General features: G+C 45.5%; 59 protein-coding genes and 1 pseudogene (1 of these 60 cut by a window edge). 47 read left to right on the top strand and 13 right to left on the bottom strand.

Annotation, left to right across the window (positions count from 1 at the left end; translation table 11 throughout):
- Window positions 1-809, bottom strand: the 5' portion of a protein-coding gene (locus BLT91_RS25640; RefSeq protein ID WP_090826526.1) for a glycosyltransferase family 2 protein. 361 nt of this gene lie to the left of the window's left edge; the window shows 809 of its 1,170 coding nt (coding positions 1-809); the start codon lies at window positions 807-809; the stop codon falls past the left edge of the window.
- A gap of 75 nt (window positions 810-884) precedes the next feature.
- On the opposite strand from BLT91_RS25640, the gene yyaC reads away from it, so the two are divergent.
- Window positions 885-1,442, top strand: coding sequence for a spore protease YyaC (gene yyaC / locus BLT91_RS25635; RefSeq protein ID WP_254777142.1), 558 nt, complete (start codon window positions 885-887; stop codon window positions 1,440-1,442).
- A gap of 81 nt (window positions 1,443-1,523) precedes the next feature.
- Window positions 1,524-3,272 (top strand): ABC transporter ATP-binding protein, encoded by a 1,749-nt coding sequence (locus BLT91_RS25630; protein WP_254777141.1) that lies wholly within the window; start codon window positions 1,524-1,526, stop codon window positions 3,270-3,272.
- Window positions 3,273-3,410: 138 nt separating this feature from the next.
- On the opposite strand, the gene BLT91_RS25625 is transcribed toward BLT91_RS25630, so the two are convergent.
- The gene (locus BLT91_RS25625) at window positions 3,411-3,983 is read right to left on the bottom strand and encodes a CcdC protein domain-containing protein (RefSeq protein WP_090826520.1); all 573 of its coding nucleotides are present in this window, start codon (window positions 3,981-3,983) and stop codon (window positions 3,411-3,413) included.
- A gap of 162 nt (window positions 3,984-4,145) precedes the next feature.
- Here BLT91_RS25625 and BLT91_RS25620 point away from each other — a divergent pair, with 162 nt between their 5' ends.
- From BLT91_RS25620 to BLT91_RS25605, 4 genes are all read left to right on the top strand, one after another.
- Window positions 4,146-4,442 carry a hypothetical protein gene (locus BLT91_RS25620; RefSeq protein ID WP_090826518.1) on the top strand — a complete coding sequence of 99 codons (297 nt, stop codon included), beginning with the start codon at window positions 4,146-4,148 and terminating at the stop codon, window positions 4,440-4,442.
- The gene (locus BLT91_RS25615; RefSeq protein WP_090826517.1) at window positions 4,436-5,071 is read left to right on the top strand and encodes an HAD-IA family hydrolase; all 636 of its coding nucleotides are present in this window, start codon (window positions 4,436-4,438) and stop codon (window positions 5,069-5,071) included. The genes BLT91_RS25620 and BLT91_RS25615 overlap by 7 nt, the downstream gene beginning before the upstream one ends.
- 156 nt (window positions 5,072-5,227) lie before the next feature.
- Window positions 5,228-5,695 (top strand): signal peptidase II, encoded by a 468-nt coding sequence (lspA, locus tag BLT91_RS25610; protein ID WP_090826515.1) that lies wholly within the window; start codon window positions 5,228-5,230, stop codon window positions 5,693-5,695.
- A 104-nt stretch (window positions 5,696-5,799) separates the two neighbouring features.
- The gene (locus BLT91_RS25605) at window positions 5,800-6,144 is read left to right on the top strand and encodes a hypothetical protein (RefSeq protein ID WP_090826513.1); all 345 of its coding nucleotides are present in this window, start codon (window positions 5,800-5,802) and stop codon (window positions 6,142-6,144) included.
- Window positions 6,145-6,193: 49 nt separating this feature from the next.
- Here the strand turns inward: BLT91_RS25605 and BLT91_RS25600 are convergent, their stop codons facing one another.
- Complete coding sequence (locus BLT91_RS25600; RefSeq protein ID WP_090826511.1) at window positions 6,194-8,341, bottom strand: DNA topoisomerase III; 2,148 nt, start codon at window positions 8,339-8,341, stop codon at window positions 6,194-6,196.
- A gap of 232 nt (window positions 8,342-8,573) precedes the next feature.
- On the opposite strand from BLT91_RS25600, the gene BLT91_RS25595 reads away from it, so the two are divergent.
- From BLT91_RS25595 to BLT91_RS25575, 5 genes are read left to right on the top strand one after another with little or no spacing between them, the layout of a single operon-like run.
- The gene (locus tag BLT91_RS25595) at window positions 8,574-9,572 is read left to right on the top strand and encodes a hypothetical protein (protein ID WP_090826509.1); all 999 of its coding nucleotides are present in this window, start codon (window positions 8,574-8,576) and stop codon (window positions 9,570-9,572) included.
- Entirely contained in the window at window positions 9,547-10,218 is a 672-nt protein-coding gene (locus BLT91_RS25590) for a DUF4129 domain-containing protein (protein WP_175532528.1), read from the top strand. The genes BLT91_RS25595 and BLT91_RS25590 overlap by 26 nt, the downstream gene beginning before the upstream one ends.
- Window positions 10,202-11,401 carry a DUF4350 domain-containing protein gene (locus tag BLT91_RS25585; protein WP_090826505.1) on the top strand — a complete coding sequence of 400 codons (1,200 nt, stop codon included), beginning with the start codon at window positions 10,202-10,204 and terminating at the stop codon, window positions 11,399-11,401. The genes BLT91_RS25590 and BLT91_RS25585 overlap by 17 nt, the downstream gene beginning before the upstream one ends.
- A gap of 5 nt (window positions 11,402-11,406) precedes the next feature.
- Entirely contained in the window at window positions 11,407-12,327 is a 921-nt protein-coding gene (locus BLT91_RS25580) for an AAA family ATPase (protein ID WP_090826503.1), read from the top strand.
- Window positions 12,278-13,651: a DUF58 domain-containing protein gene (locus BLT91_RS25575; RefSeq protein WP_090826501.1), complete on the top strand. Its 1,374-nt coding sequence runs from the start codon at window positions 12,278-12,280 to the stop codon at window positions 13,649-13,651. Before BLT91_RS25580 ends, BLT91_RS25575 begins: the two co-directional genes overlap by 50 nt.
- Here the strand turns inward: BLT91_RS25575 and BLT91_RS25570 are convergent.
- Complete coding sequence (locus tag BLT91_RS25570; RefSeq protein WP_090826499.1) at window positions 13,646-14,617, bottom strand: stage II sporulation protein M; 972 nt, start codon at window positions 14,615-14,617, stop codon at window positions 13,646-13,648. The two genes, BLT91_RS25575 and BLT91_RS25570, sit on opposite strands and share 6 nt — an antisense overlap.
- A 103-nt stretch (window positions 14,618-14,720) precedes the next feature.
- Here BLT91_RS25570 and BLT91_RS25565 point away from each other — a divergent pair, with 103 nt between their 5' ends.
- Together BLT91_RS25565 and BLT91_RS25560 are read left to right on the top strand one after the other, a co-directional pair.
- Window positions 14,721-15,518: an RDD family protein gene (locus BLT91_RS25565; RefSeq protein WP_090826497.1), complete on the top strand. Its 798-nt coding sequence runs from the start codon at window positions 14,721-14,723 to the stop codon at window positions 15,516-15,518.
- Between the two features lie 24 nt (window positions 15,519-15,542).
- Complete coding sequence (locus BLT91_RS25560) at window positions 15,543-16,223, top strand: NAD(P)H-binding protein (RefSeq protein WP_090826495.1); 681 nt, start codon at window positions 15,543-15,545, stop codon at window positions 16,221-16,223.
- A gap of 245 nt (window positions 16,224-16,468) precedes the next feature.
- Here BLT91_RS25560 and BLT91_RS25550 read toward each other — a convergent pair whose 3' ends face one another.
- The gene (locus tag BLT91_RS25550; protein WP_090826492.1) at window positions 16,469-17,326 is read right to left on the bottom strand and encodes an AraC family transcriptional regulator; all 858 of its coding nucleotides are present in this window, start codon (window positions 17,324-17,326) and stop codon (window positions 16,469-16,471) included.
- A gap of 146 nt (window positions 17,327-17,472) precedes the next feature.
- Between BLT91_RS25550 and BLT91_RS25545 the strand changes: the two genes are divergently transcribed.
- A complete protein-coding gene (locus tag BLT91_RS25545) occupies window positions 17,473-18,771 on the top strand; it encodes an alpha-glucosidase/alpha-galactosidase (RefSeq protein ID WP_090826489.1) in 1,299 nt (432 codons plus the stop codon).
- Window positions 18,772-18,831: 60 nt separating this feature from the next.
- Here BLT91_RS25545 and BLT91_RS25540 read toward each other — a convergent pair whose 3' ends face one another.
- On the bottom strand, window positions 18,832-19,146 hold the full coding sequence (locus BLT91_RS25540) for a dehydrogenase (protein WP_090826487.1): 315 nt from the start codon (window positions 19,144-19,146) through the stop codon (window positions 18,832-18,834).
- 109 nt (window positions 19,147-19,255) lie between these two features.
- On the bottom strand, window positions 19,256-19,702 hold the full coding sequence (locus tag BLT91_RS25535; protein ID WP_090826484.1) for a cupredoxin domain-containing protein: 447 nt from the start codon (window positions 19,700-19,702) through the stop codon (window positions 19,256-19,258).
- Window positions 19,703-19,888: 186 nt separating this feature from the next.
- Here BLT91_RS25535 and BLT91_RS25530 point away from each other — a divergent pair, with 186 nt between their 5' ends.
- The 30 genes from BLT91_RS25530 (at window position 19,889) to BLT91_RS25395 (ending at window position 47,918) form a co-directional block, all read left to right on the top strand.
- Window positions 19,889-20,488 carry an undecaprenyl phosphate transporter UptA gene (locus BLT91_RS25530; protein ID WP_090826480.1) on the top strand — a complete coding sequence of 200 codons (600 nt, stop codon included), beginning with the start codon at window positions 19,889-19,891 and terminating at the stop codon, window positions 20,486-20,488.
- A 118-nt stretch (window positions 20,489-20,606) separates the two neighbouring features.
- Window positions 20,607-21,173 (top strand): thioredoxin family protein, encoded by a 567-nt coding sequence (locus tag BLT91_RS25525; RefSeq protein WP_090826476.1) that lies wholly within the window; start codon window positions 20,607-20,609, stop codon window positions 21,171-21,173.
- A gap of 12 nt (window positions 21,174-21,185) precedes the next feature.
- Complete coding sequence (locus BLT91_RS25520; protein WP_090826473.1) at window positions 21,186-21,809, top strand: MBL fold metallo-hydrolase; 624 nt, start codon at window positions 21,186-21,188, stop codon at window positions 21,807-21,809.
- A gap of 213 nt (window positions 21,810-22,022) precedes the next feature.
- A complete protein-coding gene (locus BLT91_RS32015) occupies window positions 22,023-22,340 on the top strand; it encodes a hypothetical protein (RefSeq protein ID WP_090826470.1) in 318 nt (105 codons plus the stop codon).
- Window positions 22,341-22,570: 230 nt separating this feature from the next.
- Window positions 22,571-23,884, top strand: coding sequence for an ABC transporter substrate-binding protein (locus BLT91_RS25510; RefSeq protein WP_090826467.1), 1,314 nt, complete (start codon window positions 22,571-22,573; stop codon window positions 23,882-23,884).
- Between the two features lie 15 nt (window positions 23,885-23,899).
- A complete protein-coding gene (locus tag BLT91_RS25505; RefSeq protein WP_090826464.1) occupies window positions 23,900-24,775 on the top strand; it encodes a carbohydrate ABC transporter permease in 876 nt (291 codons plus the stop codon).
- Window positions 24,762-25,601: a carbohydrate ABC transporter permease gene (locus BLT91_RS25500; protein ID WP_090826462.1), complete on the top strand. Its 840-nt coding sequence runs from the start codon at window positions 24,762-24,764 to the stop codon at window positions 25,599-25,601. The genes BLT91_RS25505 and BLT91_RS25500 overlap by 14 nt, the downstream gene beginning before the upstream one ends.
- A gap of 43 nt (window positions 25,602-25,644) precedes the next feature.
- Window positions 25,645-26,589, top strand: coding sequence for an MTP-1 family protein (locus BLT91_RS25495; RefSeq protein WP_090826459.1), 945 nt, complete (start codon window positions 25,645-25,647; stop codon window positions 26,587-26,589).
- Between the two features lie 26 nt (window positions 26,590-26,615).
- Window positions 26,616-27,677 carry a BtaManbiosPhlase gene (locus tag BLT91_RS25490; protein WP_090826456.1) on the top strand — a complete coding sequence of 354 codons (1,062 nt, stop codon included), beginning with the start codon at window positions 26,616-26,618 and terminating at the stop codon, window positions 27,675-27,677.
- 22 nt (window positions 27,678-27,699) lie between these two features.
- Window positions 27,700-28,719, top strand: coding sequence for an NADP-dependent oxidoreductase (locus BLT91_RS25485; RefSeq protein WP_090826453.1), 1,020 nt, complete (start codon window positions 27,700-27,702; stop codon window positions 28,717-28,719).
- Between the two features lie 130 nt (window positions 28,720-28,849).
- Complete coding sequence (locus BLT91_RS25480; protein WP_090826450.1) at window positions 28,850-29,494, top strand: LytTR family DNA-binding domain-containing protein; 645 nt, start codon at window positions 28,850-28,852, stop codon at window positions 29,492-29,494.
- Window positions 29,495-29,625: 131 nt separating this feature from the next.
- The gene (locus BLT91_RS25475; RefSeq protein ID WP_090826448.1) at window positions 29,626-31,140 is read left to right on the top strand and encodes a succinate CoA transferase; all 1,515 of its coding nucleotides are present in this window, start codon (window positions 29,626-29,628) and stop codon (window positions 31,138-31,140) included.
- Between the two features lie 95 nt (window positions 31,141-31,235).
- Window positions 31,236-31,631 carry a phosphate-starvation-inducible protein PsiE gene (locus BLT91_RS25470; RefSeq protein ID WP_090826446.1) on the top strand — a complete coding sequence of 132 codons (396 nt, stop codon included), beginning with the start codon at window positions 31,236-31,238 and terminating at the stop codon, window positions 31,629-31,631.
- Window positions 31,632-32,075: 444 nt separating this feature from the next.
- Window positions 32,076-32,819, top strand: a complete 744-nt coding sequence (locus BLT91_RS25465) for a gamma-glutamyl-gamma-aminobutyrate hydrolase family protein (RefSeq protein ID WP_090826443.1) — start codon at window positions 32,076-32,078, stop codon at window positions 32,817-32,819.
- A gap of 34 nt (window positions 32,820-32,853) precedes the next feature.
- Complete coding sequence (locus BLT91_RS25460) at window positions 32,854-33,819, top strand: ABC transporter ATP-binding protein (RefSeq protein WP_090826440.1); 966 nt, start codon at window positions 32,854-32,856, stop codon at window positions 33,817-33,819.
- Window positions 33,820-33,832: 13 nt separating this feature from the next.
- Complete coding sequence (locus BLT91_RS25455) at window positions 33,833-34,801, top strand: ABC transporter ATP-binding protein (RefSeq protein ID WP_090826437.1); 969 nt, start codon at window positions 33,833-33,835, stop codon at window positions 34,799-34,801.
- An 86-nt stretch (window positions 34,802-34,887) separates the two neighbouring features.
- Complete coding sequence (locus tag BLT91_RS25450) at window positions 34,888-36,501, top strand: ABC transporter substrate-binding protein (RefSeq protein ID WP_090826545.1); 1,614 nt, start codon at window positions 34,888-34,890, stop codon at window positions 36,499-36,501.
- A 66-nt stretch (window positions 36,502-36,567) separates the two neighbouring features.
- On the top strand, window positions 36,568-37,572 hold the full coding sequence (locus BLT91_RS25445) for an ABC transporter permease (protein WP_090826432.1): 1,005 nt from the start codon (window positions 36,568-36,570) through the stop codon (window positions 37,570-37,572).
- Between the two features lie 12 nt (window positions 37,573-37,584).
- The gene (locus BLT91_RS25440) at window positions 37,585-38,478 is read left to right on the top strand and encodes an ABC transporter permease (protein ID WP_090826429.1); all 894 of its coding nucleotides are present in this window, start codon (window positions 37,585-37,587) and stop codon (window positions 38,476-38,478) included.
- Window positions 38,479-38,773: 295 nt separating this feature from the next.
- Complete coding sequence (locus BLT91_RS25435) at window positions 38,774-39,733, top strand: PfkB family carbohydrate kinase (protein ID WP_090826427.1); 960 nt, start codon at window positions 38,774-38,776, stop codon at window positions 39,731-39,733.
- A gap of 294 nt (window positions 39,734-40,027) precedes the next feature.
- Window positions 40,028-40,735: a CpaB family protein gene (locus tag BLT91_RS25430; RefSeq protein WP_090826425.1), complete on the top strand. Its 708-nt coding sequence runs from the start codon at window positions 40,028-40,030 to the stop codon at window positions 40,733-40,735.
- A gap of 44 nt (window positions 40,736-40,779) precedes the next feature.
- The gene (locus tag BLT91_RS25425) at window positions 40,780-42,015 is read left to right on the top strand and encodes a CpaE/TadZ family protein (protein ID WP_090826419.1); all 1,236 of its coding nucleotides are present in this window, start codon (window positions 40,780-40,782) and stop codon (window positions 42,013-42,015) included.
- On the top strand, window positions 41,973-43,583 hold the full coding sequence (locus BLT91_RS25420) for an ATPase, T2SS/T4P/T4SS family (protein WP_254777140.1): 1,611 nt from the start codon (window positions 41,973-41,975) through the stop codon (window positions 43,581-43,583). The genes BLT91_RS25425 and BLT91_RS25420 overlap by 43 nt, the downstream gene beginning before the upstream one ends.
- Complete coding sequence (locus BLT91_RS25415) at window positions 43,564-44,520, top strand: hypothetical protein (protein WP_217635281.1); 957 nt, start codon at window positions 43,564-43,566, stop codon at window positions 44,518-44,520. Before BLT91_RS25420 ends, BLT91_RS25415 begins: the two co-directional genes overlap by 20 nt.
- Window positions 44,521-44,601: 81 nt before the next feature.
- The gene (locus BLT91_RS25410; protein WP_217635280.1) at window positions 44,602-45,432 is read left to right on the top strand and encodes a hypothetical protein; all 831 of its coding nucleotides are present in this window, start codon (window positions 44,602-44,604) and stop codon (window positions 45,430-45,432) included.
- A gap of 15 nt (window positions 45,433-45,447) precedes the next feature.
- A complete protein-coding gene (locus BLT91_RS32010) occupies window positions 45,448-45,597 on the top strand; it encodes a hypothetical protein (protein ID WP_164484210.1) in 150 nt (49 codons plus the stop codon).
- Between the two features lie 16 nt (window positions 45,598-45,613).
- Window positions 45,614-45,760, top strand: coding sequence for a hypothetical protein (locus tag BLT91_RS32005; RefSeq protein WP_175532525.1), 147 nt, complete (start codon window positions 45,614-45,616; stop codon window positions 45,758-45,760).
- Window positions 45,757-46,182 (top strand): hypothetical protein, encoded by a 426-nt coding sequence (locus BLT91_RS25405; RefSeq protein ID WP_090826410.1) that lies wholly within the window; start codon window positions 45,757-45,759, stop codon window positions 46,180-46,182. The genes BLT91_RS32005 and BLT91_RS25405 overlap by 4 nt, the downstream gene beginning before the upstream one ends.
- 44 nt (window positions 46,183-46,226) lie before the next feature.
- Window positions 46,227-46,682: a hypothetical protein gene (locus BLT91_RS25400; RefSeq protein WP_254777139.1), complete on the top strand. Its 456-nt coding sequence runs from the start codon at window positions 46,227-46,229 to the stop codon at window positions 46,680-46,682.
- A 54-nt stretch (window positions 46,683-46,736) separates the two neighbouring features.
- Window positions 46,737-47,918, top strand: a complete 1,182-nt coding sequence (locus BLT91_RS25395) for a M24 family metallopeptidase (protein ID WP_090826406.1) — start codon at window positions 46,737-46,739, stop codon at window positions 47,916-47,918.
- A gap of 265 nt (window positions 47,919-48,183) precedes the next feature.
- On the opposite strand, the gene clpP is transcribed toward BLT91_RS25395, so the two are convergent.
- Genes clpP through BLT91_RS25380 form a run of 3 tightly spaced genes read right to left on the bottom strand, consistent with a single transcriptional unit; the run spans window position 48,184 to window position 49,681 of the window.
- Window positions 48,184-48,765: an ATP-dependent Clp endopeptidase proteolytic subunit ClpP gene (gene clpP, locus BLT91_RS25390; RefSeq protein WP_090826403.1), complete on the bottom strand. Its 582-nt coding sequence runs from the start codon at window positions 48,763-48,765 to the stop codon at window positions 48,184-48,186.
- Between the two features lie 30 nt (window positions 48,766-48,795).
- On the bottom strand, window positions 48,796-49,083 hold the full coding sequence (locus BLT91_RS25385; protein WP_090826400.1) for a hypothetical protein: 288 nt from the start codon (window positions 49,081-49,083) through the stop codon (window positions 48,796-48,798).
- A 13-nt stretch (window positions 49,084-49,096) separates the two neighbouring features.
- Window positions 49,097-49,681 (bottom strand): ArsR/SmtB family transcription factor, encoded by a 585-nt coding sequence (locus BLT91_RS25380; RefSeq protein ID WP_090826397.1) that lies wholly within the window; start codon window positions 49,679-49,681, stop codon window positions 49,097-49,099.
- 81 nt (window positions 49,682-49,762) lie between these two features.
- Here BLT91_RS25380 and BLT91_RS25375 point away from each other — a divergent pair.
- Window positions 49,763-49,993: pseudogene (locus tag BLT91_RS25375) on the top strand (transposase); the annotation flags it as partial.
- Window positions 49,994-50,558: 565 nt separating this feature from the next.
- A complete protein-coding gene (locus BLT91_RS25370) occupies window positions 50,559-50,873 on the top strand; it encodes an ankyrin repeat domain-containing protein (protein ID WP_090826394.1) in 315 nt (104 codons plus the stop codon).
- Window positions 50,874-51,319: 446 nt separating this feature from the next.
- On the opposite strand, the gene BLT91_RS25365 is transcribed toward BLT91_RS25370, so the two are convergent.
- The 3 genes from BLT91_RS25365 to BLT91_RS25355 are packed head-to-tail and all read right to left on the bottom strand — an operon-like array spanning window position 51,320 to window position 55,047.
- The gene (locus BLT91_RS25365; protein WP_090826391.1) at window positions 51,320-52,420 is read right to left on the bottom strand and encodes a GerAB/ArcD/ProY family transporter; all 1,101 of its coding nucleotides are present in this window, start codon (window positions 52,418-52,420) and stop codon (window positions 51,320-51,322) included.
- A 20-nt stretch (window positions 52,421-52,440) separates the two neighbouring features.
- Window positions 52,441-53,544 carry a Ger(x)C family spore germination protein gene (locus BLT91_RS25360; protein ID WP_090826388.1) on the bottom strand — a complete coding sequence of 368 codons (1,104 nt, stop codon included), beginning with the start codon at window positions 53,542-53,544 and terminating at the stop codon, window positions 52,441-52,443.
- A 6-nt stretch (window positions 53,545-53,550) separates the two neighbouring features.
- Window positions 53,551-55,047 (bottom strand): spore germination protein, encoded by a 1,497-nt coding sequence (locus tag BLT91_RS25355; protein WP_090826385.1) that lies wholly within the window; start codon window positions 55,045-55,047, stop codon window positions 53,551-53,553.
- A gap of 590 nt (window positions 55,048-55,637) precedes the next feature.
- Here BLT91_RS25355 and BLT91_RS25350 point away from each other — a divergent pair.
- The gene (locus BLT91_RS25350; RefSeq protein ID WP_090826382.1) at window positions 55,638-56,642 is read left to right on the top strand and encodes an aldo/keto reductase; all 1,005 of its coding nucleotides are present in this window, start codon (window positions 55,638-55,640) and stop codon (window positions 56,640-56,642) included.
- Window positions 56,643-57,304: the final 662 nt, after the last annotated feature.

The raw sequence follows: 57,304 nt of genomic DNA, 5'->3' as shown, positions 1-57,304 counted from the left end.
AGGGAGCGGTACCATTCAACTTGAAGGATGTGTTTGCCGGACAAAACCTTTTGTCGGAATCCAGCCCGTTTGAGGAAAATGCCTAATTGTAGGTCATCATCAGGTCTTAGTGCGATCGCTTTGTGCGTTCCTATCGCTTCATAAGCGCTGCGGCTGACCATGTTGAAAGCTCCAATTCCGATTCCTTGTCCACGGGCATTATCGTCATTAGCTCGCCAAGGTCGAACGAATAAGGAAAACGAGAAGAGGAAGAAATGAACGAACCCTTGGAGTAGAGCGCCTCGTACGATCATGTTCGGGGTCAACGTGAGATGCTGGACGTCATGTTCCTTCATATAAGTAACAGCATCGGATATCGTTCCTGGTGCAAAAATGATATCCGCATCTGTAAAAAGTAAATACTGGCCTCTCGCTTGCTGATACCCTTGGTAGAGGGCATGGTTTTTGCCTAACCAGCCTTCTGGAAGATGGGTGATATGAATGATTTGCAGGGGTGTGTGAATATCTGTTTTGTGCTGTGACCACTTACGCAGCTCTTCAAGCCGGACGCCGGTTGCGTCCTGGGAGCGGTCATTAACGGCGATGATCTCGAGGCGCGGGTAATTTTGCGAGAGAAGATGTTGGACCGTTTCTAAGATGGTACGCTCCTCTTCTTTGGCTGCTATAATGACCGAAACGAGTGGAGGCTTGTCCGGGAGCTTCGTGGATTTGGGCAGTGTATGTAGCAAATGTATGCCTTTATGCACATCGAAAGTGATATAAAGCCAGTAGAGGAGGGTCAGGATAGCGATAATACCTATGGTGGACATGGTGTACCTCCTTATGAAAGAATAGAAGTTGACCGCATTATATCATTCATCAGGAGTGAGGGGAAATTTTGCTGAATGCGTGTAAGGGAGGAAATGATGGGGGAAGAACGGATTGAACCGCGGGAGCAGTATTGGAAAAAGATGAATGGCGAGCGCTTGGCCTTATTTCTTAAAGGTATTGAGAAAAAGCTGGAAATGAAGCCGAATAGGGTGGCTTTCGTATGTATAGGGACAGATCGATCAACAGGTGATTCACTCGGCCCGCTTGTGGGAAGCAGACTTGTGGAACTGGGGTATCCGAATGTGATTGGGACGCTGGAAGCGCCATGTGATGCTAGTAACTTGGCGGTACGTTTGCATGAAATTCCACAAGGATGTATAGTCATTGCGATCGATGCTTGTTTGGGACAAAAGCTGTCTGTGGGGATGTACCAAGTATCTAATCAGCCTTTGGCTCCGGGGAAATCTGTAGGGAAAGTGCTGCCCCAAGTTGGAGATTATACGATCGCAGCTATTGTAAATGCAGATGGGCCTAGACAGTATAATGTCCTTCAAACGACATCGCTTTTTAGCGTATTGAAGATGGCAGATGAAGTGACGAAAGCTATTAGGTATGCGTTTCCCATATCATAGACAACTTAGGATAGAACGGAGAGATGAGTGATGGGACCAGGTGGCATGGGGCGACTATCCGATAGGAATCGGCCTAAAGCGATGCTGAAGGATGTTTCGGTGAAAAGGATTTGGCGGCTGTTCCGGGGGTATTGGGGACAGCTGCTGGTAATAATAGGTTTGGCGCTGCTTGCAGCTGTTATTGGCTTAATCCCTCCTTTGGTGATGAAAGAAATTATTGATAAAGCGATCCCGCAGGGCGGTATGAAACTTCTGGCAGAGATGGCGATGTTGATGCTTCTACTTCCTATATTGAGCGGAGTGCTTGGGGTATGGCAAAATCACCTCAATACGAAAGTAACCCAGGGGGTTATTCGGGATTTGGGACAGTCGCTGTTTCATAATTTGCAGCGGCAATCCATGTCCTTCTTTACAGATGCTCGGTCGGGCGAAATTGTTCAGCGGATCACGGGAGACGTGCAGGCCGTGCAGAGTGTAGTGACCTCGCTGGTTGTGTCCACGATAACACAGATCGTTATTGTTGTTTCGACGATTGGCATTTTGTTTGCACTTGATTGGAAGCTGGCTATTATCTCTGTGCTTATTCTTCCGCTGTTTATCCTGCCTGTGAAAAAAGTATCCAAGCTTCGAAAAGAGCTGCGTTTGCAAACGCAAAAGGTGCGCTCGGATATAACTTCGCAGCTGAGTGAAAACTTCGGGATTTCTGGTGCTCTGTTGACGCGTATATTCGGTAGAGAGAGGCAGCAGGAGATCGAGTTCACTGCGATGAACCAGAAGGTGATGGATCTGGAGCTGCGGCTGAATCTCGCCGGCCGCTGGTTCGGGATGGCGACGAGTACGCTGGGGCCGCTAGGCACAGCGATTATTTATTTGTATGGCGGCTTCTCCGTCATATCCGGAAGCATGACGCTGGGCTCGATCGTCGCCTTCGCGGCGTATCTGGGCCGGTTATACATGCCTGTAGGTACACTGCTGAACCTGCAAGTGGAGGTGGGCACTGCGCTGGGCGTGTTCCAGCGCATCTTCGAATACCAGGACATGGTACCAGATGTCCTGGATCATTCGGATGCGCGACCACTGGGGGCGGTCGCGGGTCGAGTGACTTATAAGCAGGTTTCCTTTGCTTATAGGCCTGGGCAGTATGCGCTGCAGGACGTGACGTTTGACGCGCAGCCGGGTGAAATGGTCGCGCTCGTCGGACCTAGCGGCGCGGGGAAATCGACGCTGATCGGGATGATCGCGCGGCTTTATGACCCGACGGAAGGAATCGTCGAGGTCGATGGCGTGAACGTCCGCGACGTTCAACTAGCTTCGCTGCGCGCGCAAATCGCGTACGTGACGCAGGAGTCGTTTCTGTTCCACGCGACGATTGGCGAAAACCTGCGCTTCGCGCGGGAGGACGCTACGCGTGAGGAGATGGAGGCCGCATGCCGGCAGGCCTACATCCACGACTTTATCATGTCGCTCCCCGAAGGGTACGACACGATGGTTGGAGAGCGCGGCCACCGGCTCTCCGGCGGCGAGCGCCAACGGATCGCGATTGCTCGCGCGATCCTAAAGCGCCCGCGCATCCTCATCCTCGATGAGGCGACCTCGCACTTGGACTCGGAATCCGAGTCCTATGTGCAGGCGGCGCTCGAGGAGCTGATGCAAGGGCGCACGACGCTCGTGATCGCGCACCGGCTCTCCACGGTGCTGGCCGCCGATCACATTCTGGTGATCGAAGCGGGCGGCGTCGTTGAGCGGGGCACGCACCGCGAGCTGCTCGCACTTGATGGGCTGTACGCGCGGCTGTACAGCACACAATTTGCCAAAGCCGCCGAGGCGTAGGCGGAACGCGGCGTTTTCTAAGTGGGTAAAGACGGACTTCCTGGATTGATGTTGCGTCATAGCCTTTTCAATTTGATGGTAATGACCGAGGATATGCAGCCCGCTCTCTTATGAGAGCGGGCTGCATTATTTTGCCTATTACTTGACGATATCCACGTTTGCCTGAGGATTTGAGCCTTCACTTGTATTGTCCGCAGTCAAAGCAGCTGTATCCAATTTGGCCTCTTCGCGAAGTAAGTAGCCGAAAAATAAAATATAGTAAGACACGATGATAAAGAAGACACCTGCTGTCACGGGGTCTTTCGTAAATTGGGTTGGATCTGCCGGATTCATGTTAGCTGGGTCGGCTGAAAGGGTGATAAAGGCCAATCTGTAAACAATTCGGCTAAGAAACAGCACGAGGACAGCAATTTCGATCCACAAGTGGGTGCGATAGTACCAGCCGTCCGCTCGATGCTCGAAGCGGGTGTGGCGAATCGCGGTGAGTCCGAGACCGATACCAGCCGCTAGGCCGATGATATAACCAATAAAGTGGATGGGATGAACAAAGCCCAGCAGGAAGATGATGAGTCCAAGGATACTGAAGAGGGTAAGACGGAACTTGAGTCGGCCTCGGGAAAGCTTTTGAAAACCAATGGTACGCTTTGTTCGCCGATAAATAAAGAAGCCAATGAATAGAAAAGGTATGGCATAATGTAACCAAATTTGCAAAGGAGTTCCTCCAATCGGACTGTAGCTTTTTCTTATTGTAACAAATTTTGGAGCTTGTCATGATAAATGTTATTCCATTTACAAAAAACTGTCATACACTTAATAGTAGCGCTATAAACTTACTATTACACACAAAATGTGCCGCAAGGAGTTGACTGGCAAATGGCTCTAATTACTCATGTTAATGTATGTAATGCAGACAATGAAATTTACTGCTGTCTTCGTAATAAAATTGTGAAGCTTGATGCACAGCAGAAGGAGCAATTCTGTCAAGGCTGTAAAATGTTTGCTTGTGATGCGGATGGTTATGAACGTGGCGTAACCTGTATATGGGAAGATCTGCGGCTCGTTAACAATCCACATATCGCTGTAGATCCGCTTGAGGAATTTACCAATAATCAAATAAAAGAAGTGCCGCCCGAGGGGCCGGCCTTATTTCTATTTACAACCGAATGGTAAAACACATCCTTTTTGATTTTGACGGGACACTGGTCGATTCTAGAGCATTACTTGTAAAGCTTTATAATGAATTGGCTGCGCAGTATCAATTTCGCAGGATTCGTGATCAGGACCTTGCACTTCTACGTTCACTTTCAATCTCTGAAAGGGTAAATCGGCTGGGTGTCCCGGTTCTACAAATTCCACAGCTCATCATCGCCGGAAGACAGCTGTATCAAGAAAATATTCGTATGCTCCATGTGGTGCCGGGGATGAAAGAGGTCATTGCCAGAATGTCCGCTCAAGGAGTGAGAAGCTCTATTCTCTCCTCCAATTCTGAAGAGAACATTCGTCTGTTCCTTAAAAACAACAAGCTGGACGACGCGTTCAAGGAGATCATTTCGGCCAAACATATATTCGGTAAACATCATTCTATTCGCAAAGTCATGAAACAATGGGGGACTTCCCCCTCACGGATGATTTATGTCGGCGATGAATTAAGGGATATAGAGGCATGTAGGAAATTAGGCGTTCCTATCGTTGCTGTTACATGGGGCTACGACTCTCCGCGCCTACTGCTCAGTGGAAATCCTGATTACCTAGTAAACTCTCCGGGAGAACTGTTGAAAACGCTTATGACCCTAATCTGATAGCTGGTACAAATGCAGTCCATAAAGCTGCCGCAGACAGGATCTGAGGTAGTTATTTGTGTTTCATTTTTTCATGACATTCGCAACATTCGCAGTTTACTGCTCTCATCATGTAAAATAGGTATATTAAAGTGGTATTTACGTAGGAGGAGTGTCATGTTATTTTATCTCATTATCGTTATGGTGACAGCCGTTGATCAAATTTCGAAGTATTGGATACGGTCTATACTGAAGGTTGGCGAATCCATGCCGTTCTATAAAGACATTATTTCGTTTACGTATTATCAAAATAGTGGTGCAGCAGGCAGTACGCTACAAGGATGGGCTCGTTATTTAGGCATTCTTGCTGTTTTGATTGTTATTGGTATTTTATATTATTGGAAAAAAGGACGCATCCAAGGAATCTTCAAGCAGTGTGGAGCCGCTTTTTTCGTGGGTGGGGCTATTGGTAACGGGATTGAACGATTGTTATTTGGCAAAGTAACCGATTTTATCGTGTTTCGCTCTGGCAATGGGGTGATGAATTTGGCAGACTTAGCTATTAATTTGGGTGTGGTATTTTTTGTGCTGGATATGTTTTTCTCGTATAGGCATAACTTATTACGAAAAAAAATAGTTCACTAAAAGTAGGTATATTTAACTATTCGTCTAGATCGAAAGTACCATTTGTGATATCCTTCAATTAGTCGGTTTTAGACTGAGTTGACGTTAGATTGGGGGATGAAAGTATGAGGGCGGATAAACAGTTACTAATCGATGAATTTTTTGTGATGATTCGTAAATTGAATCGTACGGGTGCTGATATTATGCATGTGAGGGAATTTTTCTGGAAATCTTCCGAAAATCGTGCCTTTATTCCTCCAACGGTTGAATTTATGACGGTCCTTAAAACCTACAATGCCGTCTTGTTTCATGAATTTCGGAAATCACTTGTACCCAATACAAGTATGCATATACTAGCGAATGTCCATATGGAAGCTGGAGAAGCGCTGATAAGTCTGGGAATAACAACGTTGGAACAGCTGCAACTAGCGGTAAAGGGTAAAGTGAATGTGCATGCAATAGAAGGATAAACCAAGCGATGGCGAAAGTCACCGCTTGGTTTTTTTGTAGAAAGTGAGTTTACTCGTCCTTCTTCTGCTGCAGCGCAGCTAGTAATTTGTCAGCGAGAGAGTTCCCTAGTTGGGATTGATCGGAAAACTTCTCGATCAGCTGTCGGTTTGCTTTCGCTGAGGCGCGTCGGCCGCCGCCGGTGGACTCGTTGTCTACTTTTTCAACCACGTTGCAAGGACGGCATTGAAAATACTTACCGGATTTGCCGGTGTGGATCTCCATCTTTTTATGACACTGGGGGCAACGGTGGTTGGTTAGCTGTCCGTCTGCTTCGCGCTTATAGGAGCACTCCCGGCTGGAACAGACGAGGTAACGGCCGCGTTTTCCCTTTACTTCCTGAAGGTATTCCCCGCAATCCGGACATTTGCTGCCTGTTAAGTTATGCGGTTTATAGGCTGCAGAGCTTTTCTTAACCTCATCGACCAGCTCCGCAGTTTTTTTGCGAATACCACTTAGAAAATGCTCCATGCTTCCTTTGCCTTTGGATATACGTTCAAGCTCCAGCTCCCAGCGGGCCGTTAGTTCAGGAGAGCGAAGCTCCTCTGAAGCGAGCTCGATGAGCTGAGTGCCTTTACCTGTCGGAACGAGTAAGGAGCCCTGACGTTCAATAGTGTCGGAAGACACAAGCTTCTCAATAATGTCAGCGCGTGTAGCAGGCGTGCCGAGGCCCCATTTTTCCATTTGAGAAAGCAAGGAGGCCTCGTTGTATCTGGCAGGCGGTTTCGTCTGGCGGCTTAATTGACGGGCGTTACGGACGGTTACGGCGTCTTTTTCGGCAGCTTGGGGCAGCAATTGAGCCGAGTCGTCATCAGACTCGGTTTCTTCCCGATCTGGATCAGTGAAATCAGTGGCTCCGTACACGTCTTTCCAACCGGCTTGTTTAACCACTTTACCCGATGCATACAGCTTCTCTCCAGCTATTTCCACAGTCAGCTTGGTTTCATCATAGCGGCAAGGACCGCAGAATAAGGCTAGGAATCTCCGTAAAATGAGATCATAGAGACGGCGTTCGTCAGCGCTTAAGGTGGCGAGCGAAATGGCTTCACCGGTTGGAATAATTGCATGGTGGTCGCTTACCTTGGTATCGTCGACTATGCGTTTCGTAATCGTTAACGGTTTGCGTATAAAAGGAGCCGCTAGCGCTGCATAAGGGCCAATAGCTGCGCCCTTGAGCCTGCCAAGCAGGGTCGGCACCATGTCCGAGGTCAAGTAACGTGAATCGGTACGCGGATAGGTGACCAACTTGTACTGCTCATACAATCTTTGCAGCACATTCGAAGTCTGTTTGGCTGAGAAACCAAATTTGCGGTTGGCATCGCGCTGCAATTCGGTTAGATCATAAGCAAGCGGATGCGGAATCTGCTTCTCCGTTTTTTGCACGTGCAGGATTTTGCCGCTCTGGCCCTGCAGCTTCGCTTTTAAGGCATCTGCGCGCTCGCGGTCAAAAATGCGCGTATCGCCTGTTTTGGGGTCTCGCCACACCGCGCGGAAAGAGCCCAGATCGGCCTCGATCAACCAATAGTCGACGGACCGGAAATCCCGGATTTCCGCCTCGCGGTTGATCATCATAGCCAGCGTGGGCGTCTGCACACGCCCAGCAGACAAGGACGCGCCGAACTTGCTCGTCAGCGCGCGGGTCACATTCAGGCCGATCAACCAATCGGCCTCGGAACGGCAGACGGCTGCTTGATACAGCCGGTTGTAGTCTGTGCCCGGCTTCAGCTGTGCGAAGCCTTCGCGAATCGCCTGATCCGTCTGCGACGAGATCCAAAGCCGTTTGAACGGCTTCTTCCAGCGGATCAGCTCCATAATCCAGCGCGCGACGAGCTCGCCTTCGCGCCCCGCATCCGTCGCAATGACCAGCTCTGCAAGGTCACCCCGGCGGCTGAGCTGTTCGATCGCACGGTACTGCTGCGATGTTTCCTTCATCACCTTAAGCTTCATGCGCTCAGGGATGATGGGGAGATCTTCCAGGTTCCAGGTTTTGTACTTGGGATCGTAATCATCGGGCTCTGCAAGGGTGACGAGATGGCCGAGCGCCCAAGTAACGACATATTTGGCACCTTCATAATGGTGTTTTTGCTTTTGGTTACAGCCGAGGACACGGGCAATTTCTTTGGCGACACTCGGTTTTTCGGTAAGTACAAGAATTTTCATATGAAAACAACCTCATTTCTAATTACAAATTAGCATAAGCGAAACAAGCCCTATTTTCAAATATAAACACGCACTTTATCGTGTGAAATCCGGTGGACGAAACAGAGTAGAACTAGATCGATGATTTCAAATTGATCTAGTTTTTTGTGTACAATTTGATGGTCAGAAATTTGAGGGTTTAGTGTATAATAGTCAGGTAGTATATGAATTACCAACATTTAGGGGGTTCTCCATGCAAAACGTACCATTAAGACCAATGGGTATTGGAAGAATATTAGATCGCAGCTTCCAATTGTATCGCAGGCATTTCGTGAAATTAACATTGATTATGCTGATTTTATTCGGTCCATTTTATTTACTGCAGCATTTGCTTACGTATCAAGAGACGGCAAGTACATCGGCATCTATTCTTGATCAGATTCGCAACGGTGGATCCTTGCAGGATATGTTTGGACCTGGTTCTTTCCTACAAAAGAATACTGCAATGCAAGCAGGAGACATATGGAAAACCCTCCTTTTAGTGTTGGTTCTAGTTCCCATCATGATTCTTGGTCTCATGCCAGCCTCGGCAGCTTCCGTCGTTCATCTTGTTAAAGCCAGCCTCTTTGGCGAAGAAATACCTGGAGTCGGGCAGCTATTGAAGAAATCGTTCCGTCGATTTTGGCCGTTAGCGGGAAGTACGTTCTTGGATGCACTCATTATGTTTGGATTATATATAGGTCTTGCTATTGTTATTGTTATTTTTGCTATCGTTTTCGCAATAGGAGGAAGCTTCTCAAGTGCGATAGGAGGTTTGGGTGGAGGTGCGATGGCACTAACCATTATTTTTTTCGTCATTCTTGGTCTAGGTGCAATCTTCACCTTTACTTATTTTTTCATTCGTTGGTGCTATTATTTGCCTTTTGTTGCACTGGGAGAAGAGTCCATTGGTCTAGGACGCAGTTGGAAATTAACCCGACGCAGCTTCTGGCGTTTATTTTGGATGTATGTTGTGCTGACTCTCATTTTGTATCTTTTTCTCTTCGTTATTCAACTAATTATTGCTGCTGTCTTTGGTTTAGGATTATGGGCTCAGTTGTTACAAAGCTTAATTTCAATCTTAGTTTTGTCCCTATGGTTTTTGCCGTATGCGGTTAGCTTTTTCGATCTGAAGGTGCGTAATGAAGGATTGGGACTTGAATCGTTGATAGAAAGTACGATACCGATTGATTTGGATAAAAAGAATGATTAATGCTGCTTTAGCGACTTCCTTGCAAGAGGATAAAGAGAAATTACAACAAATTTTAAAGCAAGATGAATACACCGCTTATGCTGTCAAAGAGAATGGCTCCTTCTGGGCATGGTTGGAGCCAGCATTTCGCAAAATACGGAGCTGGCTCCCCGATTTTCAAGTATCCGAGTCGGTAACAGACTGGCTTACCATCGGTGTTGTCATCTCGCTTCTTGGGATTGCGGCATTTGCGATCTATTGGTTCTTGAAGCAAATTATTTGGCAAAAGCGCATCCGTTCTGAGGCTTACTTGCCGATAGGAGAAATTAGCCGTTCTTACCGTTTTTATTGGCAGCAAGCAGCGGAACTTAGAGGGGCAGGTGACTGGAGAGAGGGTGTGCGTTCCGTCTTTCTGTCTCTTCTGTTCTTTTTGGAAGCGCAGCGTATGATTCGTGTGGAAAAATGGAAGACGAACTGGGAGTATGCGGCGGAGCTCGAAGGTACAGCTTCTTTGCTAGTCCCATTGTTTCAGGATAGCTCGCTGCTCTTTGAGCGTATTTGGTATGGCAAGGAAGTTGTGACGGAAGAACAGTTTACATGGATGTATGAACAAGTTGCCCGTGTTATCGGCAGGGAGGGGGGCTATGCACATGAAAGGGCTGAATAAGCTGCATGTGGGACTAGCACTCAGTATCCTGCTGTTTCTCGGGTTAGGCTACTGGCTGGTAAAGCCGAAGCTCCCTGACCAACCTCCAAATCTGTCCTTCTCGGCGGATGTAGACGGTACGAAAGCTTGGAAAGAGCTGTTGAGTACGAAACAGCATGCAATAAAGGAATGGCGGTTAGGTTGGAAGTATTTGCCTAATGGAGAAAAGATGCTGCTTGTTGCCATACAGCCGTTGGGTGTGACGAAGGCAGATCGAGAGCAGCTGCTGAGCTGGGTCCGGAAGGGAAATGATGTTGTACTGTTTGATCGCAATCCCGAAGGGTGGGAGCCTTGGGGGACTGTGTTTGTGGGTGGCGGGGAAGAGAAGAATGGTGCTGGGGAGAGAGCGATAGACGGTACGGAAGTTGTCTCGACCATAAGGGTCTTGTCGGACTTTACACCAACTGAGGGCTTGTTGACGGGTAAGGTGGATACTCCCTACCGGATTAAGCCCGGTGGAAGCGGGCGGGCGCTGTTCGAAGATGAACGCGGCGTGCTCGCCAGCCGCACCCAGGAAGGATTGGGCAGCATCACCGTGGTGCTGACCCCGAACTGGATGCAGAATGGGAGGATTGATCAAGCGTCCCATTTTGAATTGATCTGGCCACTGTTCGCGAAGTCCTGGGACGCCGTGTGGGTCGATGAGACTCATCACGGCTTCGGGACGAAGCCCGGACTGTTGGCCGTCTACCCCGCGTGGCTCGTGCTCGCCAGCGTACAGCTTGGTCTCGCGCTGCTGTTGTGGCTCTGGCTGCGCGGCAAGCGCTTTGGCCCCGTCCACACGCCGCGGGCGTGGACGGTTCGCCGCGGCGACGAGGGCGTGCACGCCGTCGCCGCTTGGTACGAGCGCCTCAGCTACCAGCGCGAGGCGCTTGCCCACCAGCAGCTGTTCCTGCGGCAGCTGCTGCATCAGCGCTGGGGGCTCAGCCCCAGCGCAAGTGCTTTGCAGGCCGCTGAAGCTGCGCGCGGCCGCATGTCTGAGGCGCAGGCGGCGCAGCTCGCGCGCCTGCTGGAGGAGCCGCCGGCAGCTAGCGGCGGCATTGCGAAGCCCCGCGCTGCGAAGCAGCGGGGCGTAAGCACCAAAGCGTTCGTGCAGCGAACGCGGGAGATGGGCGAAATGATCGCCTACTTGGAGAAGGAGTGAGCGTAATGAATGAAATCATTCAAGAAATGGAGCGGCGCTTGTTCGGCCAAAAGCTGAATATAAGGCTGCTCGTCACCGCCTTATTAGCCGGCGGTCATGTACTGCTTGAAGGTGTGCCGGGCCTAGGGAAAACGAAGATGGCGCGCACCCTTGCGGAATTATCAGGCGGCGGCTACCGCCGAATTCAATTTACCCCAGATTTGATGCCTGGTGATATTACTGGCAGCGTCATTTATCATATGCAGGATCATTCGTTTACGACGATTCAAGGTCCTATTTTCACTAATGTGTTATTGGCAGATGAAATTAACCGTTCCGGACCGAAGACACAAGCGGCTCTGCTCGAAGCAATGGAAGAGCGGCAGGTGACGATCCAAGGGAATACGTACAAGCTGCCTAATCCGTTCTTTGTCGTAGCCACCCAGAATCCCGTTGAGTACGAAGGCACCTATCCACTTCCGGAAGCACAGCTCGATCGCTTCTTGTTCAAGCTGGTGCTTGACTATCCCGGTGAAGAAGCCGAAGTCGCCATTCTCCGTAATCACGTACCGTTTCAGCAGCATTATGAGGAGTCGCTTGAGGCCATATTGACCCCTGAGCGGATCACCGAGCTGCAGCAGCAGCTGTCCGATGTTGTTGTAGAAGAGTCCTTATACACCTACATCGCCACAATCATTCGCAAAACACGCGAGTCCAAACGGGTACAGCTGGGAGCGAGTCCGCGCGCAGGTATTGCCGTGCTGATGGCAAGTAAGGCTTGGGCCCTACTGGATGGTCGAATGTATGTCACGCCAGACGATATCAAGCTTGTAGCGCGGCCTGCGCTGCGGCACAGGCTGCTGCTCACACCGCAAGCGGAATTGGAGGGCGGAACAAGTGACCACATCATCCAAGAGACGCTCGGCTCTATTCCGGTTCCTCGATAAATTTCTGTTTCAGGATTTTATCCTGCCAACTTTCCGTTTCATTGCTCTTGTAGTAGTAGGTGCCGTAGTCACATTAATTGCCTCCGTTTTTGATGCAGTCCAACCTGTATTCTGGAGCTGCAACGGGCTGCTTATCGTGCTTAGCGTTATTGATCTTTTGCTCCTTCCTAAACGCAGCAGCTGGGTTATCCGTCGCAAACTTCCGCAGCAAATGGATGTCAGAAGCAGTTTTGAGGTGACTCTTGAACTTGAATCCAAGGAACTGCAATCTGTTCAAGTGGAGGTAACGGATCATTTGCCTCCTCCATTTCGTATGGTACGCAACCAATTAAGCGGCGCGTTCCGTGGAACATCTGCTTCCTTCTTCTATACAATCATGGCTCTTGAAAGAGGGAAATACGTATTCGAACACGTATACTTGCGTTACTCTGGAGGCATGGGGCTTTGGAAGAAACAAGTGCGCTTGGAGCAAGAAGATACCATTGAGATCTATCCGGACTTATCTCAGGTACGAGGTGTCCTTGGCGCCGTTCAAGACGCTTTAATTCTAGAAGGCCATCGACTATTCAAAAAGCAGCGCAGCGGATCAGAGTTTCACTATATCCGTGATTATGTGCAAGGCGACGACATCCGGCATATCAATTGGAAAGCGTCTGCTCGCACGACGAAGCTGATGACGAACCTTTTTCAGCCGGAAAAAGGAAAGATTGTAACGTTAGTGCTGGATTGCGGTCGTCAAATGGCCATTGAGCTTGAAGGTCAAGTGAAGCTGGATCGGTCGCTGGAAGCCGCCTTAACACTAGCAGCTGTAGCACTTAAACAAGGGGATCAAGTTGCGCTAATCGCTTACTCCAATCAAGTGAAAGTATACGTCCCAGCTGGAAAAGGACTTCCTCATCTGCAGGTGTTAACGAAGGCTGTTTATGATCTTCGCACCGATTTTGTTGAATCGAGTACACAGATCGCCTTCTCCCATGTGCTGCGTTTTCTGAAAAAACGCTCGCTTGTTGTGCTATTTTCCGATATGGAGAGCTATCTGTATGATCAAGAGATGCTGCCCTATGTACAGCGGCTGCGCAGAAGTCATCATGTGCTGCTCTTATCGTTGCAGGATCCGCTTATCCATCAGTGGGTGCGTATTCGTGCAGAGGATAGCCAGCAGGCTTACCGGCAAAGTATTGCCCACAAATTTACTACGGATCGTTACGCCTACGTAACCAAAATGGCCGGCAAAGGCATCCCCGTGATGGATGTCCCTGCCGACCAACTGACACTAAGCGCCGTTAATGCTTATTTAGATTTGAAATCGAGAGATCATTTATAGCGTTAATTGTTTGTTTTTAGATCGTTTACTAATGCCATATCCGTAATAAAGGGCGAGGATGAACAATGTGACTCCGGCTATGAGATATTTAACCTCTAGCGACAAAGTGGATGGTGTAATGTATCCTTCAATAATCCCTGCAATGATGAATAAAGGAATGGTGCCGATCAGAAGTTGGGCCGATTCCTTGGCCGATTCCAGAAAGCGCAGCTTGCGCGGATAGGGTCCCGGAACGAAAAAGCGATAGCCCATATATAAACCGGCTCCGCCTGCGATAAATATAGCGGTAAGCTCAATAATCCCATGCGGCAGTATGTAGGCCCAAAATACATAGCTCTTACCTGATTGCATGAAGACGGCAGCAAGTGCTCCAACGATAAGGCCGTTGCTAATCATTAAATAGACGGTGCCGAGACCAAGCGTCATACCGCTAATAAAGGCAAGGACAGCGACCCGAATGTTATTCGTCATAATGGCTGTAGAAACGAGGGGGGAATGTAAGTCCCCACGTGAACCGGCCGTTTTGGAAGGATCAATGCTATCGGCCATTGCGCCAGGCATGATCATCGATAGATTTAGCGGGTCGTTCCAAACGGACAGGAAGCCCAGCAGCCCTCCCAGCAGGAATAGGATAAGGGCAAAGCCGATGAAGAGGCTTCTTGCTTGGATAAGTGATGGAAAGTAGTGAAGGAAGAACTCCTTCAGCTGGGTGCTGCTTTTATTACTTTCCTTATACATCGCATTGTGGGCTTGGGACACAAGATGATTCAAATATATCGTTGTTTCATCCGCAGGTAAATGAGTTTGTAAGGTAGCCAAATGAGCAGATGCGACTTTGTAAAGCTCAGTAAATCTATTCACATGGCCAGCTTGCAGGCTGCTCGTCCGCTTACTAAGCTGAATCAGCAGCTCTTCAAGCTCCGTCCATTGCGGTTTATGTTCTCGAATAAAGCGCGAGATATCCATGGGGTGCCTCCTGAGTTTTCGTAGTACTCTTCCAGTTTTGCTTGTTCATTTTATCATATCATGGAGTTCATTTACCATAATTTTGAAATCGTAAGGAGATACTATGAACGAGTCTCTGGATAAAGAAATAACGATTATTACACCTGAGCAGGTGCAATTACAATTTCATACCGCAGGAATTGGCAGCAGGACGTTAGCGCATTTGATTGATAGTTTGATTTTACTTGTGATCAATGGCATTCTATTTTTGTTCGTTATTTTGGTGAGCAGGTTATATTCGGGGGACTGGCTGCCTGCCATTGCCGATTATTTAATCGCAATTTCCATTGTTCTATGGATTGTATTGAACTTGGGCTACTTCGTTTGCACGGAAGCTTTCATGGGTGGGCAAACACCTGGCAAGAGAATGCTCGGGCTTCGAGTGCTTCAAAACAACGGTCAATCAGCTACGTTATTATCAATCTTGATTCGCAACCTGTTCCGTTTGCTTGATATCATGCCAACGTTCTACTTTTTAGGTGCAGTCAGTATCTTCTTAAGCTCGAAAGATAAGCGCATCGGCGATATGGTAGCCGGAACTATTGTTGTGATTGAAGCCCGTTTTGAACGGATGAAACGTCGTAAACAGTTGGAAAAAGCGATCTACAAAAAGAACTATCCCGTTCTTGCATTGGAGATTGAGGAAAGTAAAAGACAAGAGATCTCTGCAAAGGATTGGCAGCTTCTGCAGGCCTGGGTCGAGCGAATACCTACGATGCCTAATGTAAGATTAGCGGAGTTAGCGGTACCGATCGCTCACTATTTTGCGAAGAAATTAGAACATGACCTCGGGTTTACGCAAGATCCTGCCGCTTACGCAGCCCAGCTTTATGAGAAGCTGAGAAACGACTGGGAAGTCTAAATACAGCTCTAGGAGGCTCACATTATGGGAATGACAGCTATTGTAGCAGGCGGCACCGGATTAGTTGGTCGTGAGCTGATCGGGCTGCTTTTGGAAGACAGTGCCTATGATCAAGTAATTGCGCTGGTTCGTAAAAACATACAAGTCAGTCATCTCCGTGGAAATGAGAAGTTGGTTCAAATCGTAACGGATTACAGCAATCTAGATGCTATTATTGAACCCTCTGTCATGGAACATGCTCATGTGTTTTGTACACTGGGGACAACGATCAAGAAGGCCGGATCCCAAGAGCAATTTCGAAAAGTGGACTTGGAATACCCCATTAAACTGGGCGAAATCGCTAGTCAAGGTAAGGCAGATGCTTTTGCCATTGTGACTGCGATGGGAGCGAGCCGCACATCCTCGATTTTCTACAATCGGGTAAAAGGAGAAGTAGAGCAAGGACTCAAGGCGCTTAACCTCCGTGCGCTATATATGCTGCGTCCTTCTCTTATTCTAGGGGATCGAGATGAAGTCCGAGTAGGTGAGAAGCTGGGAAGCCTTGTATCACGAGCAATTTCCCCACTTTTGATTGGAAGACTAAGGACTTACCGACCCATTCATGCGAAAATAATCGCCACTGGATTAATTAAATCCGCAAAGTCAGGCCAAGCCGGCGCACATGTGCTACTATCCGCTCAGATTGCTGAGCTGGCGGCGAAATAAAAAGGCAGTTGGAATGAATCTTATTCCATTATAATTAACGTACGCTTATGGTCCTAACCCGGAGCACCAAGCGGTTGCTGCGTATATTAGAGAAGTAGGCAGAGTTGATAGTTTAATTGTGGATATCGAAATTTAATGGAATGAGCCTCCAGCCCCAATGCGATTTTTAGGGTTGGAGGCTTTTTCTATTGAATCCGAGCAGCTCTTGGACTGTTCCAAACGGAACGTGAGTGCGTTATAGTCATCTACAACGATTTCTGTTCTTTGCGATACACCGAAGGTGCGCTACCACTCCATTTGTGGAATTGCTTGGAGAAATATAGTGCATCATTGAAGCCGACCGAAGAGGCGACTTGATCAATAGTCATTGACGTCTCCAATAGCTGTTTGGCGCGTTCCATGCGAATTTTGAATAAATACTGCATCGGGGCGAAGCCCGTGGATAGTTTGAACATTTTGCATAAATACGTGCGATGGTAGCCAAGTGTGCGTGCGAGCTCCTCAATAGAGACGGCTTGGGTGTATTGCAGCTCTAAGTAGCGGACCGCTTGCCCGACTTGACGCTCGATATCCGTTTCGGAGGTAGGTTTAACTGTCATCCTATGGGCATTTGTCCGCCCGAGTTCTCGGATCAATAAGCGAAGCCAACCTGTAGCTTCCATGTCTTCAAGTACAGGGAAAGTAGACTGCTGAAAGCAGGAGCGGATGCGGCGGTAATGATGACGTACGGAGCGGGGGTTACTCCCTGAAATGACGGCCTGCTGCGGTGAGACGCCGATTTGCGAAAGCATCGTTCCTGCTGCTCGACCGGAAAAGGCAGCCCAAGTATAGTGCCAAGGATGACGACTGTCTGCCGTATAGCTGAACAACTCCCCAGGATAAATGACAAAGGTGTCCCCAGCGGCGCATTGATAAGTACGATTGTGCATCTCGAAAGTACCTTCACCCGAAAGCACCGTATGAATAAGATAATAATCATGCACAGCGGGTCCCATTTTATGTAGAGGAATGGGCTTGCCTTCTCCGCTGAAAAGTACGGACAGCTCACTGTTACTATGATGTGGATTAATATTGACGGTGAAATAGGAATGATCCGGATTCATAGAAACCTCTTTTTGTTTTTGCTTTTAGGGTACATCAATAAACTACAAATGTCCATATTGGAGTTCGTTCAATCCATATGCTTCCGAGGCGTCCTGCGATATAGTGAAGATATGAAAAAAACCACATAATGGAGGAGATTCATAACATGTCCAAGATTACTTTTCTAGGTGCCGGCAGTACGGTTTTTGCAAAAAATGTCCTTGGGGATTGCTTGCTCACACCCGCGCTGCAAGGCTTTGAAATCGCTCTCTTTGATATTGATCATGAACGTCTGCAGGATTCAGCCAACATGCTGAATAACATCAAAAAAACAAGCGGCAGCACGTCTGTTGTGAAAGCGTATACGGATCGTAAGGAAGCTCTGAGCGGAGCCAAATATGTCGTGAACGCCATCCAAGTTGGTGGTTATGATCCATGTACGATTACCGATTTTGAAATTCCTAAAAAGTATGGTCTGCGTCAAACGATTGCTGATACGGTCGGCATTGGGGGGATTTTCCGTAATCTCCGAACGATTCCTGTGATGCTGGATTTTGCTGCGGATGTTCGTGAGGTATGCCCAGATGCTTTGTTCCTAAATTACACGAATCCAATGGCTGTTTTAACGAATGTGATGAACACTTATGGCGGTGTTCGTACAGTTGGCTTGTGTCATAGCGTGCAGTCTTGTGTGCCAGAGCTATTCAAGAGTTTGGGCATTGATCGAGAAGGGGTTAAAGCCAAAATCGCAGGTATTAACCATATGGCGTGGCTGCTTGAAGTGACGAAGGACGGCGTCGACCTCTATCCGGAGATTAAGAAGCGGGCAGCTGAGAAACAGAAAGAGAAGCACTCAGATATGGTTCGTTACGAAATGATGCTGAATTTCGGTTATTATATTACGGAATCTTCCGAGCATAACGCCGAGTACCATCCGTACTTCATCAAACGAAATTATCCAGAGCTGGTTGAGCGCTTTAACATTCCGCTCGACGAGTATCCGCGCCGGTGTATCGAGCAAATTAGCAGATGGAAACAAATGCGCGAGGACCTTGTGAACGATGCGAGTTTAACGCATGTACGTTCCCATGAGTATGCATCGTACATATTCGAAGCGATCGAGACGGATATTCCGTTCAAAATCGGCGGTAACGTTATGAATACCGGCTTAATTACGAACTTGCCACGCGAAGCCTGCGTTGAAGTTCCTTGTCTAGTAGATCGCAACGGTGTTACGCCTACCTATGTAGGAGATCTACCACCGCAGCTTGCAGCGCTTAACCGTACGAACATCAATACGCAGCTGCTGACAATTGAAGCTGCAATCACACGTAAACGTGAGCACATTTATCATGCGGCAATGTTGGATCCACATACAGCAGCAGAGCTGTCGATAGATGATATCAAATCAATGTGTGATGAGTTAATTGAAGCACACGGCAAATGGCTGCCTGAATACTCTTAAGTTTTCATATGAAAAAGAAGGTCGTGGCGTATGTCTAACATACCCATGGCCTTCTTTGCTTTACCCGCCGAATGCGTCGCGAAACGCATGGTTCAATACCTCGAGCTCAACGTTCCAAATCGGAGCAATTTCCGGTCCTACGTTTTCGTCAAACCAGTCGGAAAGCGCTTTGCGGTTACTGCCGTTCTCGACGATAAAAGGAAGATTTAGCATGACCTTTTTCACGTAAAGCTCCTCAGCGGCCTTGAGTTGCGCCGGGGATATCCATATTTTCAAACGCTTCACTGTACGATATAATTCCTTGCTGCAAGCCCTTCGAATTCCACGTGCGCTGGGGAACTGCTGCTTATGTTTTTCACTCTGCTTATTGTTCATAACGGTATCCACACTCCCTCTATGCTATTTGTATGCATGGAGCGGGCGCGGAGCCACTGAAGACTAGAACCTAAGGTGCCCAATTGAGGAGGTTGATTCTAAGAGTTTACTAATCTACCACAAGATAACCGATCATTGGGCCGCCGTGAGCAATATCCGCGTGCGTCAAGCAAATAATGCGATAGGTGCCTTCCTGATTGGCCGTAAAATGGATAACCGTTTCTTTTCCCTTCTGGACTTCCCCGCTAATGTTCATTCCTTCAATAAGAAAAGGATGACTCTCGCCGTTTACACCGTAGATGCTTAGTTTGATTTTCTCGCCTTTTTGGATGACGATGGTGCCTGGATCCCAGCGATAGGCTTCGATCGTTTTCCCGTCTTTGGTGGTAGATTTGAACTCACCTACAACCATGTGAATGGTTCTTTCGGCAGTGGGTTCCGCCAGAGTGGGAAGGATCTTCCCACGGCTCAAAAACAGCACACCGGAAAGGAGAAGGATCAGTACTGCGGCTGCTAGGTAGAGATGCTTGCGTTTAACAATCCATACTTGGGACATTGGGGTTCCGCCTCCTGTACATACATACTTGTACATCTTATGCAGAGGCTTGTCAGCGCATGATTATGAATCGCCTGCAAAGAGCATATCATTTCTTTCTTTTTAGCCCATAGGAAGCTGTAAACTGGTTGTTAAGAGCTCGTCTGTGATAGAATGTTTTTATTAATGTGAAGAGAGGGTTTATGGATGAGTGGATTTATTCATAATGTTTTGCTTTATTTGGAAGGGCTTGGGTATTGGGGGATTTTCCTCGGACTAATGTTGGAAGTAATCCCTAACGAACTGCTATTGGCTTATGCAGGCTATCTTGTATCCAAAGGTGAAATTAACTTTATCGGTGCTATTATTTGTGCTGTAATCGGCGGGACATTAGCACAAATTGTGCTCTATTGGATCGGACGCTACGGAGGCAGACCCTTCTTGGAGAAGTACGGCAAATATTTACTCATCAGCAAGCATCATATTGATGTAGCAGAGAGTTGGTTTAACCGCTATGGAACAGGGATGATCTTCACAGCTAGATTTATTCCGATTGTACGTCATGCGATATCCCTTCCCGGCGGTATGGCCAAAATGCCCCTAGGTAAGTTTACACTCTACACGGGTTTAGCCTTAATTCCATACTCCATTCTATATGTTTACTTAGGTATGCTGCTCAAAGATAACTGGCAAACGATTGATGAAAAAGCAGGGCCGTTCATTAAACCATTAATTATTGCAGCTATTATTTTGACACTTGCGTATGTGGGTTATCAATTATATTTGAAAAGAAAAGGGAAAGCGTAAGCCGGTCCCATAATTTGGAGCTTACGTTTCAATTTGTTACAATAAAAAGGAAGAATCACGAAAAAGGAGAGACTTTGATCTACGTTCAAAGATCTCTATATTAGGAGGATGAGCAGCGATGAGTACGAATCTTGCAAACAAACTGCGCACAGGCTTAAAGCCGCAACAATTCATTGACAGCATGGAGAAAAATAAAGAGCAATTTTTAGCTTATTACAATGGATTTGAATGGGATAATGAAGAGGATAAGGCGTATTTCGATGCTCTGAACAACCGCGATGATCTGCGCTGTCTGATTATTGCTGCAGATTGGTGCGGCGACGTTGTTCGCAACGTACCTGTCGTCTTCAAAGCGCTGGAGAACAGCGGTATTCCTGTGGAAGTGTTGATTATGGAGCAAAACTACGACGTTATTGACCAGTTTCTGACTGGCGGCGGTCGATCCATTCCTATCATTGTGTTTACAGATACGGGTGGTTTTGTTCTAGGACACTGGGGTCCTCGTCCCCAAAATGTGCAAGCTATTATGACACAATTCAAGAAAGAAAATCCTGATCGTGAAGCCGCAGATTATAACGAAAAAATTCAACTAGCCAGAGCCGAAATGGGCCGTCAATATGGTGAAGGTAACGGATATCATGCTGTTATTGTGAAGGAACTTCGTGAATTAATCGAGTCGTTCTAAGGGTGAATTTAGATGATTAACATAGAATCGTTCGTATTAGGACCAGTAAGCACGAATGCGTATTTATTATCTGATCCGGAAACGAAAAAGGGCATTATCATAGATCCCGGTATGAACCCTAAGTCCCTTATCAAAAAGATTGCCGATTTGGATATTTTAGCGATTCTCCTTACGCATGCTCATTTTGACCACATTGGTGGTGTCGATGAAATTCGTAAGCTGAAACGCTGTCCTGTGTATATTCACGATCTGGAAGCCGATTGGCTGACGAGTCCGAAGAAAAACGGCTCAGCGCGCTGGCCTGATCTCGGTGCTCTGATTGAAACGGAACCGGCTGAATATGCGCTGGATGAAGGGCAAACGCTCGAATTCCTAGGCATTAAACTCAAGGTATTCCATACCCCCGGGCATTCACCCGGAAGTGTGAGCTTCTTATACGACAAACACCTGTTTAGCGGTGATGTCCTATTTAAACTGTCTGTAGGTCGAACCGATCTGCCCGGCGGGGATAACAACGAGCTGCTCGACTCCATTCAAGAAAAACTGTTTGTACTCGAAGACGACGTCGTTGTGTATCCTGGGCATGGCGCCAAAACAACCATTGGTTTCGAACGAGACAACAACCCATATGTGTAATAACGAAAGGACTGCCCCTGATATGAGGGACAGTCCTTTTTGTCGTTTGTTAGCAGCTCGTATGCTCGTTCGCCCATGATACCTAACCATTTTTGGATGATCTGGGTATTTACCGTGTTCAAGGTAGGTGCTTCCCCATAGACTGATGTTGTAAGTTATTCACCCACCCTTAACAATAACAACTTAGTTCGAGACATAAGGAGGTGCTCTTTCATGGAATATGTAAAAACTCCAACGTATCCGATGCCAGCTCCAATGCCAATGCCAATGCCAACGCCTATGCCAATGCCAATGCCAATGCCAATGCCTATGCCGTTACCAGCCGTTCAGCCGCCAGCTCCTATTATGCAACACCCGGTCCACAATGATATTCATTTACACGCATCCTACCAACAAACATCGTTTGTTTTTCCAAAACCAGTTGCCCCGAAGCCCGTAGCTGTCTGTTCTTACACTTCATCAGCAGGTAGTATTCTTGTTCTGTTCATCTTGCTTGTCATTATTACACGTGGATTTATTGCGAAATGTTAGTTGGTTAATCGCTATAAAAAAAGTAACTCACTTCGGAGATTCTTGACCGGATTGGGTTGCTTTTTTTGTTTGTTGTGAAGAATAAAGCATTCGCAAATCTAAAGAGCATAAAAAATCAATGAATGCAGAAACTACGTATAAATTTTAATCACATTACAAATTCCAGTATCAATGCTTCAAGTTTCAAAGTTTTGAACAACAACAGCAACAGAAAGAGGAGATCTAAATTGATGAAAAGAAATATTTGCGGGCTGATTGCCGTCATAATGGTATTCTCCTTGCTAACCGCTTGCGCTTCGAAGAAGGGCAATACACCCTCAACAGTAAACGGAGTTACCACGATTGAATTCTGGGCGGCAACCAATCCTACTCAACAAGCCTTTTGGCAGAAGACGGCCAAAGCGTATGAGCAGACAAATCCAAAGGTCAAGATTAATGTTAGTGTCATTAAAGAGTCCCCAAGCTCAGAGGCTACGATCCAAGCTGCTATTGCCGGTGGAAGCGCACCTACAATTTCAGAGAATATCAACCGTGGCTTTGGTGCTCAATTAGCTGCAAGTAAGGCATTGGTACCTTTAGATACTTTAACTGGCTTTAATGACATCGTTACTGCACGTATGATGTCAAGTACCATCAAGCCTTGGCAATTTGCCGATGGTCATCAATATGTTCTTCCGATCTACTCCAATGCAATGCTGTTCGGCTGGAGATTAGATATTCTGAAAGAGCTGGGATACACTACTCCGCCACAGACGTACAGTGAAATTATGGCCGTGAATGCGAAGTTGAAGGCGAAATACCCGGATAAATTTTTCTGGGCCAAGGCTGATTTGGCGGATCCTACCGCTTGGAAGAGATGGTTTGACTTTTTTATGATCTATGATGCCGCTTCAAACGGAAATAAGTTTATTGAAGGAAACAAATTCGTTGGAGATGACAACGCGGGTGTAGCCACTCTTAAATTCATCGATGATCTTCGTAAGAATAAAGGGATTCTGGCACAGAACGTTGCCGATCCTTTTGAGACAGGAACCAGCTTGTTTATTGACTTGGGACCTTGGACTTTCACGAACTGGGCAGAGAAATTCCCTAACATGAAATACAACGAGAACTATACCTTGTCCATGCCTCCGGTACCGGATGGTGCAGATCCGAAAACTTCCAAGACTTTTGCGGATACAAAAGGGTTAGTTATTTATGCTTCCGCTACGAAGGAACAGCAAGCAGCAGCGCTAGATTTCGTCAAATGGGTTTATTCCGATCCTAAGAATGATGCACAATGGTTCGATCAAACCAAGCTGCCGCCTGCGCGTGACGACTTGACAACGAATGACTCCTTTAAAGCTATCTTGGATAAGAACGCACAATTGAAACCTTATGCGGAGAATGTTCCTAATGCCGTTCCTCCGATGGATAATCCTAAGTTTAACGATCTGCAGACCATTATCGGACAAGAAGCTTGGAATAAGGTCGTCCGCGGTGAAATTGATCCTGCGACAGGTTGGGCTAATATGAAGAAAGCCATTGAAGGGGCACTAAAATAAAGGGGGCTCTTCAATTTGAAAGAAAACAACAATGGGTTGGGCTGGTTATTCACCAGTCCTTACCTTCTTTATTCGATCGTCTTTTTCCTTATCCCGTTAGTGTGGTCCTTCTATCTATCCTTTACGAACTGGGATTTGATTGCTCCAGACTTTCAACATGTCGGCCTAGATAATTTTATGAAAGCCATAAAATCACCGGGCGTTCATGCTGCTTTCTGGGTGACGTATAAATTCATGATGGTCTTCGTACCATTGGTCTCTATAATGGCGTTAATTGTATCCATATTGGTACACAGTCTTCCACGTTACAAAAGTCTGTTTCTAGTAGGATTTTTCTTGCCTTATCTGTCTTCCGGTGTTGTTTCTTCCTTGATTGTAAAAGGTTTCCTGTCCTATAACAGCCCATTGAACATGAGCCTTAGGAAGATCGGAATTCATATTAACTGGTTAGGTACACCCTGGTCCGCGTTATTCATTGTCGGACTGATCATGGCTTGGAAATTCACGGGTTATTACGCTCTTATTTTAACCTCTGCTCTGGAGAGTATAGATCAAGAAGTGTATGAAGCCGCGGCAATCGATGGGGTTACCGGCAAGCAGCGCTTCTGGAAGATTACACTGCCGTTATTGTATCCGGGATTCTATACAACGCTTATTCTGGCATTTGGTGTAACCTTCGGGATATTCACAGAGGTCTACCAGCTGACAGGAGGCGGACCGAAATTCGCGACAAATACATGGCAGATGGAAATTTACAGCCAAGCCTTCAAGAACTTGCAGGCAGGTTATGCTTCTGCTGTGGCTCTGCTGGCTTCTATAGTTACCTTTATCTCGATCTATATCATTAGAAAACTGCTTGAAAAGTGGGGTGCTCGAAATGGTTGGGTCTAAAGGCAATAATAAAAACAGGCTAATCCTGCGTTACGTTATAGCGGCCGTTCTTCTGCTCGTTATGGTATACCCTTACTTGTATATGGTGCTTAATTCATTTGCAGATTGGGCTCAAGTTGATCGTAAGTTAATTCCTACATCCTATTCGTTAAAATCTTACTCCTGGTTGTTTTCAGGTGGAGAATCCGGAATAGCCCGACCTTGGCTTGGTTCTTTTCTTAACAGTGTGATTGTGTCAATCAGCTCTACAGTACTCATGATGATATTTGGGGTGATGGTGGCTTACGCGCTATCCAAGCTTAAATTCCGTGGACGCGATACAGTGAATAACTTTATTCTGTTTCACATGTTCTTTCCGTCCATTATCCTGCTCATTCCGAGCTTCTTGATTATTCAGAAGCTCGGTTGGTATGATACATATTGGGCGCTGATTATTCCAAAAGGGGTCAGCTTATGGGCGATTTTCATGTACACTAACTTCTTCAAGGCGGTTCCGACGGTGTTCATTGAAGCGGCAAAGTTGGATGGAGCTAAAGATCTCCAGATTCTGTACAAAATTATGATGCCAATGTCCAAATCGATTACGAGTGTCATTTTCTTATTCCTGCTGATGGAACGTTGGACGGAATTGTTATGGGATATGATTATGGTTCGCAGTGACGACATGCTGACGCTGAATGTGTTGTTATCCCAGATGTTCGGACCTTACGGTACTTATCCAGGTCCTTTGTATGCCGGTTCGGTACTGTTATCCATTCCGATCATTATCCTGTTTATCATTTTCGGTAAGAACTTCCAACAGGGTATGCAGGTCAGCTTGAAGTAAACAAACTGTACTGCGAGATTGCTTGAAAAAGGGGAAATTTTCCGTGGATCTTAATCAACCTAGTTTAAAAAACTGTGAACAATTATTACTGGAATTTCTGTTAAAAGATGCGGACATCAAGAATGCCCAGAAGCTTTCATTCACCGGTGTAGGGAACAAAGACGTATACAATATTTCCGCTCCCTTCGAAGATGGAGGGGAATGGGTCATTGCAGGCAGGGTCGAGTCGCGAGACAGTGAACACTCTGAAGTGTATTTTTTTGTCGAAAAAGACGGAGAATGGCTGCCTCGTAAAGGCGCACCCGTGCTGGAGCTGCAGGATCCATTCCATACACGGATTGGTCAAGAGCTTGTAGTGGGTGGCGTACAGATTTATCCTCATCCTGAACAAGAAAATGCGTTAATGTGGAGAACCGCTTTTTACAAAGGTAAGGATATTTCCAGCTTGAAACCTTTCTTTGTGGGACCCGACGGGATGAAGGACCTTCGGTTAGTCGAGCTTCATGATGGACAGATCGGGGTGTTTACTCGTCCTCAAGGGAAGAAGGGTGGACGGGGTAAGATCGGCTTTTTCCAAGTGTCTTCTTTGGATAAGTTAACGAAGGAAGCAGTTGAGGCAGCGCCCCTTTTTGATCATCAGTTTTCGGATGAAGAGTGGGGCGGAGCCAATGAGGCACACCTTCTGACAGGTGGACAGATCGGTGTGTTAGGTCATATCGCTTGTTACGATCAGAATCAGGACCGTCATTATTACCCTATGGTGTTCACCTTGGATCCGAAGACGGGTGAGCGCACAGACATTGAGCTCATCGCAAGCCGTGCCAATTTTGTTCCAGGCCCTTCCAAGCGCCCTGATCTGCAGGATGTAGTATTTAGCGGAGGACTCCTTCGCCATGGAGATGGGATGGCTACCCTATATGCAGGAATAAGCGATGCAGAAGCACATCGGATTACGATTGTGGATCCTTTTATCCGGTTTGAAAAATAGTCTTTACATCTAAGGAGTTTACGTCAATGAATATACAAAGATATGCTGAGAACCCGTTGATTACGCCGTATGATGTGAAACCGCACCGGAAAGACTTTGAGGTGATTGGAGCTTTCAACGCGGGAATTGCCACCTATAAGGATGAAGTGCTGATGCTGCTGCGAGTGGCAGAGCGTCCTATAAGTGAAGATCCTAATATTGTGAAAGCCCCTGTATACAACCCGGAAACAAATGCATTGGAACTTATAGAGTTCCGCAAGGACGATGATCTTTATGACTTCACTGATCCGCGCGTTATCCGGAATAAGTCTAAGAGTGGGACGTTCGAATATCTGACTTCCTTGTCTTATATTCGTATCGCAAGAAGTAAAGACGGTCACCAGTTTACAGTGGATGAGAAGCCCTTCATCTATCCATCCAACATTCAGGAAACCTTTGGAATCGAAGATCCGCGGGTAACTCAGATGGGGGATACGTACTACATTTACTTCTCTGTAGTATCACCGGTGGGTATAGGGGAGTCTATGGTTTCGACAACCGACTTCGTCACAACGAAGCATCATGGTATGATTTTTGGACCTGACAATAAGGATGTTCTAATCTTCCCTGAGAAAATAAACGGCAAATATTACGCCTTACACCGTCCTACGATGAAGAGCATCGGAAATCCGAACATCTGGATCGCAGAATCGGATAATCTGCTGTACTGGGGAAATCATAAGCATCTCCTTGGACTTCGGGAGGGAATGTGGGATAGCGGCAGAATTGGTGGAGGAGCGGTTCCCTTTAAGACGGAGAAAGGGTGGTTGGAATTGTATCATGGTGCGACACTAGATCACCGCTATTGTATGGGAGCTGTGCTGCTCGATTTGAACGATCCGTCGAAAGTGATTGCCCGCTCGGGCAAGCCAGTAATGGAACCGGAAGCTGACTATGAGAAGAATGGCTTCTTCGGAGATGTCGTCTTCTCCTGTGGAGCGATTATAGAAGGCGGTATCGTCAAAATGTATTACGGTGTGGCAGATACATCAATGGCTTGTGCGGAGTTAAGTCTGAAAGAAATTCTGGACAGCTTGGAATACGTTTAGTGAATAGTGGGAGGGATTATATATGAAAAGCCTTACAATTAACCGAATGATTGTATTGTTATCGCGCCCCGAAGGGATGCCGACAGAGCAAAATTTTGAAATCAGAGAGGCGCCTTTTGCAGAGCCTGGAGAAAATCAGGTTGTTGTCCGCTCCATCTATCTATCTGTAGATCCTTATATGAGGGGCAGAATGAATGACAGTAAATCGTATACCGAACCGTACCGTTTGGGCGAGCCGATTGTAGGCGGTGTCGTTGGTGAAATTGTGAAGTCTAAATCAGACCAGTATGTCGTTGGAGATAAGGTTATTGGCATGCTGGGCTGGCAACTGTACAATGTGGTGGATGCAGCTTTGCTGCGAAAAGTCGACGAAAAGATCGCCCCTCTGTCTGCTTATCTAAGCGTTCTTGGTCTAACAGGGCTCACTGCATATTTTGGTTTGCTGGATATTGGACAACCCAAAGAAGGGGAAACGGTTGTTGTATCGGGTGCAGCAGGAGCAGTTGGCATGATTGTCGGCCAGATAGCAAAAATTAAAGGGGCACGTGTTGTCGGCATAGCGGGCTCGGATGAAAAAACACAATTTTTGGAGAACGAGCTAGGTTTTGACGAGACGATCAACTATAAAACAGTTGGTAATCTGAGTCAGGCACTTGAACAAGCCTGTCCGGACGGGGTCGACATTTATTTTGATAATGTGGGCGGAACCATATCCGATGAGGTTATGAACCTGCTGAACACTCATGCCCGAATTGCCGTGTGCGGAGCAATTTCTTCGTACAACAGCACAGATGGAGACTACGGCCCGCGTGTTCAAAGGAAATTAATCAAAACTCGTTCCTTAATGAAAGGTTTTATTTACTTCGATTACGCAGACCGATCCAACGAAGGCATTCAGGCTCTGGGGAAATGGCTTACAGAGGGCAAGTTGAAATACGAAGAGACGATTATGGAGGGCTTCGACCAAGTTCCGCAAGCATTCTTGCAATTGTTTGAAGGCAAGAATCTTGGGAAAATGCTCGTCAAAGTGAACGGAATCTGATAGTAGAAAAGCGAAGAACGGCTTCGTAACGATGCGAAGCCGTTTTTTTGCCATTATTTCATGGAAACAGATGTCCTTAACGTTGTAATCAGACATGAAGTTATTTTAAAATGGAGGGGAGGTGCAGAGAATGACACAATTTACAATGAATTCTATGTTTGATGCTATCGGTGAGTTATTTTCGGATGAGGTCTCCATCGCGGTTTCAAATACGGAGGAATATATTTATTATCGGCCAAGTAAAAGAATCGATCTGAAAATTAAGAAAGGCGATCCCGTCAAGGAAGGGACGATTACACATAAAGCGCTAACCGGAGAACAAAAGATTTCCGAATTTATTGATCGGGATTTATTTGGTGTCCCCTATTACGGTATGGCGGTTCCGCTGATCCATGAAGGGAAACTGGGGGGATGTGTTTCTGCAATTTTTCCCACTCTGACGACTGGCAAATCCGTTGTAACGGTAAAATACCATGAGGGATGGGTTCCAGTTCCTTTTCCGGAAGTGATGTATCTGGAAGCAAGTGACCGTAAGACGCATGTGATTACCGAAAAACTGACCGGCACGCATAAATATACGTTAAATGAGTTCGATTTTCTTTTGCCGAAAGATTACTTTGTGCGCTGCCACCGTTCCTTTATCGTTAACGTTAACTATATAAAGGAGATCTACCCCGATACACACTCAACATTGGTCTTAATTATGAAAAACGAAACCAAAATTACGGTCAGTCAATCATATACCAGTTATTTTCGGAAATTACTTGGCTTCTGAATAGTTCATTGTTTCAGGCCAAAATATTCATGATCCGTCCTGATTATCCTCATTTTCATCCGAAAAATCATTCCTCCTCTTTGTCGTTTGTTAAAATGGTGAAAACGATAAATAAATTGGGGGAAAGCCCTTTGGAAAACATTTTCGATCGTATTCGAAACTACCACCTTCATGAGAAGGTCGTTTCTGCACAAGAAGCTGCTTCCTGGATTAAAAACGGAATGACGCTGGGACTAAGCGGGTTTACTCGAGCCGGAGATGCAAAAGCGGTTCCCATGGCGCTCGCTGAGCGTGCGAAAACTGAAAAAATGAAAGTTAATGTATATACTGGGGCTTCTCTTGGTTCAGATATTGATAGATTGTTTGCTGAAGTCGGCTTGCTGCATAAGCGTCTTCCTTTTCAAGCGGATCCTACAATGCGAAAGAAAATTAACCAAGGCGAATTTTATTTTATAGATCAGCATTTATCCAAAACGTCGGAATTGGTACGCGCTCAAGTGCTGGAGCCTATTGATTTTGCCATTGTGGAAGCGATCGCAATAACGGAAGACAACATGATCATCCCTTCGACCTCCGTTGGGAACTCAATGGTGTTCGCTAAACATGCGAAGTCCATTATTGTTGAAATCAACTTGGCCCAACCGCAATTATTAGAAGGACTTCATGATTTGTACGAACCGAGTAAACAGGGGGAACGTTCTCCCATTCAAATAACGAAGCCGAATGATCGGATCGGAACCTTGGGAATTCCCGTAGACATAGGAAAAGTACGGGGCATTGTGTTCACGAACCAGGCAGATTCCCCTTCAACCATTACGGCACCTGACAAGGAAACGGAAACGATTGCGCAGCATTTAATTGCATTTCTACGCCGGGAGGTTCAAAAGGGACGTTTAACGAACCGCCTGGCCCCTCTCCAGTCCGGCATCGGATCGGTATCCAATGCAGTCTTTCACGGATTATTAAATTCGGAATTTACTGATCTGGAGGTATATTCTGAAGTACTACAGGATGCTGTGTTCGACTTAATGGATGCAGGGAAAGTCTGCTATGCCTCCAGTTCTTCCATTACGCTTTCGGGCTCGAAGATGAAACAGGTTTTCCAGAACTTGGAGAAATACCGCGATAAACTCATTCTAAGGCCTCAAGAGATTTCGAATCACCCGGAGGTCATTCGACGCATGGGGTTGATTGCGATAAATACGGCGTTGGAATTCGATATTTATGGCAACGTGAACTCTACACATGTATTGGGAACACAAATGATGAATGGCATTGGTGGCTCGGGTGATTTTGCACGTAACTCCCGAATCTCAATTTTCGTCACGAAATCGATTGCGAAAGACGGGAAGATCTCAAGTATTGTGCCATTTGTTTCTCATGTAGACCATACGGAGCACGATGTGGATGTGGTAGTCACGGAGCAAGGATACGCTGATTTGCGGGGGTTAGCGCCGAGAGAACGTGCGGATCTAATTATTGAACGCTGTGCGCATCCAATGTACCGCATGCAATTAATGGACTACTATAAAGAAGCCCTGACCAGGGGAGGGCAAACCCCTCACGTTTTGGAGAAGGCGTTAACGTGGCATACGAATTATGTGCAGTCCGGGACGATGCTTCAAAAAGTTATGCAAAGAGGGTAACACTGTCATTAAAATCCATGGGCGAGGGATTAAAAGATGAATAACGATTACGAGCCCAACGGTGGGCTCAACTTAAGCGAGTGAGGAGTATTTATATGGAAGTCAACAAAATTGTCATTAAAGGGTTTCAATTTATTCTAAGTGGATCTTTAATCCTGCTTGGATTCATACTGACCTTTTTTATGCTCCGTGAACTTGTCAAAATCATTCAATTTTTTTTTAATCCTATGTTAAACGTTCATGATATTTTGCAGGATATATTAGTTTTTTTTCTTTATTTCGCGTTTATTTCGATGGTTTTAAAATATTTCAAAGAGAACTACCATTTCCCTATACGATATCTTCTTTATGTCGGGATTACGGCAACAATTCGATTTATTATTGTAAACCAGGGAAAACCGCAAGAGAATTTATTATTGTCAATTGTTATCTTTGTTCTCTTGGTTAGTTTTTTATTAGAAACCAAGATGCATAAGCATTCAGATGCTTAACCAGGAAGACCATCGGACGAAATTGACCACAGGTTACAATCCGTGAGTCTCAACAATTTAACTATATTTGAGGGGCTTGCTTCGCGGCAGCTCCTCTTTTGTTTATTTAAGTAACTAGCAGATTAGCTCAATAACAAACTTTCTATAAAGAGGTAAAGGATATATGTAATTCTTCACGAATACATAATATGGAATGAGTTTTTGTATTTCGAATCCATTTAATAGATTTCCCTCGGACATCCAAACAGCAGGATATTCTCACGTCCACCGTCTTCGGCATGTTGCAGTACATGTCTGCTCCAGAGCTTTTTTTATGATGATCTGGAGCAAACAATCCTTTCCTTTCCATACTTTTAAACTCCGTAACTTCAAACCTATTAAAGTTTTAAATTTCCGATTATTTACAGTATTAAACAATGAGAATTGAAAAGAGGGCTGCTATTTATGCCGTTAATCGGGCTCACTGGGTACTATTTGGATAAATCAGAGGCAGGAAGTAACGGTTTACTTGGAACATTAGGGCGAGATATGGCCATGATGTCCTATGATTATTCAAGATCCTTGGAGCGGGCCGGAGCTATTCCCGTACTCCTTCCGGTACTCGAAACGATAGGAGTCGAAAAACTGCTTGACCGACTGGATGGCTTGCTTCTTACGGGGGGCTCGGACGTAAATCCAATTCTTTATGGGGAGCAGCCCAAAGGTTACCTTGGCAAATTGGAGCCGGAGAGAGATGCCTTTGAATTGGCACTGATCAATAGTGCCTTGGAACGGGATATGCCGGTGTTCGGCATATGCAGAGGGCTGCAAATAATAAATGTGGCACTCGGAGGAAGCTTGTATCAAGATTTGGAGAAAGATTTGGGGATTGAGTATTGTCATTCCCATCGCCAGTTCCGTAAATGGCAGGCTACGCATCCAGTACACATCGTAGAGGATTCAAAACTTTATCGATTGGTTGGCCAGGAGGAGCTTTGGGTCAATTCCTATCATCATCAAGCCGTGAAAAACTTGGGCCGAAGCCTAAAGGTTACGGCTAGGTCAAAAGACGGCTTAGTTGAGGCAGTTGAATCGACAGATCATAGTTATGTAGTCGCAGTTCAATGGCATCCTGAAATGATGACCGAAAAAGAAACAATGCAACAGTCATTGTTTAACGATTTTATTTCTTACGTGAATACCAAATGACTCATTTCGTAATCTACAAAGGGGCTGTTGGTTAATGCAAAAGATACTGGAGATTAAAGGGCTGCATACCCATTTTATTACGGATCGCGGTGTAGTGCCGGCGGTGGATGGGATAGATCTGTATATAAAACAAGGCGAGGTGCTTGGAGTCGTAGGGGAATCCGGCTGTGGCAAGAGCGTGACGTCATTATCGATCATGGGGCTCATCCCGCAGCCGCCTGGTAAAATTGTGAAGGGCTCCATTCTTTTTAAAGATGAGGATCTGGTGCAGGCAAAAGAAAAAAGAATGCAAAAGCTGCGTGGCAATGAGATTTCTATGATCTTCCAAGAGCCGATGACCTCTCTTAACCCTTTATTGACCATTGGTGATCAAATCTCGGAGGCGATTAAGCTTCATCAAGGCTTAAGCAGAAAAGAGGCGACTCAGCTTTCAATCGCCATGCTGAAGAAAGTAGGCATTCCCCGTGCGGAAGCGATTGTGAATGAGCATCCCCATAAATTATCCGGGGGCATGAGACAAAGAGTCATGATAGCCATGGCATTAAGCTGTGAGCCGCAGCTGCTGATCGCCGACGAGCCTACGACGGCGTTGGATGTGACGATTCAAGCTCAAATATTGGAGCTAATGAAAAAGCTGAATAAAGAAACTGGAACCGCAATCATGTTGATTACGCATGATCTGGGAGTGGTGGCGGAAATGTGTGACCGCGTGGCCGTCATGTATTCGGGGAAGGTGGTGGAAGAAGGCAGTGTGGCCGATATATATCGGAATCCGCAGCATCCTTACACCAAGGGATTGATTCAATCCATCCCTCGAATGGATGTTGAAACCGAGGTTTTGTACGCCATTCCGGGCAACGTGCCTTCTCCGGGATCGATTAAGAGCGGATGCCGTTTTGCGCCCCGCTGCGAATACGTGATGGACCGCTGCCATGTTGAAATGCCGCATTTAACGGAAAAGGAAAAGGGGCATTACAGCAGATGCTGGCTGGCTCAATGAAGGGGATGAAATCATGAATTCAAATCTGCTTGAAGTCCAAGGCTTAAAAACTTATTTTCCCATTCACTCCGGACTGTTGAGGCGGGAAAGCGGCAGCGTCAAAGCGGTGGACGATATTTCTTTCTATGTCAAGAAGGGAGAATCCTTCGGACTGGTGGGAGAGAGCGGTTGTGGAAAGTCGACTACCGGAAGGTCCATTCTTAGGCTTATCGAGCCTACGGAAGGAAAAGTTTTGTTTGAAGGCAAAGAAATCAGTTCCATGCCCAAAGAGCAGTTAAGAGGCATTCGCAAAGACATGCAAATTATTTTCCAGGACCCGTTTGCTTCCTTGAACCCTAGGCACACGGTACGAAAAATATTAGAGGAGCCTTTTATCGTCCATGGAATTGGAAACTCTAAGGATCGGCTGGATCAGGTACTGCAATTGATGGAGCACGTAGGCTTGAATCGGTCGCAGCTGGACCGGTACCCTCATCAATTTTCGGGTGGACAACGACAACGTATCGCTATTGCCAGGGCGCTTGCTTTAAATCCAAAGCTTATCGTAGCAGATGAGCCGGTTTCCGCGCTGGATGTGTCCATTCAATCGCAAATTCTGAATTTGCTTAAACAGTTACAGAGGGACTTTCAGCTTACATATATTTTTATCGCGCATGATTTAAGCGTGGTGAAGCATTTTTGTGATCGAGTTGCGGTCATGTATTTAGGGCGTATTGTGGAGCTTACCGACAAACACGAGTTATACCGAAACCCACAGCATCCGTACACGCAAGCCCTGCTTTCCGCCGTGCCCGCGCCAGACCCTTTTGTGAAAAATGAGAGAATTATCTTGGAGGGCGACGTGCCGAGTCCGGCCAACGCACCTCAGGGCTGTGCGTTTCATACCCGCTGTCCTGCAGCTATGGAGCGGTGTATATTGGAGCGACCTAAGCTGCTTTCAACAAATGAACATCATCACGTCGCGTGTCATCTCTATTCTTGATCTAGTGATCGGGAAGAGATTTCATATATAAAACAATAAGATGATTAAGGGAGGCGTTATTGTTGAGAAAATGGGCAGCTACTGGTATGGTGTTGATTTTGGCCGCGTCGTTCGCATTGTCCGGATGCACGAAGGACACGAAAACGGTGGAACAGCCGAAATCGGAAACAAAGCAAGAACCTCAAAAGAAGGTGCAAGACACTTTAATTGTAGGTCGCGGTGGAGACTCGGCATCGCTTGATCCTGCGATTGTAACGGACGGGGAGTCGATTAAAATCGCCCAGCAAGTATTCGATAAGCTGTTGGAATACAAAGCGGGCACGACAGAAGTGCAGCCTATGCTTGCAGAAAGCTGGAAAGTGTCGAATGACGGATTAGTTTATACGTTTTCGCTAAGAAAAGGCGTCAAATTCCATGACGGTACAGACTTTAATGCAGAAGCGGTTGTATTTAATTTCAGTCGTTGGAGCGACCCGAAAAGCCCTTATAAGTTCCAAGGGGACTCCTTCGACTATTACACTTCCATGTTTGGAGCCGAAGGGGCCAGCATTATCAAAGAGGTAAAGGCCGTAGATGCCAATACGGTTCAATTTACGCTTAATAAGCCGCAAGCTCCGTTCTTGCAAAACATTGCTATGCCTCCTTTCAGTATTGCCAGCCCGAAGGCTGTTCAAGAGAAAAAAGAGAAGTTTAAATCGGAGCCGGTCGGAACAGGGCCGTTTGTATTTAAAGAGTGGAAACGCAACGACTCTATTACTTTAGAGAAAAACGCGAGCTATTGGAGACAAGGATTTCCTAAGTTGAACAAAGTGATTGTACGCGCAATTCCGGACAATTCCGCACGTTTCACTGCTTTGCAAAACGGCGAACTTGACTTAGCCGAAGGCATTAATCCGGACGATCTGAAAAATCTTGAAGCGAATAAAAATTTGCAAAAAATTCTTCGTCCTTCTTTCAACGTAGGCTATCTTGGGTTTAATGTGACAAAGAAACCTTTCGACGATCCGAAAGTGCGACAAGCTTTGAATTATGCGGTTAACAAGAAAGCAATCATCTCCGCTTTCTTCGGAGGACTTGCTGAACCAGCGGTTAATCCGCTTCCTCCGTCACTTTGGGGTTACAACAAGGACATTCAAGATTATCCTTACGATCTGGAAAAAGCGAAGTCTCTGTTGGCTGAAGCGGGTTATGCTAACGGACTTCCTGGAGAATACACATTCTATGCGATGCCTGTTTCTCGTCCATACATGCCTGACGGTAAAAAAGTGGCGGAAGCCATTCAAGCTGATTTTGCCAAAATTGGCGTAAAAACCAAAATTGCATCTCCAGAATGGGCAACTTATTTGGATGACGTGAAAAAAGGTGAAAAGGATGATTTGTTCATGCTGGGTTGGACTGGCGATAACGGAGACCCTGATAACTTCTTATACACTCTGTTAGATAAAACGAACATCCCAGGAAACAATCGCAGCCGCTATGTAAATGAGGAAGTTCATAGTCTGCTTGTAGAGGCACAATCGGCTACTGATAAAGCGAAACGCGAAGATTTATACAAAAAATCCCAAGTTATCATCAAAAAAGACGCACCGTGGGTTCCGATCGCTCACTCCAACCAATTGATTGGAGCGAAAGCAGGCTTATCCGGTTATGTGCCTTCTCCGACAGGTTCTGAAGCGTTCACGGAAGTATTTTTTAAGTAAGATAGGTTGAAGCAGGGCGGTGGTCTCTGACTGCCGCCCTATTTTATTTGAAGCGGGTGATACATTATGTTAACTTACACAATCCGGCGATTGCTGCAGTTGATTCCCGTCTTGATAGGGATGACAATTATCGTTTTTAGCATCATTCACGCCATTCCAGGTGATCCCGCAGAAACCATTCTTGGAGAAAAGGCAAGCAATGAGGCTGTAGCCGCATTAAGACTTGAGCTGGGGCTGGATAAACCTGCTTATATCCAATACTTTGACTATGTTAAGAAACTGGCCACCGGAGACTTGGGAATGTCGATTCGTACAAAAGAGGCGATTTCCAAAGAAATATTCCCTTACTTGGCGGCTACAGCGGAATTAACATTCGCCAGTATATTCATTGCCGTTGTCGTGGGGGTCAATGCCGGGATTTTCAGCGCCTGGAGGCAGAATTCTTGGTTTGATTACACAAGTATGCTGGTTGCACTGGCTGGCGTGTCGATGCCGGTATTTTGGCTGGGACTGATGGAGCAATGGGTCTTTGCCTTAAAATTACAATGGTTACCTTCCATTGGACGAATGGATGCGCGGGAGCCGCTTAATGCGATCACCAATCTATATTTACTGGATGCAATGCTTGCTGGGCGTTGGGATCAATTATGGACAGTTATCAAACATTTAATATTACCTGGGATTGCACTTGGAACCATTCCGATGGCTATCATCGCCCGAATGACTCGCGCCAGTATGTTGGAGGTGCTTCGTTCCGACTACATCCGGACAGCTAAGGCCAAAGGGTTGTCGCAGTTTTTTGTGGTCTATAAACATGCCCTGCGAAATGCGCTAATTCCCGTTACCACCGTAATTGGTTTGCAAATCGGACTGCTTCTCGGAGGAGCGGTGTTAACGGAGACCATTTTTGCTTGGCCGGGTATAGGAAGATATATTTTCGACGCTATTAGTTCGCGTGACTATCCGGTCATACAATCAGGGATTCTGGTTATTGCCTTTATCTTTGTTTTGATTAATTTGTTAGTGGATCTGCTTTATGCGAAGATCGATTCTAGAATAAGTTATAAATAAGGGGGGAACGGCATGTCGCAAGTGGTAACGAGCCTAGAGACGAATAACAACGTGGCCGACGGCTCATCGAACCCCTGGTTTGACGCTTGGAGGAGCTTTTCCAAAAACAAGATAGCTATGACTGGATTCGTTATTTTACTATTTTTCGTAATTATTGCCTTCATCGCTCCATGGATTACGCATTATGATTTCAAAGAGCCTGTTTTGGTCGACAGATTACAGCCCCCAAGCGGGACTCACTGGTTTGGTACAGACGATCTGGGCAGGGACATTTTCACAAGAATCGTTTATGGTGCCCGTATCTCCTTATGGGTCGGCATCGTGTCCGTACTGGGTTCTATGGTGGCGGGAACGTTACTTGGTATATTAGCCGGATTTTATGGTAAATGGGCAGATGTGCTCATCTCCCGACTATTCGATATTTTGCTCGCTTTTCCCGGCATTCTTCTTGCGATTGCGATCGTTGCGGTCCTCGGTCCGTCGCTTCAAAATGCCTTGCTGGCCATTGCTATTGTAAATATCCCGCTATTTGGCAGGTTGGTTCGTTCAAAGGTGCTTAGCCTCAAGAATGAGGAATACATCATGGCAGCCAAGGCGCTCGGGATGAAGGACGGACGCATCTTATTTCATCATATCTTACCAAACAGTCTTACTCCCATAATCGTTCAGGGAACGCTTAGCATCGCTACCGCCATTATCGAGTGTGCGGCACTGGGATTTCTCGGTTTAGGTGCACAGCCGCCCACGCCGGAATGGGGGAAAATGCTGTCTGATTCGAGACAGTTTATTCAAAATGCGCCTTGGACTGTAATTTTCCCGGGGTTATCCATTATGTTTACGGTGCTAGGATTTAATCTGATAGGCGACGGTCTGAGGGATGCCTTGGACCCGAGGATGAAACAATAAGGTGATGTGCCAATTGAACGCGTACAGCGAGAACCGTTCGGAGCTTCCGGACGGTTTTTCTGTTGTAATAGATTTTAAAATCGTGAAGTTCAGATGGTGATGCATATCTCGGCCGAAGGATATGCCGAATCAAATGCTTCCAAATGGCAGCACAAATGTTTTTGACATTGTTTGGGAACGTAGGTATGCTATTTAACATCGCGATGTTGTCCTTGCAATTGGTGTCGTATTAATCAAATCACAACCTATGTGATGAACGCGTTAGGTTATCATACCAAAGGAGATTGATGTGAGAATGGATAAACGCTATATCGTTTGTTTGGGCGAGTTATTGATTGATTTCGTGCCTGAGGTGAACGGCCAGGCTTTGGCAGACGTTACGGGCTTCCAACGGGCGGCGGGCGGAGCGCCGGCCAATGTCGCTGCGGCGGTCGCCAAGTTGGGAGGCGACGCAAGGTTCATTGGCAAAATCGGCCGCGACCCGTTCGGCGATTTCTTGGTTCGCACGCTGGAGGAAGTCGGCGTGGATACGGCTGTAGTCCAGACCGACGAGGCAAAGACAGGTCTGGCGTTTGTTTCGCTGCGCGCGGATGGTGAGCGCGACTTCCTGTTTTTTCGCGACCCGGCGGCGGACATGCTGCTGCGCGCAGACGAAGTCAAGTCGCAGTGGCTGGAAGACGCAGCGGTCTATCACTTCGGCTCGGTATCGTTGATCGCCGAGCCGTGCCGCACCGCGACGCTGGACGCAGCGCGCCGAGCGAAAGAACTTGGGGCATTGGTGTCGTACGACCCCAATGTTCGCTTGGCTCTGTGGCCGAGCGCTGACGCAGCTCGGGCAGAAATCCTTGCGCAGCTACCGCTTGCGGATGTGGTCAAAGTCAGCGAGGAGGAAATCGAATTCCTCCTCGGCGTGGACGCGACCACAGGGGCGCAGCAGCTGCTGCAGTGCGGACCTAAAGTGATTATCATCACTTTAGGCCCGCAGGGATGCCGTGTCGTGACCGCACGGCAGGATGTCGTCATCCCCGGCACGCCTGTGGCAGCCGTGGATACAACTGGCGCCGGCGACAGCTTCGTCGGCGGCATGCTCTTTCAGTTGGCGTTGCTGGGCGTGACGCCAGAGGGCATCGTTGATGCGCTCGCCGAAGCGGGAGTCGCTGAGCGCGTATTCGCCTTCGCTAACCGTGTAGGCGCCATCACGACAACCCGCAGGGGAGCAATTCCCGCGCTCCCTACCCTCACCGAAGTGCAATAGGGGTGACGGAGTCACTTATTGGTTACAATCCCTGTCATGCCAATTTGCTCATAATTGTTCCTAGACTATTTTCTGTGGTATCTACAATTCGAGATGGATGGGATCGATAGTAACGATAGTATGCAAAATACCTTGTAAATAATTGTTGAAAAATGGAAGTTTATGTGATACTTTTAGATTGTAGCTTTTGAACTTATATCAAGATTGTTTTGATTTGCGAAGAACGCAGATTTCGGATTTAATTCCGGGGTTTGCGTTCTTTTTTTGTTTTGGTTAAGAAAAGGGGGTGAGATATTGAATCGCAGGAGAAGCCTGCTTATTAGTTTGGTTGCTGCGGTTATGGCGGCGCTGCTGGTGTATGGGGTATATGTGCTGCAAGTGAATCAGGTTGAGCTGCAGCAGACGGTTCAGGTTGTTGTTCCGAAAGATTTTATCCGTTCTGGTGTCTTGATTCGTGAGGATATGGTGGAGTTCAGAGCTGTTCAAAAGGGAAGCTACACAAGCAATATGCTGACTAACCTGAAGGAGGTCATTGGGCAGGAGACGTTGATTCCGCTAGGTACACATGAACCTATTTTGAAATGGAAGGTGAATCGATATCATCTGCTCCCTAATGAGCAGCAGGCTACTTTTCAAATTCCCAAAGAGTATTTGCTATCCGTTTCGAATGGTATTCGTGCCGGTGATCGAGTGCGCATTTATATGTCTGGGGCGGATGGCAGCTCGCGGAGGCTTTTTGATGAGAAGGAAATTACGGTTGCTTCTGTGAAGTCATCGGCCAATGTCGAGGTGGACAATCCAAAGAACTCTAATCTGCTGTCCAAAGTGGACGGGGATAAGGAAAAGATGTATGCTTCCCGGTTGGAATCGAATGGGGCTATCGACCAGATCAACCTTAATTTAGCGGAGAGTGAGTGGCTCCAAATCGATCAACTATGCAGTATGAAGAAAGCAAAGTTGGTCATTGCGTTCAGTTCCTCTTCTATTTTGGCAGGAGAATGAATGGGAGCATAGGGTCGGCAGGAGAATGAAAGGAGGTCTGAGGTATGCATATCGGTTTGCTTTCAACGGATCAACGATTAACTGATGAAATTATTAATGTGGTTTATATGAAACCGTTAAACTGGGTTATTTCCTCGGCTGCGGTTGATCTCGCTAATAAATTAAATGACCTACCTTTTTCACATGTGATTATATCGGATAGGGAGCTAGATTTTGGAGATTTGGTAGAGTTCCTTGAGGGGTTACAGCAACAGTACTCAGATATAAAAATAATTGTTCTGCTTTCGAATTATCATGATGCTCCCATCAATGAAAAATATGTGAAAATGTGCAAGTTGATGAGGCTTGACTATATCCAGCCAGGGCGCAGCACAGCTGTTATTGCTGATGATATTCGGGCTTGGGTGGATGGTTCTGGGGGAGATCAGGGGAATCAACAGCCTAAAGGAAAGTTGATCACATTCATCGGGTCTACACCAAACATAGGTACGACGTTGGCTTCATTTGGAGTGGCCTACTCGCTAGCGTTGGAGTCGTCTAAGAAAGTTGGGTATCTATGTCTCAATTTAAAAAGCTCCAAGCTTCATCGTTATTTAGGCCGGGACGAGCATGTTTTTACGCTGGATGGTCTGAGAGCGGAGTTGAAGGCTCAAAGCCTCACACCGGAAAGGCTGCTGCAAGTGTGCGATAAACCGAAAGAGGCACATGGGTTACATGTTTTGTATGGTAATATGCTTCGCGAGCAGGCGGAGTTTTTTTCACCATCCGAGATTGTTCATTTGTTGCGAGTAGCTCGAAGTGCTTTTGATGTCTGCGTCATAGAGGTTAACGCCTATTGGGACAATGCGGCGACGGTTTGTGGGCTGCTGGAAGCAGATAGCAAAATTGTTGTAACGACAGCCGATATCTCCCATTTTCAAGAGGATTTTTCGAGGTGGATCAGGCAGGTTGGCTCTGTTTTTGGCCTTCAGCCGGATAGCTTTGAATTAATGGCTGTTCAAACAGATCGACATGCCAAACCTAACGAGTTCACGATAAAAGATATTCGCAAGGAAACACAGCTGCATTTCATTGGTCAAGTTTCCAGACATGCTGATGCGCTTTCTCGTTGTAATCAAGGAAAGCTGCTGGACATGTTTGCGCCAAGCCATGCTATGCATGAGGAGGTTAAGGCGGTTTCACGTAAATTCATTGATTACTACAAGCTGCCAAGGAAGGTGAGCTTACGACAAGTCACGTGGCTGCAGAAGATCATTACAGGAAGACGAACGGCCACTTAAATCAAGCTAAATCAAGCAGGGAAGAGGTGAAGGGAGTGAATGAGGAAAGGTTTTCGATTATAACCTACATGCATGAGCGCAAGACAGAGGCTTCCGAGGTAGGTACGGGTACAAGTAAGTCGGAAAAGGGAGTTGGACTTGGTAATGGGCAGGAGAGAATTGGGAATGGGGGGATAGAAGCAGGGCAAAATGGGCGGCCATTGGGAGTGGCAGGAGAATTTGAAAGTACTTCAGGAGTGAAAGATGGAACAGGGGCCGGAGTAGATGCCACTTTTAACCAGTGGGTTCAGGACATACGTGGTGAGCTTGTTACAATGAAAGGAAGGACGGAGGCAGAAAAGCAGCTTTATAACGAGACTTTGAATCGTGCAATTCTTGGTTATGAGGAGGATCGAGGCAAGCTGCTTGCGATTATCCATGATCTTGTATCGAAAAGAAGGCTTTCTGATGTGCCTCCACGGACTAGTGGATATACGACTTTGCCTGAAGCGATTTTTGCTGAGATTATTGGGTTGAATGTGCTTGAACTCGTATTGAAGCAGAGGGAGGGACTTGAGGAGATTCAGGTTGTGGGGAGACAGATTTTTGAAGTGCGTGGAGGGATGGCATTGCCGTCTCCGTATATGCTGCCTTCCGTACGTGAATTAGAGCGGATTCAACAAAATCTGGTTCTTTTTAACAATGATACTTTGAATCCTAGGAAGCGATGGGCGGAGGTCGTTCTGCGGGACGGGTCGCGTGTTACGATGACAGGGTTCGGATTCACAGCTGAACCAACATTAACGATTCGTTTTTACACCGTAAAGAGGTTTGATTTGGCTTCGCTTGCCGCTGCGGAACTTGCCACGATGGATAGCCGGATGGAAAACCTGATTCTTTGTTTGATTCGCTCTTATTTTAACATGGTCGTTATTGGCCCAACGAACTCGGGGAAGACCAATTTAATCAAAGCAATCATTGCCGAAATGGATGATAACGAAAGAATTATTACGATCGAATCGAGATTCGAGTTAAATCTGAAGCGAGATTTTCCGCACAAAAATATCGTTGAATACGAAATTGACGAGGAGGACCCGAGGCATTCCGGTTTGCAAGCTTTTAAACTGGCATTAAGGCAATCACCAAAGCGCATTTGTCACGCCGAAATTAGGGATGATGATGCAAACCTTTATGTTAGGGCCTGTACGCGAGGTCACGAGGGCAGTATTACTTCAGTCCATGTTAGTGAACTTGAGGATGTACCTGATGCGATTACGGATATGTGCATGCTGGATGGCCGGGGGATGAATCCTCTGCGTTTAACGAAACGGATTACAGAGTTTGTTACTCAAATCGGTATAGAGATGAAGATCGTTCATCTGAAAAGAAAAATTGTGCGAATCGTCGAATATCGGTATGAAAATGAGGAGGTTTGCGTCACAGATCTCGCAGTTTATGACAAGTCGACAGATGATTGGACATTTCCCGGGAAATTGTCGCATCATGCATCGCGGAAAATAGTTAAGGTTGACCAAGAGGGGCATGCATTGTTGATGAAGCTCGGTATTATTGAGAAAGAAGGCGAGTAATGGGATGATTTTCGCCAAATATGTCTTTCTAATCTTGCTTTTTGTACTCGTATATATACTCATTCAATCCCTTTTAAAGCTACTCATCCGACAACGCAAAGCCAGATTTAGGCTGCATTATGTCAAAAACTCCACGTTCGGCACTAGATTCAGCGAATATTTGGGGAATAGGAGCCTTTTATTTAAGCCTGTAAAGGAAATGATGGAATCCGTCGAATCCAAAATGAGCATGCGGTCTATGCTGACGCTAAGTTTCGTGTTGTTTTTAGTTGGACTTTTAGCGGGTACTTTGTTTTTCCAGACGTTAAAAGGGGTCTTTATCCTTACATCCATCTGTGTTTCGCTGCCGTATATGCGGCTTCGATTGAAGCTGGTTAGTGTCAGGTTGCAAACTCGATTGGAATTTCTTCCGGCCGTTGAAGTTTTCTATCAGTACTATATGGTGGATCCAAACAAGAATATGAAAATTGCTCTTAAGTATTGTTTAGAAGAAAACCGAATTTTATATCCGATCAAGCCTGTATTCGAACAATTATATCGTAATTTAATGACACAACGGGATACGGAGGAGAGTTTGCGCATCTTCTCACTCACTTTAGGCCATACCTGGGCCGATTATTTTGTCGGCGTTATGCGTGTTTCTTTGACGGAAGGGAGTTTTGTTGGAGAAAGCCTAAAGGAGTTAATCGTCGATATGCGGAAAGCGCAGCGATTCGATCAGTTGGAAAGAAATCGGCTTTTGGAGATTCGTATTGCCAATTTTACGCCAATTTTGTTTCTTGCCTTATTCTTATTTATTAATTTCAAGGTAAACACAGAGAATGCTTATTTGTACTATATTATTGACCCTGGTGGGCGAAACATGATCTTAGATGCGCTTCTGCTTATTTTTATCTCGTTTTTAATGGGAATGTACTTATCTATGCGAAGAATGTGAGGGATTGGCTCTGTGATTATTGATAGCACACAACTTGTGATTATTCAGATGGCTTCTAATTTACTACTCTTCCTTCTCTTCATGACAGTTATTTATCACGGCTTCATGCATGTGCCTGTCCGGACGAAGAGGTGGAGGTCTCTTCATGTCAAAAGAGCGCTGCAAGAAACGAGGCTTCCCTTATGGTTGTTCACATGTTTAGGATTGAGTACGAAAATAGTGGAGGAAAAGCGGCAGCTATTGCTGGGGTGCGGTATTTGGATGAATGCCAACCTTTACGAAGGTGTGAGAAGAATGTTGATGGGTGGGGCACTTTTGATTGGTGCGGCAGGATACTTAGCTCTGGATTATCCTATGTTTACTTTTCATATACAGCCCATTTATGTCATGGTCGGGGCGGCGTGTATGCTGATTTTTTTATTTTTTGATAAAAAAGTGCTGGCTCAATTGAAGGAAAAACGAGCACATCGGATTGTTCGAGAAATTTACGTTATTAGTCATCACCTTCTCTATTACAATGATTCTCATATGAATTTGCATGCCAAGCTTTCTTTATGTGTAACGCAGACGCGCTCGATCCGGACACACTTTCAATTGCTGCTTAATGAATGGTATCAAGGCTCGGAAGAAGCTATTTTGAATTTTAAAGCGAGATTAGGCACGGATGAAGCGCATAGCTTTGGGGAAACGTTGAATGCTTTGAGGCTTAATGAACACGGCAGTTATTACGAACTGATGAAGCAACGAATTCAGGACTACAAAGAAAAAATGGAACTGGTCCGAGACAGTAAAAAAGAAACCGTTTCTTATTTGCTTTTTGTGTTAGCGGGACTGCCGATTTTGAACACCTTTCGGGTATTCATGTACCCGTGGATTGCCGAAGGTCAGCGATTATTTGATGCGATTAACTAAGGAGAGTGCGAGCTTATGAGGAACATATTGATTACAGTCATGATGCTAATTGTGGTGGCTTTACTTTTTACATCGATTATAAATGATGGGTCTACAGGGATGAGACGAAATATTTCAACGCATGGAACGCAAGCAAATACAGACATTACGGCATTGAGGCCTTAATGATAGAAGGCTTGCTTTGAGATCGATCCTCGTTACGGTGATGCTGATTATGGTGGTGATTGTCATATATAACAATGTAGTTGGGGGCAGCACAGGTACCCGACAGCAGGTTAGTAACAGCGGTGCAAGGATTAATGGGACGATTGAGCGGATTAACCCATGAAGCAGATTTTGGTGTTTATTTTGTTTGCGACGATGCTTTGCTGGTTCATGTTCGCACCAGTGTATAAGCATGTCATTATTGTTAGACAGGCTGTTTTGCAAAAAGAGGTCGATTACTTGCTAGAAATCGGTGCCAACGGCAGGCACGGTTATATTAATAGCGTAATGATTCAGGATTCTAGGGATCGAATGGAGGAAAGAGGCTTCGTATCCGGGGATCTTGTTTATACGGTAGAAACGACCACAGGGGGCGGGGGAATGGATGCAAGTCTGCCTGTTTGGAGAGGGACAGGCTTAAGTTTGAAAATGACGTATCCGTATCATCGACTTTTTGTGATTGATCAGCTTGTCGGAATTACAGTTCCCGCTGCTTCTGATCGCATGGGCGCTGCGGGCATGAAAATGAGTGAATATGTACCTTGAGGGCCCGAGGTGATGACTTGTATAAACTGCTTTTGTTCGTTTTGATGAGTGTGGTTTATCTATCGCTATTTGCTTTGCAAACGGATGAGGAGTTGGCGATGCATACGCTTTTTCACGGAAAGCACGCTTTGAATAATGCGGTACATGCGGCTGCTCAGCAAAGTGATCAAGTGAAGCTGGCAGGCGGCATTCACGCTATTGATGAGACGAAGGCAAGAAACGCAGCGCTGCAGTATTTGCAAACTAATTTAAGATTGAATGGGATGAATGATCCGCTGCCAAATACGTTTTTACGCTCTCGGGTTGTGGTGGAATTATTTAAGATTGTTAATGATAATGAGGTATTTCCTTATACGTATTTGGATGCGGGATATGGTTACTCGGTTACACTTGATCGGCCTGGAGTGATTATGTTCATCCGTTTGGAATTTCCGCGAACGTATACCGTTTTGCAGCCGATTACGTGGACGATTAAGTCTTCTGCGGAGATGGTATTTTGAATGTATAATAAGAAGGTGAGGTGTAAATTCAGGGCTGCATAAGGAGAGGTACGTATGAATGTTTTCCAGCAAAGACAGCAGTGGCTGCAGGGTGAGATGATCCAGCGGGGATGGTCCGGCTTCTTGGTCGCCAACAATGTGGATATATATTATTACTGCGGATCGATGCAGACGGGGTATCTGTTTATTCCGGCGGAAGGCGAGGCGCTTTATCTCGTACGCCGAAGTTTGGTCCGAGCGGAGGAGGAAGCGTCAGCGGCTGTGGAAGCGCTGGGGTCTTTGAAGACGCTCGGTGAGCGTCTTCTGGCGCGATGCGCGGATGGATCCGCGGCTGCGCCGCTGCGGATCGCGACCGAGCTGGACGTGTTACCCGTCCAGCTGTTCTTTCGTTTGCAGGCCGCGCTGCCCGGCGCGGTCTGGGAGGACGGCTCGCTGCTCGTGCGCGAGCAGCGGATGATCAAATCGCCGAACGAAGTCGCGGCGATTCGGAAGGCTGCGCGTGTCGTCGACGCAGCCTTGGAAGCGGTCATCCCCCACATTCGTGAGGGGATGGCGGAGTTTGAGCTGATGGCGCTCATCGAGCATCAGCTCCGCCTGCGCGGGCACCAAGGGCTGATGCGCATGCGCGCGTACAATTCCGAGTTGATAACCGGAATGGTAGCGGCAGGAGCTGCGGCAGCGGTGCCCACCTATTTTGACGGGCCGGCCGGTGGCACGGGGCTCCACCCGTCCAGCCCGCAAAGCTCTGGCCGCGCGCTGATCGGACGCGGCGAACCGATCCTCGTCGATATCGGCTGCTCGATCGACGGTTATCTCATCGATCAGACGCGCACGCTAGTGATCGATGATTTAGACCCTGAGCTGCAGCGGGCCTATGACGTGGCGGAGCAGGTGCTCCGCGCTACGGAATCCAGGCTGCAGCCTGGTGTTATCGCCGAGCATCTGTATCTGCTCGCGCTGGATCAAGTGCACGAAGCGGGGCTAAGCGCCCACTTCATGGGGTACGGCGCCGACCAAGTGAAATTCCTTGGTCACGGCATTGGGCTCGAAATAGACGAACTGCCTGTTCTCGCCAAAGGGTTCAAATACCCGCTGGCGCCTGGCATGGTCATCGCGATTGAACCCAAGTTCACCTTCCCCGGTCGCGGAGTGGTTGGCATTGAGGATACGTATCTGATCACCGAAAGTGGATACGAAAAACTGACAATTTCCCGTGATAAAGTGATACATATTTAAAGCTAGCAGATGTAAAGCAAATATGCGAAAAGACTACCCGGGAGCGGCACGCTCAATGGTAGTCTTTTTTTGAATTTAACTATATATGTTGAACTAAAATATGTTGAACTAAACATCTTATTGTTCATCAAACATTCTGTCGATAAAACCCGAAAAGCTTCCGAACGGAACTATAATCCCCTATTCGGGGAAAACCATATAAGAGATTTTACCAAATAACGCCTTCTCATTCCTTCAAATGGTTTCCTGTCAATGGAAGTAATTATTATATCTTCTCAATCACCTTATCGATTAATCCATATGTTTTCGCATCTTCAGCGGATAGGAAGTAATCACGGTCCGTGTCTTGTTCAATCTTCTCGATCGGTTGCTTACTTGTTTCCGCAAGAATACGGTTAAGTGTTCGCCGTGTTTTGAGAATGTGCTGGGCACGAATGTGAATATCACTGGCTTGACCTTGGGCACCTCCCCATGGTTGGTGAATCATGACCTCGGCATTAGGGAGTGCAAATCTTTTGCCAGGTGCACCAGCAGTCAGAAGAATGGCACCCATTGATGCGGCCATACCTACACAGATGGTGGAAACGTCGGGCTTAATGAAATGCATCGTATCGTAAATCGCCAGTCCTGCAGAAGTGGAACCACCGGGCGAATTAATGTAGAGCGAAATATCTTTCTCAGGATCTTCAGCGGAAAGGAACAACAACTGAGCAATAATTGCATTTGCTACTTGATCGTTTACTTCAGTGCCAAGAAATACAATGCGATCTTTAAGCAATCTGGAATAAATATCGTAAGAGCGCTCACCGCGTGCAGTTTGTTCGACAACCATAGGTATGAAACTCATAGGAATCATCCTTTCTATTTGAGGTGTGCATTATGCAGCTTTGTTTTGAACGGTATGACTTTGCACAGATAGCTTCTGGCCAAACCCGGAGGATACCATGATAAGACGAATCGGTTCCTTGCCATGAGAAGTTTGAAATTCATGAACGATGACGGTAGCTTCTGATTCAGAAGGCGAGGAAACTTGACGACGATAAGAGTCGATCGAAATCACGTTGCTGCCCGTTGTTTCAAGAGTACGTTCAACTGCTTGCTCCCAAGCAATAACAGGTATTGCCTCACTCTCACTCGGCTTACTTGTTTGTTGTTCTTGGCTCATGGCGTTTGCCTCCTCATTCTTTCGGATTAGGATATACGGCTAACAAGACTTGATACGCTTCATTGCCGTCCTTGCTGCCAGAGTATCGATCCACTAATTGCTGTACCATGGCAGCGTACTCCTCAACGAACTTTTGCCTTTGCAGTTCATCAGACAAATGGACCTGTAGTTGAAGCGTAGCACTAGGAATTACTTCACCGACATCGGATTGCTCCATAAGCAGCATCGCATCTTTGCGAATCCGCTCGGATGTGGTCACGAGATGAGCAAGTGAGCTCTGGTCTTTCAACCTCTGTAAGGTTTCAGGCTTCATACTGAGCGATTCGGCTAAAACAAAGGTTTTGGCTATGGCTCTGTACAGAACTTCCACCAGATTACGCACCTGGCGTGTGCCTACTCGTTGAACCAAGCCTGCTTTTTCCAATGCTTTGAGATGGTAGTTAATGCGTTGGGCCGTCTCACCAAGTGTTCGAGCAACTTCAGCGGCAGACCCTGGCACTATCAATTGAGCGATGATTTCCCCACGAAGAGGGTTCAGCAAGACCGTTGCTTGCTCAGGAGATTCGATGTAATAACTGTCTTGAATATCTTTTAGCATGGAGAATTTGCCTCCAATACAAAGAATATGTTACGTAAAAATATTTTATTATGTGGATTGAGAAATGTCAATGGGCTATGAAAGAAGCTGTTGCTACATCCCTTGTTTGAGGATGTGAAGGTATTTATTCTTGATGATTCGCTCTTTTCACGTGCCCGTAGTAAAACTGTTGAACTTCTTGCTAACGTACATGACCATACAAAGGGCAAGTTTGTTCGAGGATTTCGTATGCTAACCTTAGGATGGTCCGATGGGAATACGTTTGTTCCTCTTTGTTTTTCGCTTCTCAGCTCAAATAAGCAAGAGAATCGTTATGTTGAAATGAACGCCGACATTTGCAGCAGGAACTTGCCGCTGGAGTTCAAGCCTCTTATTTGTTGTTTGACATTCATTGGATGATAAGGGATTGAGCTTGGCTTCGATGAGACTACTGCTTAAAAGTAGCAAGAATTTACGCCAATTGAACTGGCTCGAATTCAGAAAGCGATTGACACTATCTTTTCCTGGCCGGGCAGCTTCATCTTCTTTTTTCAGCGTTTGATATAGATTCTTGTTGCTGAAAACTAGCAAAAAAATGAATTTGAACAGTTCAAAGCATGTAAAACCGCACTCCTTGAAAAAATTAGATTGTTCAACAATTTACTGATCCGATGTTGGGCAAAAAAGGAATCTACTTTTGAAGTTAATTGCTTTTCAGAAGCCGAGGGATTTGATACGATAGACAAGAGAAACATCCTTCCTTGGTGGTTTTGTGTGGTAGCTTAATTTTACCAAAGGATTGGGTGTTTTTCTGTTCTTTTCCGTGACAATTCCTCGTCAGATCAAGGGTTTATAGGATTTTTCAAGGTGCGAAAGTTGAGTTATTAACAGATCCCAAATGAAAGGACAATCAAAAGAATTAAATGGGATTGTTGCTATTCTGCTAAATAAGGGGATAGATCCTAATATTGTGTTCGAAGTTGGCGATAAAAGATCATTAATAATAGATGCTGCTAGTAGTAATAATTTTGAGATTGTAAAACTTCTGGTTCAGTACAGAGCGAATGTAAATAGTTATGATATTAACGTTAAAACGGCCCTTTATTCAAATCTTAATCTCTATTCGGAGGGTAACGTGGAAATTGCAAAGTTCCTTTTGGATAATGGAGCAGACCCCTATATTCAATCAACCTACGGAATAGCGCAAAATTAAGTCCCAGAAACCGGAGAGGGATTGAGTGGATGTCGAATAACAAGAAAATAGACCGATAAGCATCCGCAGAAATTGCGGATTTTTTGATTGCCGATTGAGGCCTTTGATTTGAATGTCCAGATATGAGATTTCGCCTATAGCAAGCTTGAGAAAGTCTATAAAGAGGCTGAAGCGGCCGTATCACATTTATCCAAAAAACTGGTACAAAAAGGCTAAATTAAAACGCACTCTTCCCTTTGTTGGAGAGATGCGTTTTTTGCGTTCAAAAGATAGCCGCGGCAGCTGCTCCCTGTTTTAATTTGTGCGGAAGCATGTTACAAAAACAAGGTTTTGAAGTGTTCGGAGCGTTAACAAATCTTGGTGGACATAGTCATTATTATTTAAAAAAGGACATTTCCGATTCCGACAATGCCAGCCCATTTTCTTGAAAACTTTTATGTCAGCAGTTATGTGCTTGTTTTTTTAATAAATAAAGAGATAGCAAATAGCAGAGGGATGTAGAGAAACATCATATATTCACCTGCCATCGAGTATAAATCGAAACTGATTTGAACTTGTTCGTCATTCCTAATAAGGAAAAACACAATTAAGATGAGACCTATAAATATTTTTAAACTAGTTCGCTGCTTCATTTTTGTCGTTTGTTTCATACTATGGCAGGCTGCCCATAATCCTAATGAGATAATGGCTAAGATCTTAACTATCCAAACGGTAATCAACAAGGTTTCCATTCGCTGCATAATTGGATAGTCAAGTGTCGAATACAAGCTCAAGGTTGGCCAAGCAATTAGCTGGAGCTGACCTTGACTGAAATACATGATACCTATACAAGATAACGTTAAATACAATAGGCCGCTAACCAAAACCGCCCAAAAAGCCCATGGGGTTGCTTTTTTTGGACTTCTGATGAAGGGGTAGACGACCAATAGAGTTGCGCATCTAGCAAATTCATGCGTCATTTGTCTGGAGGACTGGGCGATTTGTGTTATGGAGTGATCAAAAATGGGAAGAAAGTTATCCGGATGAAGGCGAGAGAAGGCGGCAACGAAGATTTGAGGCAGTATGAAAATAAAAATGCTTATTGTCCCCCCCATACATAAGCCTGCGATGGACTGAAACCCTCCGGAAATAGCGTAATACACAATAAACAAAATGAATAATCCAATAGGCCAAATAGCCGTATGTGGCAATACCCATATATGGATGATTTGAAGATAATATCTGAAGGCTACAAACGAACCAAATACGAAGAACATAACCATGATAACATTGATGATGGTCCCCATTATTTTACCGAAATATCGGTTGTTAATGGCGACTAGGTTTGCTTGTCCCTGATTCTGTCGATTAATAATAAAATACATCATCCAAATCAGCAATGCGATAAAGAGTGTGGCCAGAATAACCGACAACCAGGCATCATGCCCAGCGCCAAAAGTGATATGATGTTGGAAGCTCATTGTCCCGGGACTTACCAAACTTACGTACATCAGAAACAATAAATGGATAGGTGAAACAGAAAATTTATCGCTAACTACTCCATTCACGTAATTTTGTCCCCATTCTGTTATTTTTGTATACCTGCCTTAACAATTTGCACTTTCGTGATGACATTTGTCTTCATGGAAGGGTAGACTTCGTAAAATTCGGAGGCATTCCAGCCTCGGGTTTTACTCCGGAGGAAGCTGCCAAACCCAACCGGATCAATATTGGCACTGAGGCAGGATTGGATGAAATGTTCCAATTCTTTGGATATGTATGTTTCGAGCATGGTTTGTAATTGATTGTTCTCTGTAATAGGAAGTGTACCTTTTATTTGTAGCTTCACATTTATGTTTATGTCTAAACCATATAATTGCTGTGAAACGGCCTTGGTTGGAATGGGTGTGAAGTTAGTCTTAGACTCTATAATTTGCACAAAAGCATACTTCTCGTTATCGTTCTTTGCGTCTTCCAAAGGAAACATGAAGTTACCGTTTTTACTGTTTTCAACAAGCATTTTGAGCCATAGAGCATCTTCGTTACTCTTTTGTGAAATCAGCTTTCCGTCCTTATCATCCTTAAATAGAACGATGCCATCTATCTGTGGTTTTTTATCCGCATCCCAGGAGAAAAGAGGTAAATAGGTATCTCTTCCTTCGTCAAAGAAGTTGTAAAGTGTGGTTTGCAGGTCGGTATACGGCAAATTCGCCGTATCCGAGTTTTGGTTGATCATTTTCATTAAAAATAAAGGATCATGCGCTGGAATCGTTGCTGCTAACAACTCAGAAGCTTTATTTTTAGACACGGCTAAATTAAGGTTACCTGAAATGGATACATCTTGTGCGAGAAATTTCAGTATCGGACCAATATTGTGCGTCGCATAATCCGCTCCGAAGAGCATCATTCTCATTTGGCCGTATTTGATTGGATTATTAGACTTGAGATTCAGAAGCGGGATCATGTTATAGCTGTTATTGGATATGGTCTTTAGCAATTTAACATTCGTTTTTTCCTTCTCCTTATATTCTCCAATAAGTGCACTGGATAATACTGTCTGGTTATCCAAATCAAAGCCGGCGGTTTGCACGAGTTCAATTTGATTGATGACTTGACTATTGTTGCAGGAAGTTAGAAGCATGCTCATAGCGAAGAAAAACAAATAACAGCTCCACTTTTTTCTGAATCCCAACGACAGTCACTCCTCATCAAAATCACGTTTAATCGTTGCCTTTTTAGGTTTATAACGAAGACTTGTAACAGGCTTGAGATAGCTTGGTCTTGAATTGATCTGAGTATAAGAGGAACGGACGATGCTGTCATTAAGATCTTTTGTGTGTAAGGGAAAAAAAGGGGACATATATGGATATCCCAATGAACGGAGTTGGGACAAATGCACAAGTAAGAAGCAAATACCAAGCGCAATCCCTAGACTACCCCAGATGGCTGCGAGAAGGATGATTGGGTATCTCAAAAACCGAATGGCATTAGACATTTTATAGATTGGAGTAACAAATGAAGCTAGAGCTGACAGAGATATAATTATAATTAACACATTACTCGTTAATGAGGCTTCAACTGCAGCTTGACCTAATATAATCCCTCCAACAATACCGAGTGTTTGACCAATACGACTAGGAAGGCGGGCCCCTGCTTCCCTTAGTAGTTCTACAGTAATTTCTAAGAATAGGGCTTCAATGATTGGCGGGAAGGGCACACTTTGTCTGGAATAAATCAGTCGTCCAAGCAGTTCTTTGGGAATAATATCATAATGAAATGTGATGACAGCGACATACATGGCAGTGGCCAGAAGAGAGAAGGCAACACCGAAAATTCTAATTAAGCGAAAAAAAGATCCAAGCAGCCAAGGTGTATAGTAGTCTTCTGGGGACAGAAAAAAGTCAAATAAATTCGTAGGTCCGGTGATAAAGTAAGGGGAGCCATCACAAATCACGGCTACTTGACCCAATACAAGAGAATATACGACCCGATCCCTACGCTCCGTTGTTATAAAAAGTGGGAAAGGAGTGAATGAATTATCCGCAATTAATTGATCCAGCTGAGTGGTATCAAAAATAACATCAAAATTCAGAGCGCTAATACGTTTTTCTATTTTGGCTACATTTTCTTGATTTGCAGCGTCTTTAAGGTACAGCAGAGATACCTTGGTCTTGGAAATGCTTCCAGCTGAAATTTCTTTAATAATTAAATCAGGGGTATTTAACTGCAGACGGATAAGTTTCAAGTTAATATCTATATCCTCGACAAAGCCCACCTTTGGCCCAACGACGCTAAATTCCTCATCCGCATCATTGCTTGTACGAAGACCTTCATTGCTTGTGATTGGAACAAGAGCATACCTCTCCGGCACTTCATCACTATGTACAAGGACAAGTCCCTTTAACACACTTAATTGAGCAGTTTCAATCTGATCGGTAATATGAGTTCCTTCAATTGGAATATGAGAGACAATTTCTTCGATTGTTATTAAGGAGTGTGAAGGTTCTACCTGTTGAAGTGATCGAATTGATAGGTTCAACATCTCTTTATTGATTAAAGTTTTATAGTAGGAAAGCTTAAAGGTTGTTTGTGCAGTAAGCATAAAGGAGAGTTCTATCGTAACGAAGTCACTTGACTGTTGACAAGCCTCAAGGAAATCCTTCATTGAAGTTGGTTTTAATTGCTTATTTGGCATGGTTGTTCGTTCCCATCATCCGATTTGCCTATATTTTGGATGAAAGCTCACGTTATTATTCATTTCAAGAACTTTGCTTTTTGGTGAAAGGGGCTAGGCTAATTGCTATTAGTTAACAGACGGTTTAAACAACCAAGTGCAAGAGGGATGCGCTTCTTATTGTTCTGGTCAACTAAGCCGTCGCTCATTCTTCTTTTCTATGGAGTTCAATAGTATAACAACGTCGCCTTATTAAGGGAGTTGTCGGATTATGCTGATAAATAAATAAAAAAATTTATGATCAAATTTAGTTTTTGTTATTTATTAAATATCGCTTCGAAGCATAGAATATGTTTTGCAGCTCAAAAATTCCTTTGGTTACTGAGGCATATTCAAATGTCGAAAACATAGATAATAGTTCGAACAACGGCTGAGGAAATATGCGGAGTAACAAGTGGTTTGAAAGTATGTCAATGATTTTGATATTTAATAACAATTTTGGTAATAATAAATTATTATCAAAAGAAGTGCAAAGTGCAATATCTGCAACTAGACAACGATACCTAGCAACAAATAAATACTAACTCTTACAGACAACAGGAGTAACATTTATGAAAACATTATTTACACAAAAACTTGGTTTTGGAACAGCACCTTTAGGTAATATGTTTCGTAATATACCAGAACAAGAGGCAATGTCGACAATAGAGGCGGCGTGGGAACAAGGAGTTCGGTATTTCGATACAGCTCCATTCTATGGCGCTGGTCTTGCCGAAAGTCGACTCGGGCAAATGTTATCTAAACAAAATCATGACGAATATATGCTAAGTACAAAAGTTGGTCGAGTAATTTCAGATGAAATAGAAGACCCGTCCACTCGTGATCTTGGTGAGAAAGGTGGGGTATTTGAATTCGGCAATAAAAACAAAATTATCGTTGATTATTCTGCAGACGGAACTTTGCGTTCGATTGAACAAAGCCTAAAAAGATTAAATACCGATCGATTAGATATAGTATTCGTTCACGATATTGCGCAGGATTTTTATGGTGACGAATGGCTGACTCATTTTGAAAGTGCACGAAAAGGTGCATTTAAAGTTTTAACAAAATTGCGTGATGAAGGTGTCATTAAATACTGGGGGCTAGGTGTAAATCGAGTCGAACCCATTGAAATTACGCTTGAATTAGGGGAAGCAAAACCAAATCTAAGTTTATTAGCAGGAAGATACACGTTATTAGATCATGAAAAGGCCTTACAACGATTGATGCCAAGCGCTTTAAGGGAGGAAATGGGTATTGTCGTTGGTGGGCCTTACAGTTCTGGTATCCTAGCTGGAGGGGCAAACTTCGAGTACCAGAAGGCATCTCCGGAAATCATCGCAAAAGTGGAAAAAATAAAAAGTATTGCATCACGTTTCGGTGTAAGTGTGAAGGCAGCTGCAATTCACTTTTCGCTAGCTAACCCTGTTGTCGCAGCTGTTATTCCGGGAGCCAGTAGGCCGGAAAGAATCGCGGAGGATGTAGCTGCATTAAAGGAAGTAATACCATCAGAGTTTTGGATAGAAATGAAGGAGCAGAAACTAGTTGCTGAGAATGCCCCACTTCCAATTAAATGAGTTCTCATTAATGTATTGCATGAACATTAAGATAAAGTTAGGAGGAGCAGATAATCATGGCTGATACAAAAGTTACTTTGGAAATCTCGGCAAGTCCAACTGATATATAGAATTTGATGGGTGGCTTTTAAATTCTAATTTCCGCCCGCGGGAAAATAAAATGAAGTCATTCACATATAACCGCTTTAAATCTTGCTTGGCTTGTGAAATAAGCTGTGCAGCTTTCTGAGTACCCGTAGAACCGCCCGCTCGTTTCATATGCCTTCTCCAACTCGTAATTACCTCTGAAACGGACATAGACTGAAGATCTAGTGGTGAAGGTAAATCTTTAAGAGTAGTTGCGCAAAGCCGGACTATACTTGGCTGAAAGAATGTCAGGAAAACACATCGAGCCGCCAACCGACGACGGATCGTTGCTGCTTTTGTGCTACTTTGCTTCAGATAAATATCCTAATTAATTTGTCAGAAGTACTTCAAAACTATTTTGTAAATCAGTCAATTTAGCCCTAAAACTACTTCAAGACTTTATTTGTCATTTTATTTTTACGAAAAAACTAGCAAACCCTTGAGGAGGCCACTGAAAAAGTCCAGCAAAGGTACAGATTTCCTCAATTTTTTGAGGAGGCTGTACCTTTTTTTCTGTATAATTAAGGTATTATACT

Origin of the sequence: Paenibacillus sp. yr247 (genome assembly GCF_900103825.1) — a bacterium.
GTDB lineage: Bacteria > Bacillota > Bacilli > Paenibacillales > NBRC-103111 > Paenibacillus_E.
This window is presented reverse-complemented; position numbering and strand designations above follow the sequence as displayed.

What these genes read in the sequence shown, in the direction of transcription:
- BLT91_RS25370 (WP_090826394.1), top strand. Translation starts at nt 50,559, where the DNA reads ATGAAAGGACAATCAAAAGAATTAAATGGGATTGTTGCTATTCTGCTA.
- lspA (WP_090826515.1), top strand. Translation starts at nt 5,228, where the DNA reads ATGTTATTTTATCTCATTATCGTTATGGTGACAGCCGTTGATCAAATT.
- BLT91_RS25580 (WP_090826503.1), top strand. Translation starts at nt 11,407, where the DNA reads ATGAATGAAATCATTCAAGAAATGGAGCGGCGCTTGTTCGGCCAAAAG.
- BLT91_RS25510 (WP_090826467.1), top strand. Translation starts at nt 22,571, where the DNA reads ATGAAAAGAAATATTTGCGGGCTGATTGCCGTCATAATGGTATTCTCC.
- BLT91_RS25535 (WP_090826484.1), bottom strand. Translation starts at nt 19,702, where the DNA reads ATGTCCCAAGTATGGATTGTTAAACGCAAGCATCTCTACCTAGCAGCC.
- BLT91_RS25620 (WP_090826518.1), top strand. Translation starts at nt 4,146, where the DNA reads ATGGCTCTAATTACTCATGTTAATGTATGTAATGCAGACAATGAAATT.
- BLT91_RS25405 (WP_090826410.1), top strand. Translation starts at nt 45,757, where the DNA reads ATGAAGCAGATTTTGGTGTTTATTTTGTTTGCGACGATGCTTTGCTGG.
- BLT91_RS25485 (WP_090826453.1), top strand. Translation starts at nt 27,700, where the DNA reads ATGAAAAGCCTTACAATTAACCGAATGATTGTATTGTTATCGCGCCCC.
- BLT91_RS25465 (WP_090826443.1), top strand. Translation starts at nt 32,076, where the DNA reads ATGCCGTTAATCGGGCTCACTGGGTACTATTTGGATAAATCAGAGGCA.
- BLT91_RS25550 (WP_090826492.1), bottom strand. Translation starts at nt 17,326, where the DNA reads ATGAATCCGGATCATTCCTATTTCACCGTCAATATTAATCCACATCAT.
- BLT91_RS25445 (WP_090826432.1), top strand. Translation starts at nt 36,568, where the DNA reads ATGTTAACTTACACAATCCGGCGATTGCTGCAGTTGATTCCCGTCTTG.
- BLT91_RS25615 (WP_090826517.1), top strand. Translation starts at nt 4,436, where the DNA reads ATGGTAAAACACATCCTTTTTGATTTTGACGGGACACTGGTCGATTCT.
- BLT91_RS25450 (WP_090826545.1), top strand. Translation starts at nt 34,888, where the DNA reads ATGGTGTTGATTTTGGCCGCGTCGTTCGCATTGTCCGGATGCACGAAG.
- BLT91_RS25380 (WP_090826397.1), bottom strand. Translation starts at nt 49,681, where the DNA reads ATGCTAAAAGATATTCAAGACAGTTATTACATCGAATCTCCTGAGCAA.
- clpP (WP_090826403.1), bottom strand. Translation starts at nt 48,765, where the DNA reads ATGAGTTTCATACCTATGGTTGTCGAACAAACTGCACGCGGTGAGCGC.
- BLT91_RS25470 (WP_090826446.1), top strand. Translation starts at nt 31,236, where the DNA reads ATGGAAGTCAACAAAATTGTCATTAAAGGGTTTCAATTTATTCTAAGT.
- BLT91_RS32015 (WP_090826470.1), top strand. Translation starts at nt 22,023, where the DNA reads ATGGAATATGTAAAAACTCCAACGTATCCGATGCCAGCTCCAATGCCA.
- BLT91_RS25545 (WP_090826489.1), top strand. Translation starts at nt 17,473, where the DNA reads ATGTCCAAGATTACTTTTCTAGGTGCCGGCAGTACGGTTTTTGCAAAA.
- BLT91_RS25460 (WP_090826440.1), top strand. Translation starts at nt 32,854, where the DNA reads ATGCAAAAGATACTGGAGATTAAAGGGCTGCATACCCATTTTATTACG.
- yyaC (WP_254777142.1), top strand. Translation starts at nt 885, where the DNA reads ATGCGTGTAAGGGAGGAAATGATGGGGGAAGAACGGATTGAACCGCGG.
- BLT91_RS25565 (WP_090826497.1), top strand. Translation starts at nt 14,721, where the DNA reads ATGAACGAGTCTCTGGATAAAGAAATAACGATTATTACACCTGAGCAG.
- BLT91_RS25605 (WP_090826513.1), top strand. Translation starts at nt 5,800, where the DNA reads ATGAGGGCGGATAAACAGTTACTAATCGATGAATTTTTTGTGATGATT.
- BLT91_RS25480 (WP_090826450.1), top strand. Translation starts at nt 28,850, where the DNA reads ATGACACAATTTACAATGAATTCTATGTTTGATGCTATCGGTGAGTTA.
- BLT91_RS25520 (WP_090826473.1), top strand. Translation starts at nt 21,186, where the DNA reads ATGATTAACATAGAATCGTTCGTATTAGGACCAGTAAGCACGAATGCG.
- BLT91_RS25595 (WP_090826509.1), top strand. Translation starts at nt 8,574, where the DNA reads ATGCAAAACGTACCATTAAGACCAATGGGTATTGGAAGAATATTAGAT.
- BLT91_RS25385 (WP_090826400.1), bottom strand. Translation starts at nt 49,083, where the DNA reads ATGAGCCAAGAACAACAAACAAGTAAGCCGAGTGAGAGTGAGGCAATA.
- BLT91_RS25425 (WP_090826419.1), top strand. Translation starts at nt 40,780, where the DNA reads ATGCATATCGGTTTGCTTTCAACGGATCAACGATTAACTGATGAAATT.
- BLT91_RS25355 (WP_090826385.1), bottom strand. Translation starts at nt 55,047, where the DNA reads ATGCCAAATAAGCAATTAAAACCAACTTCAATGAAGGATTTCCTTGAG.
- BLT91_RS25630 (WP_254777141.1), top strand. Translation starts at nt 1,524, where the DNA reads ATGCTGAAGGATGTTTCGGTGAAAAGGATTTGGCGGCTGTTCCGGGGG.
- BLT91_RS25350 (WP_090826382.1), top strand. Translation starts at nt 55,638, where the DNA reads ATGAAAACATTATTTACACAAAAACTTGGTTTTGGAACAGCACCTTTA.
- BLT91_RS32010 (WP_164484210.1), top strand. Translation starts at nt 45,448, where the DNA reads ATGAGGAACATATTGATTACAGTCATGATGCTAATTGTGGTGGCTTTA.
- BLT91_RS25490 (WP_090826456.1), top strand. Translation starts at nt 26,616, where the DNA reads ATGAATATACAAAGATATGCTGAGAACCCGTTGATTACGCCGTATGAT.
- BLT91_RS25500 (WP_090826462.1), top strand. Translation starts at nt 24,762, where the DNA reads ATGGTTGGGTCTAAAGGCAATAATAAAAACAGGCTAATCCTGCGTTAC.
- BLT91_RS25435 (WP_090826427.1), top strand. Translation starts at nt 38,774, where the DNA reads ATGGATAAACGCTATATCGTTTGTTTGGGCGAGTTATTGATTGATTTC.
- BLT91_RS25455 (WP_090826437.1), top strand. Translation starts at nt 33,833, where the DNA reads ATGAATTCAAATCTGCTTGAAGTCCAAGGCTTAAAAACTTATTTTCCC.
- BLT91_RS25440 (WP_090826429.1), top strand. Translation starts at nt 37,585, where the DNA reads ATGTCGCAAGTGGTAACGAGCCTAGAGACGAATAACAACGTGGCCGAC.
- BLT91_RS25585 (WP_090826505.1), top strand. Translation starts at nt 10,202, where the DNA reads ATGAAAGGGCTGAATAAGCTGCATGTGGGACTAGCACTCAGTATCCTG.
- BLT91_RS25525 (WP_090826476.1), top strand. Translation starts at nt 20,607, where the DNA reads ATGAGTACGAATCTTGCAAACAAACTGCGCACAGGCTTAAAGCCGCAA.
- BLT91_RS25410 (WP_217635280.1), top strand. Translation starts at nt 44,602, where the DNA reads ATGACAGTTATTTATCACGGCTTCATGCATGTGCCTGTCCGGACGAAG.
- BLT91_RS25400 (WP_254777139.1), top strand. Translation starts at nt 46,227, where the DNA reads ATGAGTGTGGTTTATCTATCGCTATTTGCTTTGCAAACGGATGAGGAG.
- BLT91_RS25560 (WP_090826495.1), top strand. Translation starts at nt 15,543, where the DNA reads ATGGGAATGACAGCTATTGTAGCAGGCGGCACCGGATTAGTTGGTCGT.
- BLT91_RS25530 (WP_090826480.1), top strand. Translation starts at nt 19,889, where the DNA reads ATGAGTGGATTTATTCATAATGTTTTGCTTTATTTGGAAGGGCTTGGG.
- BLT91_RS25600 (WP_090826511.1), bottom strand. Translation starts at nt 8,341, where the DNA reads ATGAAAATTCTTGTACTTACCGAAAAACCGAGTGTCGCCAAAGAAATT.
- BLT91_RS25540 (WP_090826487.1), bottom strand. Translation starts at nt 19,146, where the DNA reads ATGAACAATAAGCAGAGTGAAAAACATAAGCAGCAGTTCCCCAGCGCA.
- BLT91_RS25395 (WP_090826406.1), top strand. Translation starts at nt 46,737, where the DNA reads ATGAATGTTTTCCAGCAAAGACAGCAGTGGCTGCAGGGTGAGATGATC.
- BLT91_RS25570 (WP_090826499.1), bottom strand. Translation starts at nt 14,617, where the DNA reads ATGGATATCTCGCGCTTTATTCGAGAACATAAACCGCAATGGACGGAG.